The organism is Methanobacterium sp. (assembly GCF_016217785.1).
Lineage (GTDB): Archaea > Methanobacteriota > Methanobacteria > Methanobacteriales > Methanobacteriaceae > Methanobacterium.
The window spans coordinates 35,001-82,500 of record NZ_JACRGA010000019.1 but is presented as its reverse complement, the minus strand read 5'-3'; the positions used below and the strand labels follow the sequence as shown (position 1 = coordinate 82,500).

The following is a 47,500-nucleotide window of genomic DNA, read 5'->3' as shown; positions in this document are numbered from 1 at the left end:
GAACTCCATCAAAGGTGCCTACAAGGCATTACAGTTTGAAATGGTACGGCAGAAAAACCTCATAAAAAGGGGCATTGAGATTAAACAGGAAACCCGTGCCTTTATGGAGTCACAGATGATCACCGTGCCCATGCGTCTTAAGGAAGAGGCAGAGGACTACCGTTACATACCCGACCCAGACCTGCCACCAATGATTGCCGAGGAAGAAAGGGTGGAGGCCATCCGGGAAGAAATGCCAGAACCAGCCCATATAAAAACCGAACGGTTTGTAGCTGAGTATGGTATCAAAAAGGACCATGCCCAGGTCATAACCTCGGAACTGGAACTGGCCGATGCCTTTGAGGAGGTAGCTAAAGAAGTAGATCCCCAGTTCGCAGCACTGTGGATGAGGGATGAACTCAAGCGAGTTCTCTACTACAACAAACTCAACTACCGGGAAAGTGAAATAACCACTGCCCAGCTGGTGGAGTTACTGCGGATGTTGCAGGATAAGAAGATCACCACCAAGGCTGGTCAGAGGATCATTGAACAACTACCAAACAACCCTAAAATGCCCGGAGTCATTGCCGCGGAAATGGGACTGGTGGGAGTGGTGGAAGATGACACCGTACTCTTGGCAGTGAAACAGGCCATAGAAGAGAACCCTGAAGCTGTTTCTGACTACTTTGAAGGTAAGTCCAAGGCCCTGAACTTCCTGGTGGGTCAGATAATGCGCCTAACCCGGGGAAAGGCTGACCCTGGAAAGACCAACCAGATGGTTGTAGAAGAACTTAAATTACGGGAATAAAACCAGCAAACTGATAAATATAGTGTTTTAGTTTGGAAAATTATCCAATTTCAGTAAATTATTTTAGTAATTCAACTTTGAGGTTTAGACCGATTAAATGGCCAAGCGAATCCTGGACATGTTAAGATGGCACCCGGAGATGAACATAGAAAATTGTAGGGTTACCTATTTACATCGGGGGAGTGCGGGTAACCTTAAAACCATCCCAGCCACAGACATTCAAACTTTAGAAGGAGGATTTATGATCATGGTTGACGGAGCTATGGTTCCCTATCATCGTATAGTTAAAATAGAATGTGATAACAGACTAATCTGGAAGAAAAGTCCTAAAAAGGGAGGTTCAGATGACCACATCCACTTTGGTTAAAGATTACATGACCCGGGAGGTTATAACTGTCACCCCGGAAACACCCAACGCTGAGGTTATTCAGCTCATGAAACAGACCGGGCACGATGGATTTCCGGTTAAAACCAATGGTGAAGTTATTGGAATGGTAACTGCCTTTGACCTCCTCCTGAAACCATGGGTACATGAGGTTAAGGATATTATGTCCACAGATGTGGTGGTGGCAGACCAGTCCATGTCCCTCAATGACGCAGCCCGGGTCCTGTTCCGTATGGGAATCTCCCGAATGCCAGTTATCAGTGAAGATGGGGCCCTGGTGGGCATCATAACCAATACTGATATTGTACGCTCCCATATAGAGCGTTCCACCCCTATGAAGGTGAACTACTTTAAACAGACATTGGAAGAGCTTTACAACATAAAAACCAAACTGGTTCATGAAAAGGTGCCCATTGACCGTTTAAGGCCCACTCAAAACCGGGTCTACGCTGATGAACTCCAGGGGCGTACTTATGAACTTAGAAGGGGACTGGCAGAGCCAACCATTGTGGTTAAAACAGGTAACCGTTTCGTCCTGGTGGACGGTCATCATCGAACTGTGGCTTCCCGTAAACTGGGATACAAGGAAATAGATTCCTACGTTATAAAACTTGATCAGGATATAAAGATGGGAATGGAGAAAACCGCAGATAAAGAAGGTATTTTCTCCTTAGATGATATAGAGATCATTGATGATGCCCAGCACCCCCTCATAGCCATAACCGGCCCATTGAGGAAGGATGATAAGGAGATTAAAAAATGAATGATAAAATCATCAGAGAAGTCTACCAGGTCCTGGAAGATAGAAGGGACCATCCCATTAACTCTTACACTTCCCGTATCATGCAGGATGATGATAAAAAAGCAGAAGATAAGATCCTGGAAAAGATAGGTGAAGAGACCGCCGAGGTTATCATCGCCTCTAAAAATAATGAAAACCTGGTCTATGAATCTGCAGACCTTATATTTCACACTCTCCTGCTCCTGGTTTATAAAGGAGTGGACCTGGATGATGTGTATCAGGAATTTGAGAGAAGAAGGGGCTAAAGGGGGGTTATGTTCTTATTTTAATATTTTATAAGTAGTTTCATTTGGGGATATGAATGGGTAAATTCCGTTAATGGGGCATCTATGGATGGTACAACTTCCCCCACCTATTATATTATTAGTTGTACATACAAATCATTACATGAATGTGTAGGTGATGTTAATGGAAAAAACAAATATAGGTAAGAACATCTTTGTATATCCAATGCCTGTGACCCTTCTGGGCACTAAACATGGGGAAACAGCTAATTTCATGGCATTGGGGTGGTTAAGCAGGGTTAATGGAAATCCGCCTCTTCTTGTTGCAAGTGTAAATAAAGCCCATCTCACTAATCAGCTTTTAAAGGAAAACAAGACATTCAGCATTAACTATCCTACAGAAGACATGATTGGGAAAGTTGATTATTGTGGGCTGGTATCTGGACGAAAAGAAGATAAATCCCAGCTTTTCACAATTGAATACGGTGAAATGGAAGACGTACCACTAATAAAAGAGTGCCCACTCTCTCTTGAATGCAAACTGGTTGATGTTTATGAAATGCCAACCCATAATCTATTTATAGGAGAAATAATCGCTTCTTATGCTGATGAAAAGATTCTAACCCGTGGAAAACCCGACATGAGCAAACTAAAACCATTACTTCTAACCATGCCTGACAATAACTACTGGACTGTGAAAGAAAAGGTGGGGAAAGCCTGGGATATTGGGCGAGGGTTAAGAAAATAAGATCAGGTTAATAAATTTTTTTTTAATAGTCAATTAGTAATTTTTAATTAGTAATTTAACCGTTAATTTCTAATTCTGGTTAGTTTAAGTTGAGGGATATATCATGTTGTACCGTGAAATGGGCAAAACTGGTGAAAAAGTTTCCATACTGGGTTTTGGATGTATGAGACTGCCAATTAAGGGTAGTTATGATCAAATTGACTTTGAAAAATCATCAAAGTTACTGGATCATGCCCTGGACAGGGGGATAAACTACCTGGATACAGCCTATCCTTACCATGGGCTGGGCACAGCCCAGGGAGGGGCCAGTGAAGTCTTCCTGGGTGAATACCTTGATGAAAGCAGTAGGCATGATGAAGTTTTCCTGGCCACCAAACTACCCACATGGCTCCTGGAAGAAGCCGGAGACATGGGCCGATTCTTAGATGAACAGCTCCAGCGCTTGAAGACGGATTGCATAGATTTTTATCTCTTGCACTCCCTGAAGGAGAAACAATGGTTCCAACTGGAAGATCTGGGTGTTCTGGAATTTTTAGACGAAGCAGTTTCTGATGGACGTATAAAGTACACTGGTTTCTCCACTCATGATGAAACCAGCTTCGTGAAGGAAGTGGTGGACTCCTATCAGTGGGATATGTGCCAGATACAGTACAACTATCTGGATGAGAATATCCAGGCTGGTTCAGAGGGCCTGCAATATGCCGCCGGGAAAGGGTTAGGGGTGGTTATTATGGAACCCCTTAAAGGCGGTGTTCTAGCTGATTACGTGCCACAGGAGGTGCAGGCTATATGGGATGATGCTCCCTTAAGGAGAACACCTGCTGAATGGGCGTTACGTTATTTGTGGGATATTCCGGAGATAAATGTGGTTTTAAGTGGTATGAACACCAGGGGGCAGTTGAAGGAGAACCTGGAAACTGCAGCTGATGGGTTACCTCATTCCCTCACATCAGAGGAACTGAAGATAATGGAAGAGGTTAAACAGGTTTATCAGGGTGAAATCAGTGTGGAATGCAGTAGGTGTGGTTATTGCATGCCCTGCCCCAGTGGGATAAACATACCCCAGTGTTTCAGTTATTTGAACCAGGCAGAAATGCTGGAAGACTATTCTGAGGTGAAAAATCAGTACTATTTCATGCTAAAGGACACACAAAGAGCAGGTAACTGTCTGGAATGTGGATTGTGTGAAGAATTATGCTCCCAGCATATTAATATACGGGAAGAACTACGTAAAGTTGAAAAGAAAATGGGAAGTTAAATTCCGGTTAAACCTTACTTTAACCAAATGTGCTCTTTATCTTATTAAATATTTTTTTCCAGTTCAGTTGCTGCTTTATCAATGGCTTTAGTCAGTTTAATTCCTTCTTCATGACCCAAAATTTCAGAGTAACGTTTGTTCAAACCTTCCCAACATTTATCAATCTCTGTCTGGAGATCAATTCCCTTGCTGGTGGGATAAAGATAGGATAATTTACCCTCTAATTTTCTTTCAACCAGCCCACTCCCTTCCAGTTTGTCAATAAAACGGGTGGTGGTGGATGGTTTGATATTCATTATTTCTGAAAGCTCTTTCTGGGAAAGGCCGGCCTGGCGATTGATATTCATAAGAGTCAGAGCGTGTGATGGTGAAAGACCAGTTTTTATAAATTCTTCCTCTGCCATTTTGTTAAGAATGCGGTTAAGTTTATTACTGGTGAAGTAAAGGCAACTGCACATAATAGGGCACTGTTTTTTTTCATTCATTTCTTTCATGATCAGGACACACCTCTAAGTACCGTATGTTCATCTTTTTTTATTAAGATTTTTAGGTAAACTTTATATATTATTGCTTGTACATACAACTAATAGTTTTGGGTAAATAGAAGTTAGATTAAGTAAATAATAATAAGTAGAGAATTTTTATGGAAAAATCCATGGGACAATTACTAATGGAGGGTAAGAAAATGAACGTGTTGATAATATACGCACACCCTGAACGTGAATCCCTGAACGGGACCTTGAAAGAACTGGCATTAGACACCTTAACTGATGAAGGACACCTGGTGCAAGTATCCGATCTTTACGCCATGAACTGGAAGGCAGTCCTGGATGAAGAGGACTTCCCCGAGAGGATGAACACGGAACTCTTCAACCCCATAATGGAACAGCTCAATGCAGTAAAAGAAGGTGCCATACCCCTGGACATTAAGGAAGAAATGGACAAAGTTCTCTGGGCGGATGTAATCATATTCCAGTTTCCCATCTGGTGGAGTAACTTCCCTGCCATCCTGAAGGGATGGGTGGACCGGGTTTTCTACAATGGATTCGCATTCAACCTGGCAGAGATGAAATTATACGGCAATGGACCATTAAAAGGCAAGAAAGCAATGTTATCTTTCACCACCGGAGCACCCCGCGAACTCTACACTGATGAAGGACCACACGGTGAGATTGAAGTCCTGATAAACTACTTCAACCATGTCTTGTTTGAATTCGTGGGTATGGAAGCCCTCCCCTACTTCGCAATTTTCGGACCAGGAGACATGTCCGAGGTAGAACGTGAGGCAGAACTGGATAGGTTCCAGGAGCTTATTAAGAATATTTAATAAGGGATTAGAAGTTATCATGGGTTAAAATTTTAATTAATGGATAATTGATCTTAATATGGATTAAAAAAAGGATCAGGGGATTTTGTAGATGGAATTTAAGGATTTAATCGAAAAGCGATACAGTGTACGTGGTTACCAGTTGAAGGAAGTGGAAGAAGAAAAACTGGAAAAAGTACTGGATGCAGCACGCCAGGCACCCACTGCAGTGAATAAACAGCCATTCCGCTTCATTGTAGTTGAAACTAAAGGCAGAGAAGATGAGTTGAAACGTATTTACCCTGTGGACTGGTTTACTGAGGCGCCTCTGGTTATATGTGCCTGTGCTGTTAAATCAGAGTCATGGACACGTCGGGATGGTCGTAATTACGTGGAGGTGGATACAGCCATTGCCATGGACCATCTTATACTGGCCGCCACAGAACTGGGCCTGGGAACCTGCTGGATAGCAGCTTTTGATGTTGATGCAGCCAGGGAAGTTCTTAAAGTACCTGATGATGTGGAACCACTTTTATTCACTCCTCTGGGCTATCCTGCTGCCCAACCAAGGGGAATGGGCAGAAAAGAACTGGTTGAACTGGTGCGTTATGGGCACTGGTGAATAAAAACTCGAATTAATTTAAAAAATGGAATACTGGTTAAAATTAGAATTAAAATTAGAATTAAGGTTTGATTAAAAAGGTTTGATTAAAAAAAATTAGGGAGACTATAACCATGAAAAAATCCATAGGAGCTAAAACTGTAACTTACCCCACCCCTGTATTTGTGGTGGGTACCTATGATTCGGAAGGAAAACCCAACGTTATGACTGCAGCATGGGGTGGGATCTGCTGTTCTGTCCCTCCTTGTATAGCCATCTCTTTAAGAGAATCAACCCACACTTATCAAAGCATTTTGGACAGTAAAGCCTTCACTATCAGTATCCCTTCAGAAGATCACGTAAAAGAAGCTGATTACTTTGGAATAGCATCTGGAAAGGATGTGGATAAATTCCAGGCCACTGGACTCACCCCGGTAAAGAGTGAAGTGGTGAATGCACCTTACGTGGGGGAGTTTCCCTTCGTTCTGGAATGTGAATTACTGCAATCTGTGAAAATTGGACTGCACACCCAGTTTATAGGGGAAATAAAAGATGTAAAAGTGGATGAACCATTAATTGAGGATGGATCATTAATTGAAAAAATCAAACCACTCATTTACAGCCCAGATAATCTATCCTATTATGGTGTTGGTAAAAGGGTGGGGAAGGCCTTTTCTGTGGGAAGACAGATCAAGTGAACCTATAAACCATTTTAAATAGAATAATCTTTCTCGATAAGGTATCTTCTCAATAGATACCTTTCCCTATTAGATAATAAATTAGGCCTATTAGATAAAAATTAACCATATTGGGTAATAAATTAACCCAATTAGATAAGATTAAATATATTTTTTTTATTTACTTACTTAATACCCTGCACTTCCCTCATAAAACGTTCTTTAATTTCCTCAGGTTCTAATGGAATTACTGGGACGTTTGCATTTCCGGCCTGTACTTTCAGATGGACAAAAACAGGTCCTTCCAGTTCTAAAACCGGGGAAAAATCAATTTTGTCTTCAGATTCTTTGTAAAGGATGGTGTTTTTAAATCCTACCCCTTCTGCCACCTTTTTAAGGTCGGTGGTGGCTGAGTAGGTGCACTGATTTCCAGTGCTGCCGTAACATTCATTGTCCAGTACTACCAGTACCAGATTCGGGGGTGACTGGTTGAAGATGGTAACCAGGCTGCCCAAATTCATCAGTAGGGATCCATCACCATCAAAAACAATCACTTTCCTCTCCTGGGCCATGGCCGTTCCCAAGCCGATGGAGGAGGCCATTCCCATTGATCCCATCATGTAAAAATGTTTCGGGGAATCTTTCACATGGTAAAGTTCCCTGGAGGGGAATCCGATATTGCAGATAACCAGTTCCTCATCCAGCTGACTGGTAATCTGTTCCAGGGCCTTTATTCTTTCCATTTTTTTAATCTCCTCATTCAATTTCAAATTATATTCAATTATATTCATTATCGCTCCTACCAGAAACCGATCTCCAGCAGTATTCCCAGTGGTGATCCAGCTAGTTCTGCCAGTAGCCAGGACTCGGGTATGAGTTTAAGGGCATCTGCAGGTGTTTTGGGATTTATGTAGGCGATTTCCAGGGTATCCAGTATTCCGGTGGTTGCTTCTCCCATGGGGACTTGAGCACCCATGAACTCTCCCTCAGTACCACGATGACTTATGATCATGAGTATGGGAAACTGGTAAAGTTTAAAAAGTGAGGCCAGGACATTCACTGAGTTTCCCAGTCCGGAGTTCTGCATTAGGATGGCTGGTTTCTTACCACCCATATAAGCTCCGGCTGCTATACCGAATCCTTCTTCTTCCCGTGTAACTGGAATGTGGATAATCTCTGGGTCACAGTCCACCATTTCCATGAGTTTACCCAGATTCACACAGGGCACACTGACCACAAAATCGATTCCGGCTTTTTTCAGCCCATCAAAAACTGCCTGGCTGCTGTCCATGAAATATTTCCCTCGATACCATTTCTTATTCCTTACTCTTTTTCATCAATTTATTCCTTACTATTTTTCATCAATAAGGAATACTTATTATCCCAGTATATCTGCCACATCCACATCCAGATTTGCGGCTATTTCTCGTAATTGATTCAGAAGAGTTTCATCCAGGGGTATTCCTTCTTCCTGGTGGCGTTTCACATTCATGACTTCGAAATCTCCGGGTATCATCACGTTGGGTGTGGTTTTAATCTCAGCCACGAATTCATCAACATCTTTCTTGAAATCATCCATATCCACAAACTTAGATGGGTCTATGGCTGTAATAAGGTCTCCTTTGGTGCAGGCAACTTCTGGATTAGCTGTTCCAGTAACTGATTTACCATAGGATGCATTTACCAGGGGTCCAGCCATTATTTCAATCATGAATGACAGGGCGTATCCTTTATGGGCTCCGAATGGTAGTATGGATCCCTTAAGTGCTTCTGCAGGATCCGTGGTTGGGACTCCATCAGCGTCCAGGGCCACATTGGGGGGTATGGTTTCTCCCCTACGTTTGGCTTCCAGGAGTTTTCCCCGGGCTGATGCTGAGGTTGCCATGTCCACTGAGACGTAGTGACTACCTGAGGGCATGCCTATGGCCAGGGGGTTGGTTCCCAGTATGGGTTCTTTACCTCCAATGGGGGCCACAGCGGGTTCAGTGTTGGCAATTACGATACCTATTAAATCCTCCATCAAGGCCATGTCCGAGTAATAACCTGCCACTCCAAAGTGGTTGGAGTTGTGAATACCCACCATACCTATCCCTGCATCTTTAGCTTTCTGGATGGCCATTTCCATACTCTTGTAGGTTACAACATGTCCAAATCCATGATTACCATTTACCAGGGCAGTGGCTGCGCTTTCCTTCTCCACAGTTATTTCGGTTTGGGGTTTGATGGTGCCAACTTCCAGTCCTTTAATGTACTGGGGGAACCTGCCAATCCCGTGGGATGTGAAACCCTTGAGGTCCGCGTCCAGGGTTACTTCAGCAATTATGGATGCCTCTTCTGATGGCACATCCAAATGAGTTAGAATATCAATAATCAAGGATAATTCCTGTTCTGGAGTAATTTTCATATGATATCACCTTCCTAAAGTTAGTTCAAATAATCTAATTTAATCTTGTAAACATAAAATTCGCAATAAAAGTATTTAATCACTATTTAGCAATTTAAAGCTTTATCCATCCTCCCTGGAAGGTTTTAACTTCAACTTTCTCCTCAGGGTCTTCAGCAACTGTTCCAATGATCTGCACCGGGTGATGTTTTCCTATGATCTCCAGGGCCTGTGATGCATTTTCAGATGGTAAAATGACTGTAAATCCAATACCCATATTGAAAACCCGGTACATCTCCTCAACTTCCACTCCCTGGGATGCTATGAACTTGAATAATGGTTGGGGTGATGGGAGGTCATCAATACGGTAACTTACTCCTTTTTTAAGTCTTTTGAGGTTGGTGAATCCTCCTCCAGTTATATGGGCCAGACCATGGACTTCTACATTTTCCAGGAGGTCCATAATTGCAGTTACATAGATACAGGTTGGTTCCAGTAGTGCTTCCCCCACAGTGATGTTTACATCAGTGGGGAGGGGGTCATCCACCTTTAGACCTGCTTCTTCAAAGAACACACGACGTGCCAGGCTCAGTCCGTTACTGTGAATTCCGCTGCTTCGGATACCCAGAATAACATCGCCGTCCTGTATTTTTGCACCGGCAACAACTCCATCCAGGTCCACCAGTCCAATGCCAGTGGCAGCCAAGTCAAAGTTCCGCACTATCTCGGGCAATGATGCGGTTTCTCCTCCAATCATGGCCACGTTGGCCTGACGGCATCCTTCAGCAAGCCCGTCTGCGATTTGACCTGCAGCTTCTGGGTCTGGTTTTTCAACTGCCAGGTAGTCTACCATGGCCAGGGGACGGGCTCCCACACAGATAAGGTCGTTAACTACCATGGCCACACAGTCAATACCTACAGTATCGTATTTTTCCATGAGTTCCGCCACCAGGATCTTGCTTCCCACTCCATCGGTGCTCATGGCCAGACCTTGGTTACCCAGGCGGACCAGGGCGGCGAAGTGACCGCTTTCGGTTATAATATCCTGATATTGAAGTGTTTCTTTTAGTTTTTTAGTGAGGGCAGAGACTGTGACCTCTTCCAGGTCAATGTCTACCCCTGATTCTGAATAAGTTACCAATTTGATCACCAAGATGATTTAAAATAAAATATAAATTCGTGAGTATTGTATAACGTTATTTGATTAAACATTAATAAAACTTTTTAGATTCTCTCGAGCAAAAATTAACCACAAATTGTTGTCATATACCCTTCTTATGACCTTTTAAATGATAAAAACTGTATAATGGATAATTTGGCCAATGATGGGAGATTAATTTTCCGATGCTGGTTCTCTGAGCGTACATTTTCTTTGGATTTTTTAGCGGGACAATTTAAAAGGAAGGTCACCACTTCTATCAGGGCATTAACCCCTATTTGTCGAACATGGTAATCATCATCGTCCAGATATGTTTTTAATCGGTGTAAATGTCCTTCTTCCATGAAAGTGTGAGCATAAATATTTGCTAATCTTTCCAAAGAATCAGCAGGTTTCCACTGGAAATTGGATATATCTGAATAGGGAATAATTCCTTCCTCTAAGACGTTTCCTATAGAAAACTCTTCCATACCTGTCAGTTCAGGGAATAGTTCTTCTAATTGGTTTGAAAAAAGTATTCTGTCCAAAAGGACATTTAATTGTCGGTAACGTCGTATAAAAGCAACAATATATTTGTTTTTTGAATTAAAAAATGAATTTTGCCCTTCAATATTATGGGATGAAAATGGTGATTGGGAGTGTATGGCATTGGTTAGGCCATATTTCTCCAGATCAACAGAAACCTCATCAAAAACTTCTGAAATTATATCTGCCAACACTAAATTATGAACTATGCCAGATATGCAGTCTAATGATTCCTGTGCCGCTGCGCTGACATTCAATTGCGGATCATCACGCATATCCTTCAAATCTTTAATAATAAGTTCACGTAGTGATTCTTCAGTAATTAATGGGTACAATTTACCTAAGCTGAAAGCTCTAACATCCTTTTGGGAATGCGATAAGAGGAGTAAAATAATCTCTAACCCCATCTTTAACTGGCGTTTGTTGGTGTGGGCAATGGCTATTTCTAAATTATTTTCCAAGTCACGGTGTGTTTTTGGCCCGTTTTTTAATAAATTTTCCTGATATATTTGCCATTCTGTACCAAGTGGATGTTCAAAACCCTTTTTTAGGGAATTTTGTTCATAAATCACCTCGGCCCCATATCACCTCACCCCCTGATAGAGATCAGGCATTTTTTAACTCAGCTTATAGCAGTTTATAACATCTAATTTCACCCTATTACAGCTAATTATATGGGTGATTATGATAATTAAACATTACGGTAATATTGTGGGGGTGGTTATACTCATTCCAATTTCAATTTAGGTTTTAAGTAAACATGGAAAATGAAAAATAAATGGGGGAATTGTTTTATTTACTTTTAAGTTACGAATAATGATTTTAAAAATAGTGGTTATTTAAAAATAAGTATTTAGAATTTTTTGAAAATATATTTAGAAATCAAATAAATTATAAAATAAAAGAGGGTGTGGGGATGATTATTGAATCCGCACAGTTTCGAGGTTCATAGGAGTTTTTGTCTCTATTTTATAACTCCGGTAGATGCTGCTGGCCAGATCCAGGGTTTTGTAGTTATCCCCGTGGCAGATTAAGATCTTCTCTGGTTTGGGACTTATGCGGCGCACGTAGTCCATGAGCTGCCTGCGGTCAGAGTGTCCACTGAACCCTTCAATGGTTTTAATACCCATCTTGACATGGTAAACATTGGTTTTACCTTCTTCTTTGAGGGGTATTTCTTTCCAACCTTTCTGCAGTCTGCGTCCCAGTGAACCTTCTGCCTGGTATCCTACAAAAACCAGTGAGCTTCGTTCGTCTTCACATAACCATTTGAAGTATTCCACGGAGTTTCCACCGGTTAACATACCTGAAGTGGAGAGTATGATGGATGGTTCGCCTTCTACAATATCTTTACGTTCCTCTATTCCGTTAACTTTGTGGAAAACATCGGAAATGAATGGGTTGCGGCCCATGTGGAATATTTGGTCCCGGAGATCTTTGCTGAGGTACTCTGGTCGGGCGGTGTGGATGGCAGTGGCCTCCCAGATCATACCATCAATGTAGATTGGTACTTCATCAATGATGCCGTGGCGTATGTACTCATCCAGGACAATCATTAATTCCTGTGCCCTTCCCACAGCGAAAACAGGGATCAGTATTTTACCCTTTCTTTCCAGGGTATGGTAAATGGTTTTTATGAGTTCCTTCTCGGCATCGTTCCGGGTGGGCTGCACATCTTCATGTCCACCGTAGGTGCTTTCCATTACCAATGATTCTATTCGTGGGAACTTGGATACTGCCGGTTCCAGGAGTCTGCTGCGTTCATACTTGAAATCTCCGGTGTAGACGAAGTTGTGCTGGCCGTCTCCAATGTGCATGTGGGTGATGGCCGAGCCCAGAATGTGACCGGCATTGTGCAATGTAAGACGGATGTCAGGGGCTATATCAGTAACTTCCCCGTAATCCAAGGTTATGGTGTGTTTAATACTCTGTTTAACGTGTTTCACGTTAAATGGCAGAGGACTATCTTCTCTGTGGGCGATGTCAATATGATCCAGCTGTAGGAGGGTCATTAAGTCCCTGGTGGGTGTGGTACAGTACACCGGACCCTCGTAGCCATAATGGTAAAGGTAGGGTAGGAATCCTGAGTGATCCAAGTGGGCGTGTGATATGATCACTGCATCCAGATCATCCAGGACGAATTCCGGAACATTCAGGTAGGGGTATGAGCTTTTATCATCTGTTCCTGCAACGTTAACTCCACAATCCAGGAGTATTTTACTGTTTGAGGTTTGCATGAATAATGATGAACGTCCCACTTCACGAAAACCTCCCAGAGCTGTTAAACGAACCCATTCATTATCCGTGGACAATGGACGGTGTATACGATTTCCCAACTCTTGAAGGATCTTCTTACGTTCTTTACTGTTCTTTCTAAGTGTCCGCCTGATCCTTTGAATTATTTCCGAAGAAATAGGTGGTGTACGTAATATTTTAGGGGCCCATCCAATTTGTTTAACAATTTCTCTGGACGTAGCTCCGTATTTCCCGATTACAAGTCCCGGTTTCCTGGCTTCGATTATGACCTCACAGGTAACATCGTCGAAGGAGATATTGGTGATCTTGGCCTCGTCAGGGACTATGCTGTGGATGCGGTTGATGGACTCCTCTGGCTCGGTGAGCACTGATTTGTGAGAACGAATGATGATCCGTTTTCGAATGTCCTTGGCCAGGTCCCGAATAAGATCACCATTTTCGGTGATTATTTCCGGATTTTTGGTGTAAATCACCACTTCCGGACCTTCAAATTCCACTTTTGCCACTTGAACTCGGCTGGGTAATCTTTGTACTATTGTATTTTTAATTTCTTGAATCTCTGAACCCATAAAATCACTTCTAGAAAAATAGAAAATAGTTTGAGCCCAAATAGGGGCTCTTTTTAAAGTTATATTGTTTTTAAAGTTATGCTATTAATAAAAAATTAGTTAAGTTCCTTTATTTTTTGGTTAACCTCTTCCTCGGATAATTTCTTAAATCCTTCTTCCTCGGTAATGGTAGCCACCAGGATTGAATTGCCTGAAAAAGCATCCCTCTCCATTGCGGATTTAATGGCCCGGATGGCCACGTCTACACCTTCTTCCACATAGAGATCTTTACTGTAACGATCTTCCAGGACACCGTAGGCTACTGGTGAACCAGACCCAGTGGATATCATGAGATCCTTAATAACTCCTCCAGTGGGATCCAGGGAATAAAGAGCAGGGCCTTTATCATCCACTCCTCCCAGAAGTGTCTGGACGTAGAATGGATAACCTCTTGATGAGTGTAAGATGTTAGAGGTGAGGGTGGCTGCGGCTTCTACGTTGATTCGTTTACCATTTCGGAGTCTGAAAAGTGCCACTTCTGCTCTGATGTACTTCATCAGGCTCTGGGCATCGGAAACTGCACCTGCAATAGTGGTTCCAATGTGATCATCTATTTTGAAGATCTTGTCGGCTACTTTGTGGGCTATGAGGTTGCCCATGGTAGCTCTCGTTTCGGTAGCAAAAACAACTCCGTCTTTACAGGTTAAACCAACAGTTGTAGTGCCTTTAAGTCGATTTTCATCATTCATAGAATACACCTCAAAAAAACATAAGATAAAAATAGCTTTCTATGTGCTACTTTAAGATTCATGGTATATAAATATTGCTTAATTTTGCTGGTTAAATTCAATCTAATTACCAGCTTTTCTGTCCTTCTTTTTCATGCCCGGCCTATATAAGTGTTTTCCCTTATTTTTTATATATTATAAGTTATCACCGGGAAAATTCACTTTTTATCATCAATCAGGAGATGCCTGTTCCTGCATCCGGCTTGAATCGATTATACTGATGTTCTATTGACATCTACTGTGGATGTAATGTTTTGGCAGCCCTCTTTGATTTAATTAGAGGGAACTACTAGTTTTGATGGGTTGCCCTCCCATTAGTTTTATAGGCTTCTGGAGTTCCATATATGATCATGAAAGGTAAGGTCATAGGTGACATTCTGGTTTTGAAAAATCATGTGGATAATCCTCAGGAACTTCTGAATATTCCCGGGGTAAATCGGGTGGTACGTCTGGGTAGGATAAAGGGGATTCAGCGGGAGCCAGATGTGGAGGTCGTCTTGGGTGAGGGCACAGAAACGGTTCACCGGGAAAACCATTGTCAGTACAAACTGGATGTTGCCCGGATAATGTGGTCCAAGGGAAATACCACTGAAAGAAAGAGGATGGGTCTGTTAGTCAGGCCGGGGGAGACTGTGGTTGATTTATTCGCAGGAATTGGTTATTTCACCATACCTATGGCAGTGCATGCCAATCCTCTGAAAATCTATGCTGTGGAGATAAACCCGGTTGCCCATGGTTACCTCTCGGAAAATATAGAGCTTAATCATGTTCAGGATGTGGTTGAGCCTATTCTAGGAAATTGCAGGGATGTGGCGCCACGAAATATTGCAGATCGGGTTCTAATGGGATATATTGGAAATACTGATGAGTATCTTGACGTTGCCATGGAAGTAATCAAGAATGAAGGGATCATTCATTACCATGAGTCTGTTCCGGATAAATTAAAGTATATAAGGCCTGCAGATCGCCTTAGGAAAGCTGCAAATGATTTTGATGTTGATATATTGAACCAGAGGATTATAAAACCATATTCTCCCGGGGTTTACCATATGGTGGTTGATGCAAAGATCTATAAAAATTGAAATTATAGATGACTTGTATTTGATGGTTGGTGGTAAAAATAACAATTAACTAAGGATTATGGCACATGCAAAATCTATTGATTACCTAAAGTTAGTATCGGGGAATTAGGGGTGATAAATATGGAAATTTTCGAGACCATAAGTCAAAGAAGAAGTATCAGACTATTTAAAAAAGAAGATATTGATGAATCTTTAATTTTGAAGATTATTCAAGCCGGTGTCTGGGCACCTTCAGCAGGGAACCTGCAGAGCTGGGAATTGATTCTGGTTAAAAATCCTCAAAGCAGGCAAAAACTCTCTGAAGCCGCATATATGCGTGATTTCATAGCTAAAGCGCCTGTTGTAATGGTTCCATGTGTTAATCAGCGTGTTTCTGGTGCTATTTATGGTAACCGGGGTGTGGAACTTTACTCCATACAGGATGTTTCTTGTGCTGTAGAAAATATGCTTCTAATGGCCCATGCACTTGGTATTGGGACCTGCTGGGTGGGGGCCTTTGATGAACAAGAAGTAAGGGACTTACTAAAAACCCCGTCTTATGTGCGGCCAGTGGCACTCGTCCCCATGGGTTATCCCGACGAAAAACCATATCCCCCTCCCCGGAGGGATGTAGATGATTTTTTACACTTTGAAAAATATTAGTGTCCTGCCATATTTCTAAATTCAGTCAATGTCATCAACTGGGTCTTAAATTATAAATAGGGTAATCTATATATTGATACTATTAAACAATATTGTTATTTGCTTTTCAGTATAAGGGGTTAATCCTTAATTATAGGGGTTAATCTTACATAGTCATTTGATGAAGCCAATTCATTTAGCTACAACTGGCCAAGCTGTTGTAGGATAATTTGAAGGTTTTAGAGAAATTGGGAGATGTATTAGTGTTAATTTAGTCATTAAAATTCCAAAAAGATAATATTTATAACATAAAAAATAGTATTCTTTTAATATTGATTATATGGGAGCAGATATGTCACAACAGTCCAAGATTTTGGTGGTGGAGGATGAAGCCCTCACTGGAATGGAACTCCAGAAAAAACTGGTTTTATGGGGTTATGAGGTGGTAGGTATAGTTTCCTCCGGGGAAGATGCAGTTAAAAAAGCATTGGAACTGGAACCAGACCTTATTTTAATGGATATCCTACTCAAGGGTTGTATGAATGGGATAGATGCTGCTAAAGTTATTATGGAAAATAAGGAAATCCCCATTATTTATCTGACTGCCTACTGCAATTCTGAAACTTTCCAGGGTGCCAAGATCACCCAACCCCAGGCCTACCTGATTAAACCCTTTGACGAAAATGAGCTGAAGTTCGCCATTGAAATGGCTTTTTATGGCCACCAATCCAGGTTAAGCTTGAAAAAAAGTGAAGCACACTACCGAGTTCTTGCTGAAAGTGCTCCGGACATGATTTTCATCATAAATAAGGATCTAATGGTGGATTACGTTAATGAATCTTCACTAAAACATCTGAAACTCCGTAAAGAAGAAATTATTGGCAAACCAGTACAAAATATTTTCTCAAAACAGGTTTTTGACATGCAGATAAAGGCACTGCAGAATGTATTCTGCACTGGAAATTCAATGCGGGTTAAAAATCCCTTTATATTTCCAAGCTGTGAATTATGGTTGGACACCCGGTTGAAAGCCCTAAGAAATGATAAGGGTGAAATATATGCGGTTATGGGGATTTCAAGGGAATGCACTGAAAATAATTTCCAAGAACATCAGCAAGACAAATTAAAGATAGGGCCTGATTCAGGATAATAACTGAATATTGGGGGTTGAAATGGAAATAATGGGGTTTGGTGACTCCTATGCATCGTGGTAATGCTAAAATTTACCGTAATTAATGCTTTTTGGTTTCCCTATTTTTAGGAAACTCTTTATTTAAAAATTTTCAATGGTTTCACATACCTAATAGATCAGAGGAAAATGGAGGCTCTTAAATATGAATTTAGATGAACTGGAAATTCTTCTGGTGGAAGATAATCCCACTGATGCTGAACTGACCATGAGGGCTTTAAAGCGGAAAAATTTAGCAAACCGCTTGGTTTGGGTTAAAGATGGGGCGGAAGCCCTTGACTTTATTCATGCTCAAGGTCAGTTTCAAGATAGGGATCCGGAAGACCTGCCCCGTTTGATACTACTTGATCTGCGCATGCCTAAGGTGGACGGTCTGGAGGTTTTAAAGAGAATAAAGGCCAATGAACAAACCCGGAAGATACCAGTGGTGGTTTTAACCTCTTCACAGCAGGATAAGGATGTGGTGGAAAGTTACAAGTTAGGGGTCAATAGTTACGTGAGTAAACCAGTGGAATTCGATGAGTTCATAGATGCAGTTTCAACCCTTGGACTGTACTGGATGTTGATAAATAAACCACCCTGATGAAATAGTTACTAGGGGGATAAGTATGGGGTGAACTATGGATGGGGGGATAGTATATGGGAGATAATATCCGCATTTTAATTCTAGAAGATGTTCCATTAGATCTGGAGTTAATGGAAGCCGAGCTTAAAAGAGATGGTATTAACTTTGTTTCGCACTGTGTTGAAGAGGAAGAAGAATACCGGAGAGAAATAACCGAATTTCAACCAGACATAATACTGGCTGATCATTCCCTACCTCACTTTGATGGGATCTCTGCCATGTACATTGCCCAGGATATTTCACCAGACACCCCCTTTATTTTTGTAAGCGGGCAGATGGGGGAAGAATTCGCGGTTGAAATGCTTAAAAAAGGAGCTACAGATTATGTTCTAAAATATAACCTTTCTAAGTTAGGGCATTCCGTAAAAAGAGCTCTTAAAGAGGCAGGGGAATATCGTAATAAGAAAGAGGCAGAAGAAAGACTGGCAAGAAATGAGAATAAATACAGGGCACTTTTTGAATTATCCCCAGATTATGTGGTGATTTTAGATCCTGATGGTAGAGTACTGGATATAAATCACCAAGTGGAAGAAGTCATGGGATTTTCCAGGGATGATCTTTTGGGAAAAGATGTGAATGAACTTGTCGGAACTTTCCTAAATAACTCCATTGATGAAGATTCGATCTTCAATTTTTTAACAAGCAATCAAATCGAGCCCGTGGAAGTAAAAATAGAACTTGAAAATGGATTTGAGTATATTGAGGTGCATCACGCCCCTATTATAATAGAAGGAAAAATATTTGCCATTCAAATAATTGGAAGAAACATAACTAAGCGTAAAAAAGCAGAAACAGCTTTAATTGAGAGTCAAAAACACTTACATGATTTGAATACCTATTTGGAAGCTATAATAAATGCATCTCCCTTTGCCATTGTTGATTTATATCCAGATGGGCGGGTGAAATCACTTTGGAACCCGGCAGCAGAAAGTATTTTCGGTTGGAAGAAGATGGAAGTGCTGGGAAAACCTTTGCCTTTTTTGAATGAAAATAAAGAAATAAAATACGAAAATATCATGTCCAATGTTCTTTCAGGTGAATTTAAGTCTGATATTGAACTGGAATGTGCTAGAAATGATGGTGAATTGATTTACACAATGATGGCCACCGCACCTCTTTTAAATGTTGATAACAACATTCATGGAGTCATGGCTACATTTGCAGACATCAGTGACATGATCATGGCTGAAAAGCAGATCAAAGCATCTTTGGAGGAAAAAGAAGTTCTGTTGAGGGAAATTCATCACAGGGTTAAAAATAACCTGCAGATCATCTCCAGCCTGATGAGTTTGCAGTCAGAGTATACTCAAGAACCAGAAACACTGAAGATGTTCCATGAAAGTAAAAACCGTATTCGTTCCATGGCCTTAATCCATGAGAAACTGTACCAATCTGAGGATCTGGCCCATATTGACTTTGGAGAGTACCTGATGAGTCTGGTGGATATGCTTTTAATTTTCCATAAGGAGAAAAGGGATTATGTTGATGTTTGTTTAAACTGTGATACTGTTTTCCTGGAAATCGACACCGCCATTTCAATGGGTCTCATCGTTAATGAACTGGTATCGAACTGTTTTAAACATGCTTTTCCCCCTGAAAAGGAAGGGATGATCGAAATAAATCTTTCCACAGCACCCGAAGGATACTTTCTGGAAGTGGCTGATAATGGGGTGGGGCTTCCTGATAATTTTGATCTTGAAAACACTAACTCTTTGGGACTTTTAATTGTTCAAACCTTAACTATGCAGTTAAAAGGTTCTCTAGAAATAGAAACGGATGAAGGCGTCATTTTTAAGCTGTTTTTCAGTGAGGATTAAAATAAAATAAAATATATCTTAACTCATTTTTAGTTAACCGATCTCTAGGTATCTTACCCTTAGGTATCTTACCCTTAGGTATCTTATCCTTTGGGTAGCTATTCTCAGTTATTTAATCTCTGGCTAGTCTAGTTGAGTATCTGTCTATAGGTTAACCATCAAATAATCAGGTTTTTATATTTTTTCCTTGACACGAGGGCTTAAGAATTCTTTTGTAAGGTATTTTGGATACACCGGCAGTCTTTCTTCTAATTGGAATCCAAGTTCCCGGGTTAATTCCACGAGTTCATTTAACTCGGGCCAGGGTGCTTCCGGGTTCACATAATCCTTGGTCAGTGGTGAAACACCACCCCAGTCATCTGCCCCTGCCAGGAGAAACATTTGGGTAGTATCCCGGTTAAGATTGGGAGGGACTTGCACACCACAATCTGGGAAGAGCAAACTGGTAACTGCAACCATTCGAATCATATCCAGGAGTGAAGGTTCACTGTGGAATTCCATTTCAATCCCTGGTTTGGGTTTGAAATTCTGGATAATGATCTCCTGAATATGACCATATTTATCCTGAATCCTCCTGATCTCCAGGAGAGAATCTACTCTCTCCTCCACAGTCTCACCAATACCAATTAAAAGTCCAGTTGTAAATGGTATTTTCAGTTTCCCGGCGTTTTCAATGGTTTTAATTCTTAATTTGGGATCTTTACCCGGACTCTTCTGGTGGGCTGGGCTCTCCATCAACCTGCTGCTGACAGTTTCCAGCATCAGCCCCATGGATGCGTTCACCTCTCGCAATATTTTAAGCTCATTTTTTTGGAGTACACCCGGGTTACTGTGAGGTAGTAGGCTGGTTTCATTAAGCGTCCTCTCACATAGGTGATATAGGTATTCCAGCATCCCCTCAAATCCCAGCTTCTCCAGAGCATCATGGACCTGGATTGTGGTATCCGCCTGTTCTCCAAAGGTGAAAAGAGCTTCCCTACAACCGTAATCATCTGCTTGGTGGATGGTCTTCATGACCTCGTGGGGTGGCATGATTAGGGTGGCGTCTGGGTCTTCCGGATCCCGGCGGAAGGTGCAGTATCCACAGTCGTTGCGACAGATATTGGTTAAGGGTAAAAAAACGTTTTTAGAATAGGTTATTCTCTTTGTTTGGCGGAGTGAATTGGCCTGCATCATCAGATGCAAAATACCATCACCCTGCACTTCCAGTAGAGAAATCAGCTGGTCTTTGGATAACATTTTCATCTTTTTTTTGTTATCTATTATGGGATTCATCCCTTAATCTCTGGATTCATCTATTATCTTACATTTTTTTAATTTAAGATAATTACTTAAAAATTTTAATAGAGATTTTTTAATTAGGAAATGGGTCTTATCCTTCCAAGGCAGAAATCACCAGTTCCACAAACAGGGGCCCTACTCCACTTTTGTCCTTCCACAGGACTATGAAGATAGCGATATCATCAATCAGGCCCATACCATAATCTGCGTTGCAGTTCATGTTTTCAAATGATTCTTTAAGACGATATATTCCGTATATATCGGTTTCTCCCTGGATTTGCACCTGTGAACGGATTTGTTCGTCTATTATGGAGATGATGTCTGCGGTTTCATCAGAGAACATATCCAGTTTTTTAGCTCCCATATCATTTAGTATCTGGGAGATGGTGGGGCCCAGTTCTTCGGGTTGGATCTTCTGGCGTGATTTTCCTCTGACTATCAGTAATTCCGTGGTGTCCATGGCTGCTTTGGAGCCTTCAAATGCCTCTAACTGGCCCATGATTTGTCCGGCAATTTTACGTGTTTTCAATTAGTTTCCTCCACCATTTGTTATTTCTGCCTTGAGTTCACCCATAGTGGCTACTTTTTCTGCGAATGCATTGTGACGGTGGATACTCTCTTCGTTAACCTGTTGAACCGTGATGAGGGTGTCATCGGGGAGGTGGGAGAATTCTTTCACTATCTTCTGCACCATATTCCGCACGCAGTCTTCCACGAACATGGGGTTCTGGTGGGCGTGAACCACTACAGCGTGTTCATCGGGTCTTTTCAATAGTTCACACACTGATGAACTCATTGAGTCCTCGATTATCCTGATAATGTCTTCGCCCCTGATTATCTGCTGGGCGGGTACCTCGATCATGATACTTCCCCGACCCCTCTGATTGTGGGATGCGAATGAAACTGTTTCCAGAACTTTCGCTGTGGTTTCCTCATCTAAAAATTCCAGGAGCTTCTGTTTGGAACTTTCTTTCACTGTTTCCTGGGCACAGGGACATACAGTCATCCCCACCACTTCTGCTCCGATCATTTTCCTGATAACCACTCCTTCCTTGGTACGGTAGCCAATGGCATCAGCCATTATATTCACCATTTCCTGGGTTTTGTGTTGGGTCACCGGCGACTTCTTCATGATCATGAAGTCACTCTTCATACTGACCTCAGCCCGCTTGGCGTATTTGTGCTTTTCAAGCAACAAACTCACTATCTCAGCACATAATGACTCTATTTCGACTGCACTGCCCTCTACAGCTTCTTCAAGGACATGACTTATGGCTTCTGGGTTGCGTGACATGTGGATGCCTCTCTGAGTGCTGGGCAGATCCACAAAGGCATCGAAGGTGGGTAAAAGAACAATAGGCCTTTTACTATCCCTTTCAATCTTTAAAAGTTTTTTAACCCCTTTCACCCCTACTCTGGTGAGGTGCACGGGGATGGTAGGTAACTTTTCCTGGGTATCAGGTAAACATGGTGGTTGCAATTTTTTCACCCCTGAGTTCTAATCATCTAAATTTTTTAACGAAAAAACATAAAAGCAAAGGGTAGTTTTTTTTATTTTTCGAAGAATTCATTTTCATATTTTTAATGCTTCTGAAATGGTTTTTTTTATCACTCACATTCTCTGGGGAATGGTTTCTGATGGGATATTTCAGATTTTTGATGAGAATTTTTACCACAATTTTACACTGGTCTATTTGTGTTATAAATTAGGGGATATAAAAAGAGTTATGTTTTGATTTTTTTAGTTTAGTGGAGAGTGATTACAGTTTCATTATAATTTAATTTTATTTAATTTTTTTTATAATTAAAAAGAGGAAGAATATTGGATTATTAATCACCCTTCCAGGGCTCTTCTGAATTCAAGGATATCTGTGTCTTTCAAACTATCCCTGGTCATGATTTTGGCCCCGTAAAGATCTTCAGCTCTTTTTGCCAGGATTTCTCCAGATTTATCATTTTCAACCACTACTAATACTTGTTCCACATCAAACTGCTCCATTTTACGGTTGATATCGTTTTTCACATGGGATATTTTCTTTTTTATGGGTTCAAGTGCGGTTTCAGGAATTTTAGGGTTGAGAATGCGCATGTCCTCAGCTTCCAAGGGCACCCCTGCCACAACTATCCTAAGGGGTTCAACTCCCCAGCGGGTTAAGATCTTTTTGAAGTTTCCCTTACTGGTGAGCACCACGAATTTTTCTGAAAGTCTCTTAACTTCTTCTTCCACATTTTCCTTTTCTAAAACGCCAAATTCTGCCAGAATATCATCAATTTTATTCCTAATACCAATTAATTTGTTGCAAAATTCCTCAGCATCTTCGGGGAGTAGTTTGTGGCTGGGTCTGCTGGAATAAATGAATTCTTCGGTTTCTATAATATTGTTTATAATCTCAGCATAAGCCACAGAATCAATTGTACCTTCGTGGGGTTTTTTTAGCTTTTCAGTACTTTTTTTGGATTGGCCCGCTTCTTTTAGAAGTGTTTGGGCCTGTTTGAACCTGATTTTATCCATTGCAATCTCCTCGAATGTTTAACCTCAAAGTATTTGTTTAAAATTCCCCTTTAAAATTCTAAAAATTTACTTAAATTTTCACAGTCCCTTTTATAGTTATTTTCTAAAATTCACTTTATCTAAAATTCACTTTAAATTTACGTTGTTCTGGTGATTTAATTGATTCAGAATGTGAAATATGGTGAAAATGTGTCTTGAATTGTTTTAAATATTCTTTTGGTTTCATCTTTCACCATCATTTTTCCGGGTGGTCTCCACTGGTCTTCATGGGTACTCTTGTCCTTCAATACTTTTATCATTTTCAGGTTGGAGCGGGCCATGGCATCTTTACTGTAACCACCCTCCAGGATCAGCACCATCTTGGGAGTCAACTTCTGCATGTAGCAGGCTATCCATGGATAAAAATCATCATCTAACTGGAGACTGGAAAGGGGATCTTCTCTGTGCCCGTCAAAACCAACATCCAGGAAATAGAAGTCTGCATTGAATTTTCTTAAAACTGGGGCCAAGATTTTTTCCAGTATGTAAATATAATCAGAGGTTTTAGAACCCGGAGACATGGGTATGTTAAGATTGAAACCCTTTCCCTTCCCCTTTCCAGTTTCTTCTATAAATCCTTTCCCTGGAAAAATAGTGTGGGGGTCCTGGTGTATGGATATATAGAGGACATGGGGGTCCTGGTAGAATATTTCAGCGTTTCCATTTCCGTAATGGGCGTCGAAATCCAGTATCAGGAATTTCTGCAGACCATGCTTTTCCCGCATGTACTCCAGGGCCACTGCCAGATTGTTGATTAAACAGAAACCCATGGCACTGTCTGGTGTGGCATGGTGACCGGGAGGTCGTGCCATTGAATAAGCAAAATCAACGTGATCAAAAACCAGTTTGGAAGCAGTAATTGCTCCACCTGCTGCTAGTTTGGCAATTTCGTAGCTTTGAGGGGAAGTGAAGGTGTCAAAGTCCAGATAACCCCCACCACTTCCTGTGAAATTCTTCAAATGCTTTAAATAATGAGCGGTGTGCACCCTCAGAAGATCGTCATCACTGGCTGGGATGGGTTGGTGGATATCTGATTTTCCCACCTCACCCTCTTTTATGAGATGATTCATCATAACTTCCAGTCTTTCCTGATTTTCAGGATGGGATCCAGTTTGATGCTGCGCGTATTCTGGGGAGTTAACCAGGGAAATCACACCAAAACCTCCAGATGAATTTTTCAGGTTATTTATACAACAATCATATCAATTCAATTAATTCAATTTCTGCAATTTATATAAAATTTGATGAATGAACCTATAATCAAGGTTAGTACCATTAAATAAGATTAAATTCAGGTATAACCATTAAAATCCTGTTTACATGTATAAATCTGTTTATAACATTCTACTTGAACTGAGGTCTTCTTTTACAATGTTAAGTACTGTTTGGGTGTAGGTTCTTTGCACATCTGGTTCCTTGAGCAAACCCTTTATGAACTGGTCCAGTTCACTGGTGTCTTTAAATCGTGCAACCAGTATGGCATCAAACTCTCCTGTAACATCATACATGCAGAGAACGTTTTTATGGTAGGCGGTGCGATCTTCCCAGTTTTCCAGTACTCCTCCCTTTACCCGTACTCCAATGATGGTGGTGAGGTTGTAACCAAGTTTGCTGTGGTCGATAACCGGTGCGAACTTCTGGATCACTCCATTTTTAGTGAGTTTTTCCATACGATTATGTACTGTACCAATGGAAACATCGAGACGTTTTGCTATTTTCCTATAGGACATTCTCCCGTCGTTGTTGAATAAATTAATGATTTCTCGGTCTACATTATCGATTTCCACGAGTTCACTTTTTTTATCATTTTCTTTCATCATATTCACCGCTTAGATAAACATTGTTTATGATTTTTTAATTTTAACTATGATTAATTATACATTTTTCAGATATGGGTGCAAATAATTTAAATATAAGTTTGTACAAGTTATTATTAGGTGATCAGATGGCTGTGTTGAATGAAGAAACCATAAAAATGAGGTATATTGAGCTGGTGAGGAAGGGAATAATTGATGATGAGGAATGCCGATCCTACACCAAGAAGATCGATTTCCAGCCGTGCATGGTGAAGAAGGTTCAGAAATTCGAAGACTATTTTGTACCGGGAACTGTGCTTTTAAGTGATAAAGCAAGTTACAAGTTGAGAATCGAGTATCCGATGGAATAAAGATCTCATCATCTTTTTTGGTTAAGAACATGATAACTCCAGAATCATCTTAAGTAACTTTACCTAAAATTATATTATTCATTCCATTATTATATTTTTATCTTTTTGTTGTTGTTTCATACTTTAATTTAAATCATTGTTCAACATGGGGCCATGATCAGTGATTGAAATTTTATTTTAAATAAATAGTTCTATAAACTTCAACTTTAATCCCATACAGGGGCTTATCTGAAAATTTAGATTTTATTGTTTGGATTTCATTATTTATAAGGTAGTTGGCATTTAGGAGTTCCCCCATCATGTTGAGAGTATGGTTTTAAGTCATGGCCATCCTCCCGGCATTAGTTATGCTGTATTTCTCCATTGAATGGGATCTTTTAACCAGTCCCAGGTCTATAAGTCCGTTAAGATGTTTGTAAACCATCGCCCGGGATATTCCAACTTTTCTACCAATTTCAACAGCGGTAAAATCATTATGGCTAAGCATTTTCATTATTTTAAGACGGCTCTTGGATATCCTAAGCTTGAATGGTGGAAGCCTAACCACCTTCTCTCCAAAACAGGTGAAAATTCCTGCCACTTCCTCCAAGTTAGCTGCAAAATTCAAAAGAGGACCAATATCCCCAGCACCATAAGCCACATAAACATCCCCATGTATTTCAGCCCCTCTGATAATCTCTAAAATTCGATTCAACGCATCTTGGGGGTCTTCCGTATCTATTCGAATTTCACCCCCCTTTAAAAAAGAGTCTAATTCTGTTTTCCGATGTTTTCCATAATGCAATATGATCAAACCATCCGGCTGGGTTTTCATAGAGACATTAAAGAGGCACTGTCCTCTTAAATTCGTAATCAGGGTTTTCATATCAAATCACCTTCACTGAAACTATTGTCTCATTTTAATATATAACAGTATACCTTGAAAGTTATACGAACGGTAAAGTTTATAATTAATCATGATTTATTACCCTCAAAGAGATTAATGGGGGAATTTGAACGAGTACAACCGATACCATAAAAGCAGAAAACTACACCACCAGACAGTTGAACACTGAGATTAAAAAGGCACTAGCTGAAGATAAAAAAAATTTGATACTGGAAAATCCAGGCAAACTGGACTCAATTGCAGTAGGACTGGGATCAGGAACAGAAATCATCCTAAATGGAGATGTGGGAGATTTTGTAGCGGCACTGAACAACGGGGCCTCCATAGAAATACAGGGAAATGTTGGCCGCTACGTGGGTGACAACATGACCTCTGGGGAGATCCTCGTAAGGGGTTCTGCTGAAGAAGGAGTTGGATTCGGAACCTACAACGGAACAATAATTGTTTATGGTGATGCTGGTGATGCGGTGGGCCAACTAAATAAAGGAGGAATTCTGGTTATAAATGGCAATATGGGCAAACTAGCCGGACTTTACATGCTCAGTGGGGATATAATAGTCACCGGGGATGCCGGGGAAGACACCGGAGACTGGATGATTGGGGGAAACATATACGTGGCTGGAAACTATCAGACTGGTACCAATGCCGCAGTGAAAGAACTGGATGCCCAGGACAAGGATAAGTTATCATCAATCTTCCTGAAGTACAACATAGATGCCCAGGCAGAAGATTTCATTAAGATTGGACCTGAAGAGTTAAGACCCTTCTATGGTAAAGAGGAGGCATCCTGATGAAACAGATACTTTTAACTGATCCAGAAAAGTGTGATGGATGCAATGACTGTATTGAAGCCTGTGTCTCAGTCAATGATGAAAGCAGCATTTTCCTGCATAAAATGACTGAAGGTTACCAGACCATTGTCTGCCAGCAGTGCATAAACCCATCCTGCCTAAAAGGCTGTTTTAGAGATGCAATCTACCGTGAAGGTGATGTGGTGAAGATCAACCCGGATCTCTGTGTGGGCTGCCGCCTGTGCATGTTAATGTGTCCCATTGGAAGCATCACTCACACTGCTGATGAGATGCTCAAATGCGAACAACAGTGCATGCAGTCTGCAGATGATGTACCGGCCTGTGTAAAAGCCTGTAAGGAAAATTGTCTGGGTGTGGTGGATATCAAGGAATTTGCCACTGGTCTGCAGCAGAACTTCGGGACGGATAACCCCCTGAGATCAACTTCAAAAAGACCCCTATCTCCCTCCGGAGAACTGGCAGTATCAACTGAAGGACTATGTGTCTTCTGTGGTACCTGTGAGATCGTTTGCCCCACCGATGCCATTGAAATCGTGGATAGTCACGCTGAAATCGATAAAAGTCGCTGTATAATGTGTGGATCTTGCACTGCGGCATGTCCGGTGTTGATACCAACAGGAGCCGGGAGCATATGGGATCCCAGAACCATCGCGGACATACGTTATACTTCCAAGGCAGGTAAATATGTTCTCAGAGGTTTTGGTACAGAAAGAAGACTCCCTAATCTGGATGATATAATAATATTACCTGGACAAGCTTCAGTATCTCCAGTGGACAAGTACCGGGAGGCATGTAACACCAAAGTTGTCCTTGGAACCAGGTACGCTGAAAATCCCCTGGAACTGGAAACACCTGTACTCATTGCCGGAATGTCATTTGGAGCATTATCTGAGGAGTGTAAACTGGCCATGGCTAAGGGTACCTCCCTGGTAGGATCATGCGCTAACACAGGGGAGGGGGGAATGCTACCTCTGGAAAGGGAATACGCAGACAAACTAATGGTACAGTACTCTTCGGGCCGTTTCGGAGTTTCCGCAGACTACTTAAATGTGGGAGATGCCATAGAAGTTAAAATAGGTCAGGGAGCCAAACCCGGTATGGGCGGACATCTCCTTGCCGAGAAAGTCAGCCCTAAAGTAGCTGAAATCAGAGGAATACCTCTTGGAACCGACGCACTTAGCCCAGCCCGCTTCCTGGATGCCACCAGACCCGGGGATCTGGACAAGCACATAGAACTCATCCGCGAGGTCACTGACTGGCAGGTACCTATTGTGGTAAAATTAGGGCCGGGAAGGGTGAAAGATGATGTTCAACTGGTTGCTGAGGCTGGTGCAGATGTGATATCAGTGGATGGTATGGAAGGAGGTACTGGAGCAGCACCAGAAGTGGTCATCGAACACACGGGAATCCCTACCCTGGCAGCACTCATGGAAGCAGTCCGCGGACTGGAAGAAATCGGCATGAAGGACACCGTGGACCTCATAATCACCGGAGGAATCCGGAGCGGGGCAGATGTGGCCAAATCAATGGCTTTGGGTGCAGATGCAGTGTACATTGGAACCGGTGCCATGATTGCCATGGGATGCAGAGCCTGCCGTATGTGCTACACTGGCAAATGTCCGGTGGGAGTCGCCACCCAGGATCCGTTACTATGTCAACGCCTGGATGTGGATCTGGCTTCCATGCGAGTGGCTAACTATATTAAGTCCATGACCGAGGAGACCAAGATGCTGGCCCAGCTGGCAGGGCATGATGATATTCGCAAGTTCTCAACAGATGACCTACGAGCCTTAAACAGTGACACTGCCCAGATAACCGGTCTTCGTCTTACTGGATTGTAAGATCCGGTAATGATGAGATTCCCTTTGGATAATAAAAGTATCTAAGGGAATTATATTTTTTTCTTTTCTCTATTTTATCTTCATGGGCTGTTTATTTTTAAAATAAGATTTTAACTTGAAATAAAATTTTATGAAAATCATTTTTTAAATCCCCAGATAGGTCTTATATTTTAAAAATCGTGGGATATTTAAGAGTAATTGTTCTTGACTTTTATTCAAAATAGATTTAAAAAAATAAAAAAAAAGAAATAGGGAATTAGTTTATTCAACTGATTCCATTTCTACGCTGGATCCAAAGAGTAAAGCCAGGGATCTTGCGGAGAACATGTACAGATATGGGTAGACCACTAGCAGGGCAATTATGGTTCCTATGAACGGAATTATGTTCAGGAGACCTGCAATGACTCCACCGATCATTCCGATGATGATCATCACAATGTACCATACTATGTATTTGCCCCATCCGATCATGGCTATTTTCTCGAGGATTTCCCCGAATCGGAATGCTGCTCCAAATTCACCATTATTCAGAGCCATATTTGCAATGGCAATGGATGCAATTAATCCTAAAATTATGGCTAAGATAATTCCAATAATGGCTGTTCCGCCCATGAGTCCAATGAATAAACCTGGATTAGTCATGTTGCCTGCGTCTGTCACAGACATGGAAGCGATTGAAGCCCATACTCCAATTAATATAACTATCGCTGGGATCAAGAAATATACAAACTGTACAACAAATATTTTCAAACCGTCTATAAACATCTCTCCCCATTCATCAAAGTCAGGGAGTTCGTCAAAACCGGCTATGGAACCTTTTAAAATTCGGAAAAAGTATCCCATTACCAGGAAGACTGGGATTATTAAAAAGCTTATAAGGAATAAAATTCCAAATATTAGTACTTTTTTCCAGTCCTGAGACGGGTAACTAAGGGAATCAGAAATAATTTCTCCAATATCCATGTTTTATACCTCCATTTTTCGGTATCTATTATTATGTTTCTTTTCTTATAAAAAGATGATGCACTGTATTCACTATATAAGTAATAAAAATCCTAAAAAGTGAAATAATGATAATAAAAGAAATTCACAGGATTTCATTAGATTTCCAACCCTGAAACAAATAAAAGCCCTAAAGCTCGGGCATATAATAAGTAAAGGTAAGGATAGAGGACCAGTACAATCAAAACCCATCCCAGGACAGGTATAAGTCCAAGAACTCCTGCTATGGCGCCCATTATCATTCCCAATATGATCATCATTATGTACCAGATGATGTAGTCCACCCAGCCAATGGCATTGATGGTGTTCAATATTTCCCTGAATCTGAAGGCAGCTCCAATTTCACTGTTATAATATGCCATATTGGCTATTCCAATGGTGAAGAACACTCCCAAAATAACAGCCACAACTAATCCCATAATCAGCAACCCTCCCATTAAACTGAAGGCACTGAAAGCAGCAGCAGGCATTAAATCATTTCCAGAAGCCCCCAAAGCTACCAGTGAACCAATTGAAGCCCAGATACCCAGGAATATGGTAATGAAGGGAACAATGAAGTAGACCAGTTCTACTGCAAAGATTTTAAGGCCGTCTGTGAACATTTCTCCCCATTCATCAAAATCAGGAAGCTGGTCAACACCGGCAATAGACCATTTCAGGGCTCTGAAAACATATCCCATAACTAAAAAAGCAGGAATAATTAAAAAACTGGTTAAAATTAATATTCCCAGAATTATAATCTTCTTCCAATCCTGTGAGGGATATTTCATTGCATCAGAAGTCAAATACCCTATATCCATATATAATCTCCTCTTCACCAAATTCTGGAAAAATTTACACTCTTTACCAGTCTTCTTTTACATTTCATTCATTCATGGACTTATTTTATATTATAATAATGGTTTTAGGAACTAAAAATAGTTTATTGATATTTACAGTTTTATTTTATTTTTATTAACAGATAAAATTCAAATCCAGATTCATAAGTGTCCTGGAGAGTGATAAATGTATTATAATCTTTATAATATTCACTGGATTAGGATTCGCGGGATTATGCAAATAAAATTCACTGGAATTCACTGGATTAGGATATATTAACTATTTATTCCCGGTATACCTCTTCTGTGTGGTTGGAAAACTTATTCAGAAGGGGAAAAACACAAATCTTTAAAGGTAATAATGATATAAACGATTAGAAAAATAGGGGAAGTTATACAAAAAAATAAAATAGTTTACACAATTAAATAGATTCATAATTAATTCATGGAATTAAAAAATCTTAAAGGATATCTATTGGAATAATCTAACAGGATATCTAATTGGAATAATATAGATAAATGGTAATGATATAATCAATATAATAATTTTATCTCTACTAACACCCTCTTAACGATAAATATGGTGAAGCAATGAAATGGCAAGTTATTCTCTTAATTGTTCTGGCAATATTCGGAGGTTATCTTGTTATTTCAACCATGACCGGTCCGTTTGAACCTGTGGGGCGATTGGGATTTGTGAAACTGGCTAACCCGGATATGTACCCTGGTCATGCTCATTCTCAGCTTTTGGCAGAATATGCAAAGGAAAAGGGTTCCAAATGTGCACTGGTGGTCCATTTCGCCGGTGATTCCAACTATCGTCACTACAAGGAGGGGGATGTTTTGATAATTGAAATGGCCTTCATTGACACCAATGGTACTGGTGCTGAGGGGGCCACGAATTATATGGATTCACTTAAACTGGCTTTATTCGGAGTTCCAGATGGTAGATATAAATTCAAGGCCGACGGACTCACCTTCAACAATTGGAATGATGCCCGTAAATATATTAAGAAACTAGCCGCCCAGAATGGACAGGAAGGGCCTATCCCCATGGTATGGCACGGAACTGCCAGATCAGGTAACCCCATATTTTCTCAGGGGTGTGGATTCCCACTTTACTTCTACATAACCTGGAAGGAGTACGGCCAGTTCGCAGCCTACTACTATGTTTTAAAGGGAATGCTCACACCATACCTGAACCTACCTTACCGGGACTATGAACTCCAGCACGCCTCGGAGTTACAGTATTACTACACCCATGACATGTTAAACTATCAATAAAAAAATAAGGATTTATCAACCCAGAAATGGGTATTTATTTTATTTTTGAATGTTTCCTGAAATTCTCAGGGAGTACAGAATAATCTCAGAATACCAGTATAGAATAATCTCAGAATACCAGTATAGAATAATCTCAGAATATCATTTATAACTGGCAATGACCATTTCAATGAAAGATAAAGGGGCATCAGTTTTCAAACCATTGGGATTGAAGTGAGTTCTGGTAACCATGTATCCTCCCTCTTTAATCATGGTCATGACGCCCTCCATAGGTGGGGCACTTATCTTCAACTTTCGGCAAATAGCATGCACATCGTAGAATGTGGGAGGGGCACCCGATTCTGCGAGACATTTTTCCAGGAGTTTGGTAACCTCATTTTCCTGGTTAATCTCCAGATCAGGCACTACATCTAGCATTCGGCTTAAAAAGTCAGAATTCTGCATTTCCCCACACCAAAGGGGACCAGCAACATTCCAAACCTCACCACAATCAGGACAATTCAGGGATATTCGGGGGGCCATGCCCTTAAAAACCTCTCGATTAAGACACTTAGGGCAATGTGCTATGTAACCAATGTTTTCCAGGGACTCATCTGTTTTTTTTGCTCCTTTACCCACCAGGGCGTACAGGCGCATGTAATGCTCTGTGCTGTGGGAAAACTGGAAATCCAAACACTTTTTATATTTGGAGAAGGTGCGAGAAAGGAACCCTGCCAGGATTCTAAGACCAGTCTCATGACAATATTCATTTCTAAGGGGCTTAGCACCGTATTTCCTGATGCATGGCTTCCTGTAGGTGCCACAAAGGGCGGAAGTGTCGGTGGCAGTGACACAAATCAGTCCTCCTGCCTTAATACTGGCAGCAGCTGATTCAACATATGGTGCAGGGGTGCCAAAAGGGTCGATGTCCACCACATCAAATCTACCCTTGCATTTGCGGAGGATTAAATTAGCATCTTCTCTACAGGCTTTTACATTACTCAAACCATTTTCCTGGATGTTTTCATTGGCAAGTTCAACTGCCAGTGGGTTTAAATCATTCACCACTGCCAGAGAAACACCTTCTATTTCCTTAGCGTACCTTATACCCCTTATCCCACTGCCTCCGAAGGCATCGCAGATGGTGATATCATCATCCTTCTGATGCTGGTACGTGGTTAAAGCAGCAACTGACAGGTCCCGGTTAAGCTCCATAACCGGGTTGAAAAAAACAGGGGCCCTGGCTGTTACCTTCTCAAATGTGGGGATTTTAATCCTTACCTGGCCTTCTTCTATGTATAAAAAGTCTATTTCATTAAATTCAACCATTTCATTAACCTCAAATCATCAAGCAGTAATCCATAGTAACTTTTTTTTAATCAATTAACTGGTAATTATCTTAACTGTTTTTTATTATAGATTACATTCAAAATATAAAAAGTAGATTCAACATTATCACATTCATGTTTTTTATATAATTTAATCTCATAATCATTTATATCCTAACAATCAACCCATTAATAATATAATATATTAGTATACAGTATAGAAAGAGATTATCTTGGATAGGAGTAAAAAAACAATGTCATCGTCTATTTCACCAATATCATTTTTAGAAAATGCTTCTGAAGGTAAAAACAACTGGTGGAGATACCTTTTAACTGTAATAATCTCTCTGGTTGGTGGTAGTCTGGTGGCCGGTGTTATACTGGGACTTTTACTCATACTTTTCTCAGTTTTTTCTGGGGGAATATCGAATATTTCCAGTTTCATTGGATCCACCATGTCCAGCCCATATTCCCTGGTTATACTGGTTGGTATCAGTTATACTATTTCATTCTTCCTTTTCTATATTTGCCTGCGATTCTTACATCATAAACATTTATTAAGAGTGATAAACACAGTCTCAGGGCTACGCTGGAAACTATTATTTAAAGGGTTGATTTTATGGGCATTGATCCTGTTTATACTTTCTTTACCTGATTTGATTTTGAATCCAGGCAGTTACCAGATTACATATAATTCTGGGAGTTTTTTCATTCTTCTAATTATATGTCTGTTGGCTTTCCCAATTCAAGCATCCTTTGAGGAGATTTTATTCAGGGGATACCTCATGCAAGGATTTAGTTTGGTTTCAAAAAAGCCGTGGGTCCCGCTTTTAATCACTTCACTCCTATTTGGAGGTGTGCATTTTTTCAATGGAACTAATCTGTACATGGATATATCCATTGTAGTTTCCACCTTCATCATTGGGCTGATGTTGGGAGTGATAGCCCTGGGAGATAATGGTATAGAAACTGCCATGGGGGTGCATATAGCCAATAATCTCTACGTTGCATTACTGTACAATTCTGCAGATTCCGGGCTTCCAGGACTACCATCCGTGGTTACTGCCCAACCATCCGACCCATTCACCGGCCTACCTCTTCTAATACTGGCGGCTATTGCAATGATCGCCATCCTGTTTTGGAACCGGAAAGAAGATATTATACGAATATTCCGTTAAATAATGCTTAATTCTGGGTTTAATCCACTATATTTTCTTTTTTTACGGATATAGGTATATTTTTAAGTATGAAAATCAATGTAAACATCGTGGATGAAAGACAAGTTTAAATTAAATATTTTTCAATCATTTTTCTAACTTAGCCTATAGAATTTATTTGATGGCTACGAAGTGATTAAATAAACTTATCATTTTATCCCAGGATTTTAATTCAGGTGAATTCATGATACCAGTTGCCAAGCCCCTTATCGGTGAAGAAGAAATAGAAGAAGTGGAAAAAGTGTTAAGGTCCGGGTTCATAGCCCAGGGCCCAAGAGTGGCAGAATTTGAGGAAGCCTTTGCCAGTTACATTGGAACGAAACATGCGGTTGCTACGAGTTCAGGAACCACAGCATTACACCTTTCTCTACTGGCCCTGGGTGTGGGCAATGGTGATGAGGTTATAACCACTCCTTTCAGCTTTGCAGCCACCGGTAACTGTGCACTCTATGTTGGAGCCAGACCGGTCTTTGTGGACATCGATCCCCAGACCTTTAACCTGGACCCCAACCAGATTGAAGAGGCCATAACCAAAAAAACCAAGGCTATACTACCCGTGCATCTCTACGGTCAACCCGCTAAGATGGACCTGATTAAAGAAATCTCACAAGAACATGGCATTCCAGTTGTGGAAGACGCTGCCCAGGCACATGGGGCCATGTTCCAGGATGAGATGATCGGATCTATAGGTGATATGGCTTGTTTCAGTTTTTATCCCACCAAGAACATGACCACCAGTGAAGGTGGGATGATAACCACCAACAACACAGAACTTGCCGATATGGCCCGGATACTGAGGGCTCACGGTGAAAAAGAAAGATACCATCATTCTGTTCTGGGATACAATTTCCGGATGACTGACATAGCTGCTGCCATTGGCCTGGTTCAACTTAAAAAACTGGATGGGTTTAATCAGAAGAGAATAGAAAACGCAGAATACCTAACCGAACATTTAAAGAGAATTTCAGATATTGAAGCACCATTTGTCTCCCCCCAAGTGAAACACGTATTTCACCAGTACACTGTGAGGGTTAAAGATGGAAAAAGGAATGATGTGATGAACTTCCTCAACCAGGAAGGAATTGGAACCGGAATACATTACCCTGTCCCTATTTACAAACAGGAACTCTACCAGAACCTGGGGTACAATGATAACTGTCCCCTGACTGAAAAAGCAGCCTCTGAAGTTTTATCCCTCCCAGTACATCCATCTTTATCCGTAGAAGAACTGGAAAAAATAGTGATTTCACTGGAAGCCGCTTCTGATAAGTTTTTCTAGATTCAAAACCAATTATTCTTTTTATATTTTTTTTAATCTATTTTAAGTTAATTTTTGAGGTTAATCCATTTTTCAGGGATATTCCTCGAACTAACTAAAATCAGTAAGCATTAATCAAATAGTCTATTCATCCCAGTTTTTTCTCTACTGAGTGCACCTTATCGGCCATGGTTCGGTCACGATCCCTGCGGTCGTCGATCTTGACACTGGTCACCACACGCTGGGAACCTGCCTTAAAAACTGCTTCATGAGCAATTTTAATGGCATCAAAGAGTTCATCTGGATTTTCAGCTTCCAAAAGGGTTCCCATCCCGCTTAACTGATATTTGATTCCAGCTTCATCTAATGCAGCCACGGCAGCGGCCACATATTTGCTGAGACTGGTCCCGGGGGTGCCTAGGGGGATTACGGTCAGTTCTGCAGATATCATAATGATTTTTATGTTCAGCCAGCCATATATTTTTTATGCAACACCTGGATTACCAGAACTTCAATCAGGAACTTGAAAATAAGGTTAAAAAAGTAATAACCGATTATAATTTGATAGATGAAGGTGATAGGGTAGCAGTTGCTCTTTCAGGGGGTAAGGACAGCGTTTTAACCCTGCACATTCTGGATAAACTTCTAAAGGAAAATGAGTTTGATTTTGAACTTCTGGTCATTGCCATTGATGAGGGAATATCTGGTTATCGTGAAGAGGGAACTGAATCTGCCCGGAATAATGCATCTGGACTGGGAGTGGAGTATCATGAAGTATCACTGGAAAGTGAGATGGGATTCTCCCTGGACGAGGCGGCTAAGTTTTTCCAGACGGCATGTGTTCCGTGTGGTGTTTTCAGACGTTACCTCCTGAACCGCACCGCCCACCAGCTGGGTGCGGATAAACTGGCCACGGGTCACAACCTGGATGATGAAATTCAGTCTTTTCTAATGAGTTTCGCCCGGGCGGATGTGCGGCGTTTCGCCAAGTTCGGACCGAAACAGGAACGCATCCACCCTAAAATGGTGCCACGCATTAAACCACTATGGCTAATACCAGAAAAAGAGGTGGGTGTATGGGCAGTTATGAATGAAGTAGATGTGCACCTGGCAGAATGTCCATATGCTCATCAATCCCTCAGGTCACGATTAAAAAATTACCTCAACCATCTGGAAGAAGACCGGCCAGGCACCAAAATGAACCTCCTTGAATTTTTCCAGAAAAACCTGCAGATAGATAAAAAACAGGTTAAAATTCACCAGTGCAAGATATGTGGCGAACCATCATCTGCTTCTATCTGCCAGGCCTGTGAGATGCAGGAATTCATAAAAAAGGAATTAGAATGAAAACGATTTAATGAATGGGATTGGAATTAATGAAGAATATGGGGATGTTGGGATAAAAGTTAGTTAATGAATATAGATTGCAATTAATTCGGATAAATGATTATGATGGGTATGCTGGAGATTAACTGACTAAACGGGTCACAGTTCCGACTCCTTTACTTTTTCCTTCCCTGAATATTAATTTTTGGCCTTCACGGATAGCGTAAGGTCGGTATTTGAATCTCATTCTTATGGATCCTGTGTCCCCTGCAGATAGATACTCCTGGTCAATAGGTCTAAAACAACTGGTTTCGGCTATGGTCTCGATGTGGGTTATGCACTCGTAACCATCCTTAATGGTGGTGGGGTGCACCAATATAGCCACATCCGCGTCAAATTCCCTCACTGCACGTGGATTGTAATCTGGGTGGCATATGATCATCCCTCTCCTAATTTCATCCATTTCCACACCGGCAATGGAAATTCCCACCACTTCACCCACACCAGCACTTTCTTTTCGATAATGGTGCATTTCAATGGTTTTAACATTTACTGGAAGGAAATCACCCGAACTCGAAGGTCCTAAAATAAGTTTTTCACCCTTTTTAACCTTTCCTTGTCGTATGGTGCCACTTACCACAGTTCCCACTCCCAGAACTGAGTAGATCTTATCGATGTACATCATAAATGGCTTCTGGGAATCTTCCTCATGGGATGGCATTTTAAGGCCCGAAAAAAGCTGATCTAATAGTTCAAGTCCCTCACCAGTAACAGGGGATGCTTTAATAACCGGCACCAGATGTTGGTTCATGTTTTCTGTTAAAAAATCCGTATCTTCAATGGTTTTCACCATGTAGGGTATTCTTCCCACCAGTTTCAACAGGTCGAAGATCTCCTGCCGAATATTCTTAATTTGCTCCTCATTCACCATGTCAATTTTAGTCATTACCACTATAACTGGTAGTTCCATGGCTAAAATTATCCCCAGATGTTCTCTGGTGATATGGGTGGGTCCCTGGTCCGCTGCCACCACTAGCAGGCCATGACTCAGCTTTTGCCCCACAATACCTCTGATGGTGGTGCGGAGCCAGGGTTCATGGCCCACAGTGTCCACGAAAGAAATCAGTTTATCGCACTTTTCCACCATAAATGCTTTATCCCTCTTGTTAAGAGGGTTCTTAATACGTACTGGTCCTCCATTTTTGAATCCATATACTGCGAAGGACAGATCAGCGGACAAACCCCGTTCTATCTCATGTTTTTGAACATCCAGAAATATGCGGGTGCTCCCTGAACCGGTGTCCAGTGTTCCGGTGGTTAGGGTTCCCACCAGGGTGCTTTTACCATGGTCCACGTGACCGGCAACTCCAATAAGTAAATGATCGCCTTTGCTGTTATGCCGGCGGCTGATAATTACCTTGGCAACTTCACCCCTGCCCGCAGTTTGCTTTTCCACGTCCGTGATTTTGGCATTTATTTCACGGGCCAGTTCACCCAGAACATGGAGGGATTCGTCCATTGTGGATTTTCCCAGTCCAACCAGCAGACCGTCATCATCCACTCCAATAAAATAAATGGCCTCACCATGGCCTCTTTCCAGACGGTATTTCATCTGGGATGCTAGTTGTTGTTTGCGTTCAGTAAAAAGATGAGTATTAGAATTAAGATTTTCTTTGAATTCTATGTTTTTTCTCTCACCTCTGCGGGTAAGATTATAGAAATTTCTACTATTCATACTAGATCAAGATGTTTTGTTAATATCTCTTTATCTAAGTATTCACCCTTCACTATGGTATAAGATAGTATATATACATCTCCTAATTTATATGAAAAAAGTAAAATGGATAGTATTCAGCTTGATTTTGCATTATTACGCTGGAAATAATAGGTTTATTTATAAAAAGACTCGGGGTATATTGATATACTAAAATATTTGTATAGAAAATAAGTAATAGTATTGTTTGGGATCATCATACAAATACTTGGTTTTTGCAACAAGCTAATTCTATCAACCTGATGGGATGCAGCTAGTCGTGGGGATCTTACTTTATCCAACTAAAGTTCAATGATAATAATTTTTTCTGTCCATAGTTAGGTTAGTATATACTACTTCATCCATAGTTGTATAATACTTCATCCTATAATATAATAACAGGGGGAAATAATTATGGGACAATTGGAAAAACTTAAAAAAATAACAATGCCAACAGCTATGTTATCATCTAAAGCCGTTTCAAATGTAATAATGTATAGGATAAAACCCAGTAAAATAATGACAGTTACTCCTGCAGGATATTACATAACAAAAAGTCATGTTGGGAGTAATCCTACAGCATTCAATACTGTGAAATCATTTTAATTTTTTTATCTAGTTCATTGAGTATACATATAGTTAAGAATATGGGAATTTAATTATAATCACAGGGTGGGTTAATAAGTATTCAAGCAACTACCACAACTACCCGGTAAAAAACCACTATAGCATGGAAATAATAGGGATAAAATGGTAAAACTGAAAGGATTTGACAATATAGAACTAAAGAAAGAAAAAATTATGAATATTGGAAGTATAGCCAGAATTAACCAAGTTATAGGCATACTAAAAGGGTTAGAACCTACTAAGGAAATAGAAGAGTGTATTGAAATACTGGAAGAAGTAAAAAAGATAGAAGGATGGTAAGGGGTTAAACTCATAACCTGTAACCAATACACCACTAAACTATTCAAGTAATATGCTAGATACTTATTCTTTCATAAACTAATCCAGTTAAGGTTTATTTATTATTTAGGAATTTTTTTTAGGGAGATTATTTTTGAAGACTTAAGAATAATATGATACAATGTTAAAGTTTTTAGTTTATGCAATTTTTAGGATTAAGTTTGATTTATTAAGATGCAGATGATGTTATGAGTTCATAATTTATCGGCAGTAGTAAAGTAGACTCCACCATACTTTTCTTCCTGAAGTTCTTGCACCTTTTCAGAGGCTGTTTGATGGTCTTCAGTTTTAGCTATGATTCTCCTCTGAGCAACCTTCAAATTCTTCCCACAAACGCATTTCTTCACGTTTACACCTTCTTTGGCATATACTGCCCTTCCACAGTCACATCTGAATATCAAGTACATTTAAACCAACTCATCTAACTGTTTTTAAATGAATTACTAAAAATCTATAAATCCCATTTATTTCATGCCATAGAAGTCATGTATGGGGTATGTCCATTAAATGTTTCATTAAATTTTACACACTTACATGCCCATTAATTTATTGATCAAGGGCAGGAGAACGTTGGGTATGGATAGGAAGACTCCGATGGTGGTGCCGATGTTGGCCCCCACCACCACCAGTAGTATTCTAAATAATCGGTTATTCCAGAGGTCACGCAGACTTTCACTCTTGGATAGGCTGGCCAAGTCATCCATGGAAACTCCCCTCAATTTGGCCTCCACTATTCCTGCAAACCATCCTGCGGCCAGAAGGGGGTGTATAGCGGTGAAGGGGGCTACTATAAATGCAGTGATAGCAGAAGGGATTTTAGATCCAGCTAAAAGAGATCCGACAAAGGCCAATCCCCCTGTGAGTAGAACAAACTCCAGAATTCCAGATTGGATGTTGATCCCCTGCAGGAATGCAAGTACAAATATTATTATGAATAATGCCGGTATTGCAAATAAGATCACTTTAGTGGCACTGATTTTTGATTCTTTTAACTCCATAAGCTGGTAAAGTGGAGGTATGTCCTGGGGGTTTTCCATGTTCTTTTGAATTCCCTTTTTGTGACCGGCCCCTACCACAGCTACCACATTTCCTTCCAGATCCAGGAGCCTTTGAGCCATGAACGCATCCCTTTCTGCCACCAAAACCTCATAAGCACGGGGAGACATCTCCTGGAAGTAACCCATGACTTCTTCCAAGGCATCGCCCTGTTTTATATCTTCAATATCTTCAATAGCCTCATCTTTACTGAAAAATGATGCTATGATGCTGTAAATGAACTTGGCCTTTTCCCAGAAACTCATTCGATTCAAAGCCCGTTTAAGGGTGATCTGAATGTCACGGTCAATAAGGGCGACCTTGGCTCCGGCTTCTTCGGCGGCTTCTGCTGCGGCCAGCATTTCTGAGCCGGGTTTAACCCCCACTTCATCTCCAATCTTTTTCTGGAAGTAGCTGAGAAACCCGCTCACCAAGAACATGGTGAAATTATTGCCCTTTAAGATTTCCCGTATTTTTATCTCTTTATCCTGTTGAACACCATTCTTCTCGTTGAGAAGGTTCTGATAACGGGCTGCGTCAAGTTCCACGGCTACAATGTCTGGTTCACTCTCTAGGATGGTATTTCTTACTTCTTCCACACTCTTTTCTGATACGTGGGCTGTACCAATGATTGTTAAATTGTCAGGTGCCATTAAATCACTCTAAATTCAACTAGAAAATTATTTCAATCCATAATTAAAATTTTTTTAATAAATTTTCTGGTTCTTTCAGTTATAATATTGAGCCTATAGATATAATGTAGGCATATAAAAAGCTTGTCCTTTACTTAATTTTAATCCTTCATTTATTCTAAAATTCTTATTAATCCATCTTTAAATTCAGGTACCAAATGTGATTTATCTCGCTGGAGACAGAAGTCCACGTCTTCCCCAAATCCCAGTTTCCTAAGATTCCTTGCTGATCGGGAGTTTGTCACAGCTTGATCCACCAGTTGGGGGTTTTGAATTGCCATACATGCTGATTGGGCCATTTCATCCAGTTCCTGATCCCGCAAGTGGGAGATTATTTCACCAGCACCCAGGAAATCTTCTATGGCGAATTTTCCCCTCACCCCAGCCATAACCACTTCTATATGGCTGGTTGCGATTTTCCTGGCCTTCTCTGCAACTGCCTGAGCATTTATAAAGGAACCTATGAGTGCACGGCCCCTGATTCCTTCCAGGATCCGGGTCCCGTTACTGGTGGTGATGATCAGGGTTTCACCGCGTAAGTTCTGGATTTCCAGGGGGGAATTTCCAACATCGAATCCTTCAATGGTTGCCCCTCCCCTTTCACCTGCCAGGAAGGCCTGATGTTCGGGGGCAATAGCCAGAGCTTCTTCTATCTCCAACGTGGGGATGATATTGGGGATTTTTTCCAGGGCCACGGTGATGGTGGTGCTGGCGCGTAAAACATCAACCATGATGGCCACATCTTTAGAAAATGATCTCTCAAAACTCAGGGAAACCTTCATAATAACACCAAAAATAGATATTAAAGGGGAAAAAATAAGATTTTTATTCCTTATTCATTCAGGAACCTTCTCAGCAAAGGCGAATCTTCTCCTCACCGAGGTTATTCGAACCTTAATTTCTTCACCTACCTTTGTTTCAGGTACAAAGACTACGAAACCGTCAATTCTGGTGATTCCATCGCCTTCTTTACCTAAATCTTCAATTTTAACCTCATATTCCTCCCCTTCTTTTATAGGGGCCGTTTTTGGGGTTTCATCTGCTCCAAACAATGTATTCACATCCCGAGACCAGTATAAAAAGGTCTTGTTATGTTCTTTTTTTGTTTTATTTATTATTTAAATTCTTTGGTAGCCCTTGATTGGTTATTTCACAATGAGAAATTCCACAGTTTGTGATGGTTTATATCATCTAATTTTACCTAATTATAAAATTAATTTACTTAGACTACATTAAAAATTTAGATATAATATATATCCCCAATTTTTATTCAGAATCAGCTGGGGTTTTTGCCATGAATTCTTTTATCCACCTCTCTTCAGCCTTTAAAAGTAGTAGTGATCTACTGTAAATAGCTATAAAGTTATAAGGCAAATTGTTTTCTTCTTGTATTTTTAATACGTATTCAAGAGAATAAATACGGGTCTTCGACTGATTTCAAATAAAGTTCAAGACTTTGAATTAGCTCGCTATGACTTAAAACATACATGTTTGAAAGTCCCAAGTCGAATGGGTAGATTATTTTGCCTTTTTTTGACAAAATTGTTTTAATTTTTTTCTTTAAGACCAATTTACCTTCATCAGTTATGTAATAAACTTTTCTGGATGTTTGCCCTCCATTCTCAGCTTTAATATTACTTTGCACTAATTTGATTGTTTCAAGCTGTTCTAGAATGTTGTGTATGGATGAAAACTCAATATCAGCCCAGTTATCCATCCCTCTTTCTCCATAATTTCTTGGATTCGGTAGGCGTAATGATGATGCTCATATAAAATTCCCAATACTGCGGCCTCTTGATGGGATAGATCAGTCATGTGATTTAGTATGATTCTGATAAATAAAAGATTTTCAATATTAATATGATGGTCTTGTTTATAGAGACTATTCAGGGCGTCCTTTTTGCATATAGGGCTTTCATTACATTAGATCTATTCCTGGACTTTAGATTTATCCCGGGACCAAGAAAACAAATTATCAATACAATTTTATAATAAATTTTTTTTTAAAAATTTAATTTTTTACAATTGAGATTATACAAGAACAATTGAGTATAGGGAATATATTAGAAGGTAATTATAAGGTAAAGAAATTTCATTATATACTAAAGTAAAGAAATCTCGTTAACACGATTATTCTGCACGATTATAACTACTAAAACAGTCAAATTTATATGGATTTGTAGTGGTTTACAATATGGATTTTATCACAAGCCTAATTTATCGCAAACTAATATTTGTATTAGGTAATCAATTACAGAAACCCACATTTTTCAGAAACCCAATCGTTTGCAGTAACTTACTTAGTGTAAATATATTATTGTTAATGAAACGATAGCGAATTTGAGGTAGGCTCATGAAAATATATACCACGCCCATGTGCCAGGAAGTTGTTAGACTGGCTGGTGTTTCAAAGTACACTGTAAAGCAGGACAACAATTTTGAAGGTGTTGATTTGGCTATAGTCCTCTCTGAGACTGATACAAGCACTCCGGCAATTAAAATTAAGTTAAATACTTTTAAACAGATTTATGAAAGTATTGATCTTATTTCAAACACTTTGGGAACGGAAAAACTGGATATGGGGGAGTGGGGGGATGATTATTCCCTTCATGTTTGCCGAGAAAGGGAAACAATGGATGAAAGGAAAAAAATAAAAGTTAAGGTTTACTCTAAATTCATTAGAGAGATAGTTGATGACATGGGATTTTCCCTGGTGACAAAAAAACCGGACTTTCTAGTTTTTCCGGACTATCTGAAAGATGACCCTAATGGTGATATCCGGGAGGAAATAAAATTTATGGGGATTCGGGCTGTGGAAATTCCCTCCCACAAAAATACCCCATTTAATCCCCTGGAAAGAGCACAGATGAGATATAATATTCTGGAGAGTAGATTATGTACGAAACCCTAACCTATACTGGAGGAGTTCACAAGCACGAAGAGATAACAGAGCTTATCGAGGATCTGGGAGGTTTCGTATTGCAGGAGACCACCACTCAGATGGATCTGGTCCTCACCCTAGCAGTGCCTGTGGAAGATGTGGATAAAGTTGAGGAAAAGTCCAGGGAACTTCTGGGGAAAATTAAAAGAGCACCAATGGCAGGAACAGAAATTGCCATTGTATCACCCACACTGGCCAGACAGCACCTACCTCATTCTGCTTGTGATATCTCTGAGTATCTTCGACGTTATGGGGCTAAGGATAACATGATTGGCCTCTCCCGGGGAGCGGGAAAGGGAATATCGCGCATTTCAGAGGATGAAAAAAGACTCATTGAAGAGCATGATCTGGCAGTTTTTGCCTTGGGGAGTTTCAAGGAATGCATCATGAACAAAACTCATCTATTCGCTGACATCGACATCCCCGTGGTGGTAACTGGTGCTCCCGAGATGAATGTAGAGGACATACCAGGGGCCACAGCTTATGTGAGTGGGTTGGGCAGAATCCCCCGTCGTTTAAAAAGAGGGGAGAACATCCGTGCCCTCAGGAACCTGGCAGATGTTGTTGAGGACATTCTCGACAATCGACGTAAAGAAATGATGGATGATCCACCTATAGTCCCCTCCATATTGGTGAAAACAGAAATTGAAAACCAGGTAGAAGCAGTAAAGGAAATCTATTCCCCTGCACCCATAGTCAGTCAGCTGGATGGGGTGAGAGTCAAATTGGACTTTGATAAGTACAAAGACCAGATTGCCGAAGTGAAGGTGGATGATTACCGTCTGGGGGATGTCTCTGAGATTAAAAAATCCCTGATGTATGACTACACTCTGGTGAAACTATTACCAGAAACTTCGATAATTTAAAAACACTGGTATTTAACAAAAAATAACTGATATTTAAACAAAATAAGTCATATTAAACATGGAATTCATTTTTTTTAATAGTTATAAGAATCTCCTAAGTATAATCTGTGATATTGAGAGTATCCGCTTTGAATGCTTTGATAAAAAATATATGATTATAACATTTTAATCTTGAATTCGGAATTAATAGGAAAATGGATCACTGGTTGCCGATCACTGATTAAATGGTTAAAAGGAATCTTTAAAGGCGGTTAAAAAAATGAGAAGAATCCTGCAGTATGCAATGTTCATATCCCTATTTTTCGTGGGATTTTTAGCCCTAAACTATTATGTTTTTTTTGGAATGTCATTTCTGTTGGGTTTGCCCATGGATAATGGATTTTACATAATAATGCTTATTGCAGCACTTTCCTATCCTGTGGCCACCCTGATTGAACGGACAGTTTCCAATAACTTCACTCGAATATTCTACACTGCAGCATCAGCTTGGATGGGAATATCATTCTATTTACTTTTCGCTCTAATCGTCTACCTGGTATTTTCCTGGTTTGTTCCGATTCCCCGCGAAAGTGCTGGTATTTTAATAGCGATACTGGTAACGGTTATCAGTACATATTCCATTTATAATAGTTACACATTGAAACTTGTAAAAATAGAGATACCATTAAAAGGTTTAAATGAGGATTTGAAGGCAGTACATCTATCAGACATTCACATTGGTTCCATAAGAAACTCAGGTTACATGGAGAGAATCGTTAATGAAACCAATAAATTAAATCCTGACTTGGTTTTTATAACCGGGGACATGGTTGATGGCAGTGCAAGGTTGCACAAACATACATTTAATGCCATTAACCGTTTGAATGCACCTGCATTCTTTGTGACGGGCAATCATGAAACTTACGAAGGATTGGATGAAGTCTTCCGGGTTCTGGAAGGCACTAAGCTGAGGATTCTTCAGGGGGAACTGGTTGACTTTAAAGGAATTCAGGTAATAGGTGTGGGATATTATTATGGGAGAGACCATCTTAAAAACACCCTCTCACAGCTGGAAATTAACAATGAAAAACCAGCAATCCTCCTTTATCATCTCCCCCGGGAGCTGGAGAATGCCCATGAAGCAGGTATCGACCTGCAACTTTCAGGCCACACCCATAATGGGCAGATGATACCATTCAATTTCCTGGTTAAACTGATGTTTCCGTATATTCAAGGATTGTACGAGTACAATGGAACCAAGTTGTATGTGTCTCAAGGTACTGGTACTTGGGGTCCTCCCATGAGACTTGGTTCAAGGTGTGAAATGACTTTAATCACATTAAAACAGGACTTAAATTAAAAAAATACTTCTAAAAGAGTATTAACTAGGAAGGATGTTATTTTTTAACTTTTTTTAACTTTTTTTAACTTATTTTAACTTATTTTAACCTACTGATATTTATCAGAGGTATCTAAATGAAATCAACAATGAATCATCTAAAATCTAAAGGAGAAAAATTAGGGGAGTACTCGGAAAATCGTTTAGAATATGGGATTATGGGAAAAATTACCCTGTTATTCTTTCCTAACTCCAAAAAAATTAATACATTCTATTAAATCCTCAAATGCTATTAACTCTGTCTTAAGCACATCATTTTGGCTAAGAGTGCCACTCATCTCACCATCAACACTGAGTTTATCCGGGCCTCTGGCAACAATGCGTTCTGTACCATCCCT

Annotated in this window: 52 protein-coding genes (2 of these 52 only partly in view); 26 read left to right on the top strand and 26 right to left on the bottom strand. The window is 40.5% G+C overall.

The features are described from left to right. From gatB to HY987_RS08275, 6 genes are all read left to right on the top strand, one after another. Positions 1-787 carry the 3' portion of an Asp-tRNA(Asn)/Glu-tRNA(Gln) amidotransferase subunit GatB gene (gatB, locus tag HY987_RS08300; RefSeq protein ID WP_292757481.1) on the top strand. 575 nt of this gene lie to the left of the window's left edge, so the window shows 787 of its 1,362 coding nt (coding positions 576-1,362); its start codon lies off the left edge, out of view; its stop codon occupies positions 785-787. Positions 788-884: 97 nt separating this feature from the next. Next, positions 885-1,154 (top strand): DUF504 domain-containing protein, encoded by a 270-nt coding sequence (locus HY987_RS08295; RefSeq protein WP_292757479.1) that lies wholly within the window; start codon positions 885-887, stop codon positions 1,152-1,154. Further along, a complete protein-coding gene (locus tag HY987_RS08290; RefSeq protein ID WP_292757477.1) occupies positions 1,132-1,935 on the top strand; it encodes a CBS domain-containing protein in 804 nt (267 codons plus the stop codon). The genes HY987_RS08295 and HY987_RS08290 overlap by 23 nt, the downstream gene beginning before the upstream one ends. After that, positions 1,932-2,219, top strand: coding sequence for a phosphoribosyl-ATP diphosphatase (gene hisE, locus HY987_RS08285; protein WP_292757475.1), 288 nt, complete (start codon positions 1,932-1,934; stop codon positions 2,217-2,219). The genes HY987_RS08290 and hisE overlap by 4 nt, the downstream gene beginning before the upstream one ends. A gap of 163 nt (positions 2,220-2,382) precedes the next feature. Beyond that, the gene (locus HY987_RS08280) at positions 2,383-2,946 is read left to right on the top strand and encodes a flavin reductase family protein (protein ID WP_292757473.1); all 564 of its coding nucleotides are present in this window, start codon (positions 2,383-2,385) and stop codon (positions 2,944-2,946) included. Positions 2,947-3,049: 103 nt separating this feature from the next. Then, positions 3,050-4,204, top strand: a complete 1,155-nt coding sequence (locus HY987_RS08275; RefSeq protein ID WP_292757471.1) for an aldo/keto reductase — start codon at positions 3,050-3,052, stop codon at positions 4,202-4,204. 44 nt (positions 4,205-4,248) lie between these two features. Here the strand turns inward: HY987_RS08275 and HY987_RS08270 are convergent, their stop codons facing one another. Beyond that, on the bottom strand, positions 4,249-4,698 hold the full coding sequence (locus HY987_RS08270; RefSeq protein WP_292757469.1) for a MarR family transcriptional regulator: 450 nt from the start codon (positions 4,696-4,698) through the stop codon (positions 4,249-4,251). A 191-nt stretch (positions 4,699-4,889) separates the two neighbouring features. On the opposite strand from HY987_RS08270, the gene HY987_RS08265 reads away from it, so the two are divergent. From HY987_RS08265 to HY987_RS08255, 3 genes are all read left to right on the top strand, one after another. Further along, positions 4,890-5,531 (top strand): NAD(P)H-dependent oxidoreductase, encoded by a 642-nt coding sequence (locus tag HY987_RS08265; RefSeq protein WP_292757467.1) that lies wholly within the window; start codon positions 4,890-4,892, stop codon positions 5,529-5,531. A 91-nt stretch (positions 5,532-5,622) separates the two neighbouring features. Further along, positions 5,623-6,132 (top strand): nitroreductase family protein, encoded by a 510-nt coding sequence (locus HY987_RS08260; RefSeq protein WP_292757465.1) that lies wholly within the window; start codon positions 5,623-5,625, stop codon positions 6,130-6,132. A gap of 113 nt (positions 6,133-6,245) precedes the next feature. Next, positions 6,246-6,809 (top strand): flavin reductase family protein, encoded by a 564-nt coding sequence (locus HY987_RS08255; RefSeq protein ID WP_292757463.1) that lies wholly within the window; start codon positions 6,246-6,248, stop codon positions 6,807-6,809. Between the two features lie 164 nt (positions 6,810-6,973). Here the strand turns inward: HY987_RS08255 and comE are convergent, their stop codons facing one another. From comE to psmB, 7 genes are all read right to left on the bottom strand, one after another. After that, on the bottom strand, positions 6,974-7,531 hold the full coding sequence (gene comE, locus HY987_RS08250; RefSeq protein ID WP_292757461.1) for a sulfopyruvate decarboxylase subunit beta: 558 nt from the start codon (positions 7,529-7,531) through the stop codon (positions 6,974-6,976). A gap of 56 nt (positions 7,532-7,587) precedes the next feature. Beyond that, a complete protein-coding gene (comD, locus tag HY987_RS08245; protein WP_292757459.1) occupies positions 7,588-8,079 on the bottom strand; it encodes a sulfopyruvate decarboxylase subunit alpha in 492 nt (163 codons plus the stop codon). 87 nt (positions 8,080-8,166) lie between these two features. Next, the gene (gene comC / locus HY987_RS08240) at positions 8,167-9,192 is read right to left on the bottom strand and encodes an L-sulfolactate dehydrogenase (RefSeq protein ID WP_292757457.1); all 1,026 of its coding nucleotides are present in this window, start codon (positions 9,190-9,192) and stop codon (positions 8,167-8,169) included. A gap of 94 nt (positions 9,193-9,286) precedes the next feature. After that, complete coding sequence (gene purM, locus HY987_RS08235; RefSeq protein ID WP_292757455.1) at positions 9,287-10,312, bottom strand: phosphoribosylformylglycinamidine cyclo-ligase; 1,026 nt, start codon at positions 10,310-10,312, stop codon at positions 9,287-9,289. A gap of 134 nt (positions 10,313-10,446) precedes the next feature. Beyond that, positions 10,447-11,427, bottom strand: a complete 981-nt coding sequence (locus tag HY987_RS08230; RefSeq protein WP_292757453.1) for a hypothetical protein — start codon at positions 11,425-11,427, stop codon at positions 10,447-10,449. A gap of 348 nt (positions 11,428-11,775) precedes the next feature. After that, positions 11,776-13,680 carry a beta-CASP ribonuclease aCPSF1 gene (locus HY987_RS08225; RefSeq protein ID WP_292757452.1) on the bottom strand — a complete coding sequence of 635 codons (1,905 nt, stop codon included), beginning with the start codon at positions 13,678-13,680 and terminating at the stop codon, positions 11,776-11,778. Between the two features lie 95 nt (positions 13,681-13,775). Further along, on the bottom strand, positions 13,776-14,408 hold the full coding sequence (psmB, locus tag HY987_RS08220; RefSeq protein ID WP_292757450.1) for an archaeal proteasome endopeptidase complex subunit beta: 633 nt from the start codon (positions 14,406-14,408) through the stop codon (positions 13,776-13,778). A 389-nt stretch (positions 14,409-14,797) separates the two neighbouring features. Here psmB and HY987_RS08215 point away from each other — a divergent pair, with 389 nt between their 5' ends. From HY987_RS08215 to HY987_RS08195, 5 genes are all read left to right on the top strand, one after another. Further along, positions 14,798-15,529 carry a class I SAM-dependent methyltransferase family protein gene (locus HY987_RS08215; RefSeq protein WP_292757555.1) on the top strand — a complete coding sequence of 244 codons (732 nt, stop codon included), beginning with the start codon at positions 14,798-14,800 and terminating at the stop codon, positions 15,527-15,529. Positions 15,530-15,649: 120 nt separating this feature from the next. Continuing rightward, on the top strand, positions 15,650-16,171 hold the full coding sequence (locus HY987_RS08210) for a nitroreductase family protein (RefSeq protein ID WP_292757448.1): 522 nt from the start codon (positions 15,650-15,652) through the stop codon (positions 16,169-16,171). A 331-nt stretch (positions 16,172-16,502) separates the two neighbouring features. Then, positions 16,503-17,300, top strand: coding sequence for a response regulator (locus HY987_RS08205; RefSeq protein ID WP_292757446.1), 798 nt, complete (start codon positions 16,503-16,505; stop codon positions 17,298-17,300). Positions 17,301-17,484: 184 nt separating this feature from the next. Continuing rightward, on the top strand, positions 17,485-17,922 hold the full coding sequence (locus HY987_RS08200) for a response regulator (RefSeq protein WP_292757444.1): 438 nt from the start codon (positions 17,485-17,487) through the stop codon (positions 17,920-17,922). A 56-nt stretch (positions 17,923-17,978) separates the two neighbouring features. After that, positions 17,979-19,781 carry a PAS domain S-box protein gene (locus HY987_RS08195; RefSeq protein WP_292757442.1) on the top strand — a complete coding sequence of 601 codons (1,803 nt, stop codon included), beginning with the start codon at positions 17,979-17,981 and terminating at the stop codon, positions 19,779-19,781. Positions 19,782-19,955: 174 nt separating this feature from the next. Here HY987_RS08195 and cofG read toward each other — a convergent pair whose 3' ends face one another. The 6 genes from cofG to HY987_RS08165 form a co-directional block, all read right to left on the bottom strand. Next, the gene (gene cofG, locus HY987_RS08190) at positions 19,956-21,020 is read right to left on the bottom strand and encodes a 7,8-didemethyl-8-hydroxy-5-deazariboflavin synthase CofG (RefSeq protein ID WP_292757553.1); all 1,065 of its coding nucleotides are present in this window, start codon (positions 21,018-21,020) and stop codon (positions 19,956-19,958) included. A gap of 133 nt (positions 21,021-21,153) precedes the next feature. After that, positions 21,154-21,591 (bottom strand): DUF2120 domain-containing protein, encoded by a 438-nt coding sequence (locus HY987_RS08185; RefSeq protein ID WP_292757440.1) that lies wholly within the window; start codon positions 21,589-21,591, stop codon positions 21,154-21,156. Beyond that, entirely contained in the window at positions 21,592-22,542 is a 951-nt protein-coding gene (mptA, locus tag HY987_RS08180) for a GTP cyclohydrolase MptA (protein ID WP_292757438.1), read from the bottom strand. 354 nt (positions 22,543-22,896) lie between these two features. After that, positions 22,897-23,574, bottom strand: a complete 678-nt coding sequence (locus HY987_RS08175) for a DUF2100 domain-containing protein (protein ID WP_292757436.1) — start codon at positions 23,572-23,574, stop codon at positions 22,897-22,899. Between the two features lie 164 nt (positions 23,575-23,738). Then, positions 23,739-24,767: a histone deacetylase gene (locus tag HY987_RS08170; RefSeq protein ID WP_292757434.1), complete on the bottom strand. Its 1,029-nt coding sequence runs from the start codon at positions 24,765-24,767 to the stop codon at positions 23,739-23,741. 180 nt (positions 24,768-24,947) lie between these two features. Further along, the gene (locus HY987_RS08165) at positions 24,948-25,430 is read right to left on the bottom strand and encodes an Lrp/AsnC family transcriptional regulator (RefSeq protein ID WP_292757432.1); all 483 of its coding nucleotides are present in this window, start codon (positions 25,428-25,430) and stop codon (positions 24,948-24,950) included. 128 nt (positions 25,431-25,558) lie between these two features. Here HY987_RS08165 and HY987_RS08160 point away from each other — a divergent pair, with 128 nt between their 5' ends. Beyond that, entirely contained in the window at positions 25,559-25,780 is a 222-nt protein-coding gene (locus tag HY987_RS08160) for a hypothetical protein (RefSeq protein ID WP_292757430.1), read from the top strand. A 316-nt stretch (positions 25,781-26,096) separates the two neighbouring features. Here HY987_RS08160 and HY987_RS08155 read toward each other — a convergent pair whose 3' ends face one another. Next, a complete protein-coding gene (locus HY987_RS08155) occupies positions 26,097-26,645 on the bottom strand; it encodes a helix-turn-helix domain-containing protein (protein ID WP_292757428.1) in 549 nt (182 codons plus the stop codon). A 179-nt stretch (positions 26,646-26,824) separates the two neighbouring features. Here HY987_RS08155 and HY987_RS08150 point away from each other — a divergent pair, with 179 nt between their 5' ends. Next, entirely contained in the window at positions 26,825-27,457 is a 633-nt protein-coding gene (locus HY987_RS08150) for a tributyrin esterase (protein WP_292757426.1), read from the top strand. After that, the gene (locus HY987_RS08145) at positions 27,457-29,319 is read left to right on the top strand and encodes a glutamate synthase-related protein (RefSeq protein ID WP_292757424.1); all 1,863 of its coding nucleotides are present in this window, start codon (positions 27,457-27,459) and stop codon (positions 29,317-29,319) included. Before HY987_RS08150 ends, HY987_RS08145 begins: the two co-directional genes overlap by 1 nt. A 261-nt stretch (positions 29,320-29,580) precedes the next feature. On the opposite strand, the gene HY987_RS08140 is transcribed toward HY987_RS08145, so the two are convergent. Together HY987_RS08140 and HY987_RS08135 are read right to left on the bottom strand one after the other, a co-directional pair. Beyond that, positions 29,581-30,282, bottom strand: coding sequence for a DUF4013 domain-containing protein (locus tag HY987_RS08140; protein WP_292757422.1), 702 nt, complete (start codon positions 30,280-30,282; stop codon positions 29,581-29,583). Between the two features lie 137 nt (positions 30,283-30,419). Continuing rightward, on the bottom strand, positions 30,420-31,121 hold the full coding sequence (locus HY987_RS08135) for a DUF4013 domain-containing protein (protein ID WP_292757420.1): 702 nt from the start codon (positions 31,119-31,121) through the stop codon (positions 30,420-30,422). 609 nt (positions 31,122-31,730) lie between these two features. On the opposite strand from HY987_RS08135, the gene HY987_RS08130 reads away from it, so the two are divergent. Further along, on the top strand, positions 31,731-32,423 hold the full coding sequence (locus tag HY987_RS08130; RefSeq protein WP_292757419.1) for a hypothetical protein: 693 nt from the start codon (positions 31,731-31,733) through the stop codon (positions 32,421-32,423). A 141-nt stretch (positions 32,424-32,564) separates the two neighbouring features. Here the strand turns inward: HY987_RS08130 and HY987_RS08125 are convergent, their stop codons facing one another. Further along, complete coding sequence (locus HY987_RS08125; protein WP_292757417.1) at positions 32,565-33,731, bottom strand: tRNA (guanine(10)-N(2))-dimethyltransferase; 1,167 nt, start codon at positions 33,729-33,731, stop codon at positions 32,565-32,567. A 253-nt stretch (positions 33,732-33,984) separates the two neighbouring features. Here HY987_RS08125 and HY987_RS08120 point away from each other — a divergent pair, with 253 nt between their 5' ends. Together HY987_RS08120 and HY987_RS08115 are read left to right on the top strand one after the other, a co-directional pair. Beyond that, the gene (locus HY987_RS08120) at positions 33,985-34,908 is read left to right on the top strand and encodes a type II CAAX endopeptidase family protein (protein WP_292757415.1); all 924 of its coding nucleotides are present in this window, start codon (positions 33,985-33,987) and stop codon (positions 34,906-34,908) included. Positions 34,909-35,131: 223 nt separating this feature from the next. Next, entirely contained in the window at positions 35,132-36,226 is a 1,095-nt protein-coding gene (locus tag HY987_RS08115; RefSeq protein ID WP_292757413.1) for a DegT/DnrJ/EryC1/StrS aminotransferase family protein, read from the top strand. 127 nt (positions 36,227-36,353) lie between these two features. On the opposite strand, the gene HY987_RS08110 is transcribed toward HY987_RS08115, so the two are convergent. Beyond that, the gene (locus tag HY987_RS08110) at positions 36,354-36,656 is read right to left on the bottom strand and encodes an MTH1187 family thiamine-binding protein (protein WP_292757411.1); all 303 of its coding nucleotides are present in this window, start codon (positions 36,654-36,656) and stop codon (positions 36,354-36,356) included. A 35-nt stretch (positions 36,657-36,691) separates the two neighbouring features. Here HY987_RS08110 and HY987_RS08105 point away from each other — a divergent pair, with 35 nt between their 5' ends. Further along, complete coding sequence (locus tag HY987_RS08105; RefSeq protein WP_292757409.1) at positions 36,692-37,552, top strand: TIGR00269 family protein; 861 nt, start codon at positions 36,692-36,694, stop codon at positions 37,550-37,552. 121 nt (positions 37,553-37,673) lie between these two features. Here the strand turns inward: HY987_RS08105 and HY987_RS08100 are convergent, their stop codons facing one another. Further along, complete coding sequence (locus tag HY987_RS08100) at positions 37,674-39,266, bottom strand: GTP-binding protein (protein WP_292757407.1); 1,593 nt, start codon at positions 39,264-39,266, stop codon at positions 37,674-37,676. Positions 39,267-39,698: 432 nt separating this feature from the next. On the opposite strand from HY987_RS08100, the gene HY987_RS08095 reads away from it, so the two are divergent. Then, positions 39,699-39,890 (top strand): hypothetical protein, encoded by a 192-nt coding sequence (locus HY987_RS08095; protein ID WP_292757405.1) that lies wholly within the window; start codon positions 39,699-39,701, stop codon positions 39,888-39,890. Between the two features lie 144 nt (positions 39,891-40,034). Continuing rightward, positions 40,035-40,211 carry a hypothetical protein gene (locus HY987_RS08090; protein WP_292757403.1) on the top strand — a complete coding sequence of 59 codons (177 nt, stop codon included), beginning with the start codon at positions 40,035-40,037 and terminating at the stop codon, positions 40,209-40,211. A 233-nt stretch (positions 40,212-40,444) separates the two neighbouring features. On the opposite strand, the gene HY987_RS08085 is transcribed toward HY987_RS08090, so the two are convergent. The 5 genes from HY987_RS08085 to HY987_RS08065 all read right to left on the bottom strand — a co-directional run bounded on the left by HY987_RS08085 (position 40,445) and on the right by HY987_RS08065 (position 43,694). Next, positions 40,445-40,657, bottom strand: coding sequence for a DUF1922 domain-containing protein (locus HY987_RS08085; RefSeq protein ID WP_292757401.1), 213 nt, complete (start codon positions 40,655-40,657; stop codon positions 40,445-40,447). Positions 40,658-40,780: 123 nt separating this feature from the next. Beyond that, the gene (locus HY987_RS08080; protein WP_292757399.1) at positions 40,781-41,938 is read right to left on the bottom strand and encodes a TraB/GumN family protein; all 1,158 of its coding nucleotides are present in this window, start codon (positions 41,936-41,938) and stop codon (positions 40,781-40,783) included. A gap of 152 nt (positions 41,939-42,090) precedes the next feature. Beyond that, positions 42,091-42,759, bottom strand: coding sequence for a 2-phosphosulfolactate phosphatase (comB, locus tag HY987_RS08075; protein ID WP_292757397.1), 669 nt, complete (start codon positions 42,757-42,759; stop codon positions 42,091-42,093). Between the two features lie 54 nt (positions 42,760-42,813). Continuing rightward, complete coding sequence (locus tag HY987_RS08070) at positions 42,814-43,029, bottom strand: TRAM domain-containing protein (RefSeq protein ID WP_292757551.1); 216 nt, start codon at positions 43,027-43,029, stop codon at positions 42,814-42,816. Positions 43,030-43,382: 353 nt separating this feature from the next. After that, on the bottom strand, positions 43,383-43,694 hold the full coding sequence (locus HY987_RS08065; protein ID WP_292757395.1) for a helix-turn-helix transcriptional regulator: 312 nt from the start codon (positions 43,692-43,694) through the stop codon (positions 43,383-43,385). A 636-nt stretch (positions 43,695-44,330) separates the two neighbouring features. Between HY987_RS08065 and HY987_RS08060 the strand changes: the two genes are divergently transcribed. The 3 genes from HY987_RS08060 (at position 44,331) to HY987_RS08050 (ending at position 47,123) form a co-directional block, all read left to right on the top strand. Beyond that, positions 44,331-44,888 (top strand): hypothetical protein, encoded by a 558-nt coding sequence (locus HY987_RS08060; protein ID WP_292757393.1) that lies wholly within the window; start codon positions 44,331-44,333, stop codon positions 44,886-44,888. Continuing rightward, the gene (locus tag HY987_RS08055) at positions 44,873-45,784 is read left to right on the top strand and encodes a methanogenesis marker 7 protein (protein WP_292757391.1); all 912 of its coding nucleotides are present in this window, start codon (positions 44,873-44,875) and stop codon (positions 45,782-45,784) included. Before HY987_RS08060 ends, HY987_RS08055 begins: the two co-directional genes overlap by 16 nt. 259 nt (positions 45,785-46,043) lie before the next feature. Further along, on the top strand, positions 46,044-47,123 hold the full coding sequence (locus tag HY987_RS08050; RefSeq protein ID WP_292757389.1) for a metallophosphoesterase: 1,080 nt from the start codon (positions 46,044-46,046) through the stop codon (positions 47,121-47,123). A 215-nt stretch (positions 47,124-47,338) separates the two neighbouring features. On the opposite strand, the gene mmp10 is transcribed toward HY987_RS08050, so the two are convergent. Continuing rightward, positions 47,339-47,500, bottom strand: the 3' end of a protein-coding gene (mmp10, locus tag HY987_RS08045) for a methyl coenzyme M reductase-arginine methyltransferase Mmp10 (RefSeq protein ID WP_292757387.1). Its footprint extends 1,089 nt past the window's final position; only the last 162 of its 1,251 coding nucleotides appear in the window; its start codon lies beyond the right edge, outside the window; it ends in the stop codon at positions 47,339-47,341.

What these genes read in the sequence shown, in the direction of transcription:
- HY987_RS08145 (WP_292757424.1), top strand. Translation starts at nt 27,457, where the DNA reads ATGAAACAGATACTTTTAACTGATCCAGAAAAGTGTGATGGATGCAAT.
- comD (WP_292757459.1), bottom strand. Translation starts at nt 8,079, where the DNA reads ATGGACAGCAGCCAGGCAGTTTTTGATGGGCTGAAAAAAGCCGGAATC.
- HY987_RS08130 (WP_292757419.1), top strand. Translation starts at nt 31,731, where the DNA reads ATGAAATGGCAAGTTATTCTCTTAATTGTTCTGGCAATATTCGGAGGT.
- HY987_RS08095 (WP_292757405.1), top strand. Translation starts at nt 39,699, where the DNA reads ATGGGACAATTGGAAAAACTTAAAAAAATAACAATGCCAACAGCTATG.
- HY987_RS08195 (WP_292757442.1), top strand. Translation starts at nt 17,979, where the DNA reads ATGGGAGATAATATCCGCATTTTAATTCTAGAAGATGTTCCATTAGAT.
- HY987_RS08115 (WP_292757413.1), top strand. Translation starts at nt 35,132, where the DNA reads ATGATACCAGTTGCCAAGCCCCTTATCGGTGAAGAAGAAATAGAAGAA.
- HY987_RS08050 (WP_292757389.1), top strand. Translation starts at nt 46,044, where the DNA reads ATGAGAAGAATCCTGCAGTATGCAATGTTCATATCCCTATTTTTCGTG.
- HY987_RS08100 (WP_292757407.1), bottom strand. Translation starts at nt 39,266, where the DNA reads ATGAATAGTAGAAATTTCTATAATCTTACCCGCAGAGGTGAGAGAAAA.
- HY987_RS08270 (WP_292757469.1), bottom strand. Translation starts at nt 4,698, where the DNA reads ATGAAAGAAATGAATGAAAAAAAACAGTGCCCTATTATGTGCAGTTGC.
- HY987_RS08225 (WP_292757452.1), bottom strand. Translation starts at nt 13,680, where the DNA reads ATGGGTTCAGAGATTCAAGAAATTAAAAATACAATAGTACAAAGATTA.
- HY987_RS08165 (WP_292757432.1), bottom strand. Translation starts at nt 25,430, where the DNA reads ATGAAAGAAAATGATAAAAAAAGTGAACTCGTGGAAATCGATAATGTA.
- HY987_RS08125 (WP_292757417.1), bottom strand. Translation starts at nt 33,731, where the DNA reads ATGGTTGAATTTAATGAAATAGACTTTTTATACATAGAAGAAGGCCAG.
- comE (WP_292757461.1), bottom strand. Translation starts at nt 7,531, where the DNA reads ATGGAAAGAATAAAGGCCCTGGAACAGATTACCAGTCAGCTGGATGAG.
- comB (WP_292757397.1), bottom strand. Translation starts at nt 42,759, where the DNA reads ATGAAGGTTTCCCTGAGTTTTGAGAGATCATTTTCTAAAGATGTGGCC.
- HY987_RS08110 (WP_292757411.1), bottom strand. Translation starts at nt 36,656, where the DNA reads ATGATATCTGCAGAACTGACCGTAATCCCCCTAGGCACCCCCGGGACC.
- HY987_RS08135 (WP_292757420.1), bottom strand. Translation starts at nt 31,121, where the DNA reads ATGGATATAGGGTATTTGACTTCTGATGCAATGAAATATCCCTCACAG.
- HY987_RS08200 (WP_292757444.1), top strand. Translation starts at nt 17,485, where the DNA reads ATGAATTTAGATGAACTGGAAATTCTTCTGGTGGAAGATAATCCCACT.
- HY987_RS08155 (WP_292757428.1), bottom strand. Translation starts at nt 26,645, where the DNA reads ATGAAAACCCTGATTACGAATTTAAGAGGACAGTGCCTCTTTAATGTC.
- HY987_RS08265 (WP_292757467.1), top strand. Translation starts at nt 4,890, where the DNA reads ATGAACGTGTTGATAATATACGCACACCCTGAACGTGAATCCCTGAAC.
- comC (WP_292757457.1), bottom strand. Translation starts at nt 9,192, where the DNA reads ATGAAAATTACTCCAGAACAGGAATTATCCTTGATTATTGATATTCTA.
- HY987_RS08295 (WP_292757479.1), top strand. Translation starts at nt 885, where the DNA reads ATGGCCAAGCGAATCCTGGACATGTTAAGATGGCACCCGGAGATGAAC.
- HY987_RS08175 (WP_292757436.1), bottom strand. Translation starts at nt 23,574, where the DNA reads ATGGATAAAATCAGGTTCAAACAGGCCCAAACACTTCTAAAAGAAGCG.
- HY987_RS08290 (WP_292757477.1), top strand. Translation starts at nt 1,132, where the DNA reads ATGACCACATCCACTTTGGTTAAAGATTACATGACCCGGGAGGTTATA.
- HY987_RS08280 (WP_292757473.1), top strand. Translation starts at nt 2,383, where the DNA reads ATGGAAAAAACAAATATAGGTAAGAACATCTTTGTATATCCAATGCCT.
- HY987_RS08080 (WP_292757399.1), bottom strand. Translation starts at nt 41,938, where the DNA reads ATGGCACCTGACAATTTAACAATCATTGGTACAGCCCACGTATCAGAA.
- hisE (WP_292757475.1), top strand. Translation starts at nt 1,932, where the DNA reads ATGAATGATAAAATCATCAGAGAAGTCTACCAGGTCCTGGAAGATAGA.
- psmB (WP_292757450.1), bottom strand. Translation starts at nt 14,408, where the DNA reads ATGAATGATGAAAATCGACTTAAAGGCACTACAACTGTTGGTTTAACC.
- HY987_RS08255 (WP_292757463.1), top strand. Translation starts at nt 6,246, where the DNA reads ATGAAAAAATCCATAGGAGCTAAAACTGTAACTTACCCCACCCCTGTA.
- HY987_RS08215 (WP_292757555.1), top strand. Translation starts at nt 14,798, where the DNA reads ATGAAAGGTAAGGTCATAGGTGACATTCTGGTTTTGAAAAATCATGTG.
- HY987_RS08065 (WP_292757395.1), bottom strand. Translation starts at nt 43,694, where the DNA reads ATGGATAACTGGGCTGATATTGAGTTTTCATCCATACACAACATTCTA.
- HY987_RS08085 (WP_292757401.1), bottom strand. Translation starts at nt 40,657, where the DNA reads ATGTACTTGATATTCAGATGTGACTGTGGAAGGGCAGTATATGCCAAA.
- cofG (WP_292757553.1), bottom strand. Translation starts at nt 21,020, where the DNA reads ATGTTATCCAAAGACCAGCTGATTTCTCTACTGGAAGTGCAGGGTGAT.
- HY987_RS08055 (WP_292757391.1), top strand. Translation starts at nt 44,873, where the DNA reads ATGTACGAAACCCTAACCTATACTGGAGGAGTTCACAAGCACGAAGAG.
- HY987_RS08060 (WP_292757393.1), top strand. Translation starts at nt 44,331, where the DNA reads ATGAAAATATATACCACGCCCATGTGCCAGGAAGTTGTTAGACTGGCT.
- HY987_RS08205 (WP_292757446.1), top strand. Translation starts at nt 16,503, where the DNA reads ATGTCACAACAGTCCAAGATTTTGGTGGTGGAGGATGAAGCCCTCACT.
- HY987_RS08275 (WP_292757471.1), top strand. Translation starts at nt 3,050, where the DNA reads ATGTTGTACCGTGAAATGGGCAAAACTGGTGAAAAAGTTTCCATACTG.
- HY987_RS08260 (WP_292757465.1), top strand. Translation starts at nt 5,623, where the DNA reads ATGGAATTTAAGGATTTAATCGAAAAGCGATACAGTGTACGTGGTTAC.
- HY987_RS08140 (WP_292757422.1), bottom strand. Translation starts at nt 30,282, where the DNA reads ATGGATATTGGAGAAATTATTTCTGATTCCCTTAGTTACCCGTCTCAG.
- HY987_RS08090 (WP_292757403.1), top strand. Translation starts at nt 40,035, where the DNA reads ATGGTAAAACTGAAAGGATTTGACAATATAGAACTAAAGAAAGAAAAA.
- HY987_RS08210 (WP_292757448.1), top strand. Translation starts at nt 15,650, where the DNA reads ATGGAAATTTTCGAGACCATAAGTCAAAGAAGAAGTATCAGACTATTT.
- HY987_RS08105 (WP_292757409.1), top strand. Translation starts at nt 36,692, where the DNA reads ATGCAACACCTGGATTACCAGAACTTCAATCAGGAACTTGAAAATAAG.
- HY987_RS08160 (WP_292757430.1), top strand. Translation starts at nt 25,559, where the DNA reads ATGGCTGTGTTGAATGAAGAAACCATAAAAATGAGGTATATTGAGCTG.
- HY987_RS08120 (WP_292757415.1), top strand. Translation starts at nt 33,985, where the DNA reads ATGTCATCGTCTATTTCACCAATATCATTTTTAGAAAATGCTTCTGAA.